Origin of the sequence: Flavobacterium frigoris (assembly GCF_900111075.1) — a bacterium.
In the GTDB taxonomy this organism is placed as follows: Bacteria; Bacteroidota; Bacteroidia; order Flavobacteriales; family Flavobacteriaceae; genus Flavobacterium; species Flavobacterium frigoris.
In genome coordinates, this window is record NZ_FOFZ01000016.1 from 1 (window position 1) to 57,671 (window position 57,671).

Genomic DNA, 57,671 nt, shown 5'->3' on the forward strand with positions numbered 1-57,671 from the left:
GGGGCTCACCTCTTCCCATCCCGAACAGAGTAGTTAAGCCCGCCTGCGCAGATGGTACTGCAGTTATGTGGGAGAGTATGTCGTCGCCTTTCTTTGAAAACCCTGTTCTAACGAACGGGGTTTTTTATTGATACTCATTAATAGTAAAGATTTAGGGTACCTTAGCTCAGATGGTAGAGCAATGGACTGAAAATCCATGTGTCCCTGGTTCGATCCCTGGAGGTACCACATTATGCTCGGATGGTGAAATTGGTAGACACGCTGGACTTAAAATCCAGTGAACAGCAATGTTTGTGCGGGTTCAAGTCCCGCTCTGAGTACTAAAAACTTCGATTGGCTAGCGCTAATTGAAGTTTTTTTTATACGAAATTTTAGTTCGTATTTTTAAATATGTAAGAATCTTAATTATGAAGGATTGTAACTAAAACCTATTGAGTAGTAAAAATTCAGCATAAATATTAGTTATTCCAAAACGGGAAAATTTAATATTTCTCAGTCCTATATATTGAGGTCTAAAATCTTCTGTTTCAGAAAAAAAAAATCGGTGGAGTATTTAGCCGTCCGTTGTCATCGTAATTTATTATTGTATGACAATGGTTAGTAAAAGTTTTAGTGATTGTATTGAATTGTTTAATTCTAGATTGATGGTATTTGATGTATTTTGCAAAACTTAAGCATTAAAGTTCGTCTTTTCAAAGATATATGGTAGCTTTCGTGATAGATATTTGGTTCTTTATTATCGATAGATACTTCAAATAGTGGTTAAGGTCATTTCTTTTGTTTACCTTTTTGAAAAATTATTTTTACTATCTAGTATTAGATATGAGAATTCGACATTATGTATGTCAAGTTTATTGAAAATATTCGGGTATTGACAGTTTTGATATCAAGTTTCAAGGAGCTAATTAAATAAGTTTTGTGGTTTTTTTATAAATAAATGTGCGGATATCAGTATATTTAATATAAAAAAAGGAGTAAAAACTTTACTGTTTTTACTCCTGGGTATTTTTTTTAAAAGACTTTATTTCAGAATCCTTAATACATTTTAAAAGTTGTTTATACGAGTTTAGTATTAATAAAAATAGATGGTCTACTTGTTTTGTTCTTGATTTTTAACCGCAGCTACATATTTAGTTAGTTTCTTTCCGTAAAGAGATTGTGCTACTTTAGGCGTCATTGATTTTTGAATAGTATCAAGATACTTAAGATTGATATCATAGATATCAGATAAAGTAACGTACGGAGCTACTTCATAATCCTTGTTGTTAATGGCAAAGTTGGTTGCATACAAATACCTTCTTTTTGTGTTAGCATCTTGTTTAGCACTTAGGCTATCTATTGCTTTTGTGTTTTTAGTTTTGATCGCATTGAATTTTTGTTCAAGTAAGCTTAAGTTGTCATCTCTAAAACGAGAACTGATTTTTCTATACTCCTCATATAACTCTTGATTTTTAGAACCAGTTATTTTTGCTCCTGAAAGGAAGGAGTCCAAGTTCGTATCTATGTTTATATTTCCAGGCTCGGCAAAAAATAGTAAGTTATTGTCTAATGAATTGCTTACTCCTCTGTCTATAAATAGGTAAAGCATTTCAGGTGATTTTAAATCGATATCGCTTTCAAAAGCAGAGCTACCGTCTATTTTAATTGTATCTATAGCAACAAGAGCGCTGTCAACTATTCTTTGAATATATAAGGTACCTGTTTTTAGACCTTTAATATTTCCGGTGACGTGTAAGTTGGTTTTTGATTCATTTTTAGCACAGGATGCCAAAAGTAGTAACAAAACGAAAGCAAGAATTGATTTTTTCATTGATTAAATATTTTGCTGCAAAATAAAGAAAATTGTTGGAAAGTTTAGTGGCTTACTTAGGGTAATTTCATAAAAAACTCCCAATCTATTTCTAAATTGGGAGTTTTTGCCTGATTTTTATTTTTATCCTTTCAACCAAGCTTCTCTTAAAGCTTTTTTTGTTATATCGGTGGCGTTAAGAGCTTCTTTTTCTTCATATGGAAGTTGTATCTTTCCTTTTAAAACCTGTTCAACTCCATTGCGTTTTATTTTAACAGTAATAGCTTCGTTTTCTTTCCAGTTTTGACTTTCGCCAATCATATCGTAGATGTTGTCCAAGGAATAGGGTTTGTCGTTGATAGCCATTATAATATCGCCTCCTTTAAGATCTAACGCCGTATAGAAAGGATTTAGTTCGATATTCGGAATAACAACAATTTCTTTGGTCTCTGGATTTACAGTGATGTACGGTACTTGTCCTTTTAGGAATACATTGCCAGGAGATTTTACGGTAGATTTTGTAACGCCAACTTTTGCAAAGTAAGTTTCGTATGGAATAGGAGTGGTTCCGGCTACATAAGTTGCAAGGAAAGCACCTACTTCAGGGTAGGTTAAAGAGGTAATTTTAGCAAAAAGTTCGTCGTCGTTAAATGGTTTTGAAGGACCATATTCAGTTGAAAGTTTTTGCATCAAATCAAGAATTCCTCTTTCACCGTTGCTTTTTTCTCTAATAATAATATCCAAACACATTCCTATCAATGATCCTTTTTGGTATACGTTGATGTATTGTTCTTTGTATGGTTCTTTAAGGACATTGGTACTCATTGTGGTAAAAGACATGGTGTCGTTCATCTTCGCTGCACGTTCCATTTGGTCTGAAATACGATTGTAAAAATCTTCTTCAGTGATTAAACCTTGGTTGATTTGGAAAAGGTTTGCAAAATATTCGGTAACTCCTTCGTACATCCATAAATGAGATGACATTTTTGGATCATTATAATCAAAATATTGAATTTCTTTTGAATGAATGCTAAGCGGAGTTACAATATGAAAAAATTCATGGGATACTACATCCATCATCGATTTCACCAATTCTTCTTTTGGCATTAATTCTGGTAAAACAACTGTAGTGGCTGTAGGATGCTCTAAAGCTCCAAAACCTTTTGCGTCATTTTCTTGCATGGACGATAAATACAATAATACACTGTATTTTTTAGTCGCATTTATTTTACCTAAGAAGGTCTTTTGTGCCGTCATCATCGTTTTCATCTCTGGTGTAATGCTTTCGGCAGTTACTTTTCCAGAAGGAGAATAAACGCTAATAAGGATTTCCATTCCGTCAACAGTAAATGTCGTGTAGTCTGGTTTTGAATACATAATTGGGTTTTCTACCAATTCAGCATAACGAGATGTAATAAAAGTATCTGCAGTTGTGCTGGCATCTAAGTCAGTCATTGAAGTAGAACCCCAAAGTATGGCAGGGTGAGTAATAGTAACTTTGTAGGGAATTGACATGAAGTTTGTGAAGTAACCTACAAAGCAATGCGTATTTAACATTATGTTTTTCCCAGCATCGATATTTGATCCTGCTGGAGAAAAAACATCCTCATCGCCAAATTTTGTCCCTTTCTCCGTGTCAAAAGAATCATTTACTAAATAGGTAATTTTGTCCAGAGTTTTTGCTTTTGAAATGGACCAAGAATTAACGTCAATTTTTTTTACAACTAGTAAATTTCCTTTTGTATCATACGCTTTTAAATCTTCGATATATCTACCGTAGTTGTCTTCTGAGTAGGTTCCTGGAACTGTTTTAGGAATGTGATACGTAATTTCATCTGTTTTTATTGAAGGTGCGTTTACAGTTACCATTACCTGGTCATTTGTTATTACATCCAGATTAATTGCGACTTGAACCTGCTCTTTTGTTGCTGCAGTCGGGACCGAATTGGCAGTTTTACAACTCCAAAGGACCGATGTGAATGCAAATGCAAAAATTATTTTTTTCATGATCGATATGATTTTTGATGTTAGTCTATCAAAAGGCAAGAATGTTACATATTTTGAGTAGAGAAATTTTCGCAAAAAAAAACACCCTTATTTAGGGTGTTCTCTAATTGGTTAGTCCAATTTGTTTTTGATATAATATTTACCATCCAAGTCTTCATCAAAATCATCGATTTTAATGGGTTTTGGTTTTGGCTTATTTGCAGTAGCTTTCTTTTTCCACATCTCAAATTTCTCTGCCGGCATCTTCTTTTTCATTATTTCCAAAACTTCTTTTTCGACCAAACCAAATTCCTTTTTAATAATTTCAAAAGGATTTTTTTCCTCTAAGGCCAATGTAACAAGTTTTTCTGTTTGTTCCCAGGTTAATTCTTTGCGGTTACTCTTTTTCATCACGTGAAAATTAATTCAATTTGTTTTTAATGATTAATATAATTGATTCTAAATTAGATAGAACAATATTAATAAAAATATAATTACTTATAACGATAAAAGCGATTTTTTTTTATGGTGTGTAATTCTTTTCTGGGGAACGCTGTTTTTGGAAAGGAATTTTTAATAAATTCTTCAATTTATTGTGTTCCTCATTCTTCATATGGGTGTCAATTCCATATACAATTTCTTCTTTGGGAAGTGTTCTGAATGTCCCGAAAAGACGGTCCCAAACGGAGAATATATTTCCGTAATTACTGTCAGTATAGGGTAATTTATAATGATGGTGTACTTTGTGCATGTCTGGGGACACAATTAAGTAGCTCATGATAGTGTCCCATTTTTTTGGTAAGGCAATATTAGCATGGTTAAATTGAGTTGCAATTACTGATAGCGTTTGGTATAAAAATACCATCCACATCGGACTTCCCACGATTAAAACGCCTAGAGTGGTAAAAACAAAACGGATAATACTTTCGCCGGGATGATGTCTGTTAGCGGTCGTCGTATCTATCCAGGTATCGGTATGGTGTATTAAATGGAAACGCCATAAAAATTTGGTTTTATGTTCAACTAAATGTACCAGATAAGCTCCTATTAAATCTAATAACAACAAACCGATCAGTGTATACGACCATAATGGAATTTCAGGGAGCCATTGAAGAATTCCAAAATCATTTTTAATCGTCCAATCAGCTGTTTTTAGTAAAACGAAAGCCAATAGAAAATTAATAACAATGGTCGTTAAAGTGAGGAATATATTGATACCGGCATGGTGCCATTTCTTGTACTTAAAGTTGAAAAGCGGGAAAGCATTTTCGATTAACCAAAAAATTGTAATTCCACTTACCAATATTAAACTCCTGTGCGAGGAGGGTATGGTCGAAAAATAATTAATTACTTCATTCATAATGCTACTGTTTATTCCAAAAATAGTCATTTTTTAGATATAACAAGTTAGCAAAAAATTAATTGTTAATCACATTGATTCAAAGCATTAGGTGTATTGATATCCCCAATAAATCAAAACAAGTTGTAATGGCATGCGTAATAATAAAATCCACTTTGGAAGACCCATTCTCACCTTTTCATCTTGGTACATATAGATATGAGTTGGGAAAACGGCAATTAACAATACGATAATTCCCCAAGCTGCGTAGCTGGAAAGAGTAGGGATAATTAGTGCTATTCCTAAAATTATTTCGGCACATCCGCTTAGGATATTTAATAACTTAGGATTAGGAAAATAAGGGGGGATGATTTTTTGATACATTCTAGGGCTTCTAAAATGATTGATTCCTGCTATCGTGTAAATAAAAGCCATTAGATAAAGGTGCCATGGAAAAGTCATAATAATAGAAGATTAAAGTGATTTGTACGACGAATTTAAGGATATTAATTGTTTGTTTAGCTCGATAATTAAAATAGAATCACTTTTTTCGGCCAGTAAGGTTAATATTCATGATTATTATTGCAATAATAATAAGGATAATTCCAAACCACTGAATTGGTTTTACATCTTCGTTTAATAAGACAAAAGCCATCATTACGGATACTGGTAGTTCAAGTGCCGAAACAATACTTCCTAAACCAATACCAGTAAGTGGAAATCCTGCGTTCATCAGCATTGGTGGAATAATAGTTCCAAAAAGGGCTAAAATAATTCCCCATTTTAGAAAAATCTCAAAGTTAAATGGAGTGATTTGCGTAGCGATCGAAAATGAAAATACAATTATTGCACCACCAAGAAGCATATACAAACTGCGCTGTGCCGAAGAAATATTAGTTGCGACACTATTAGCAGTGAACATAGTCGTGGTAAAAGACGCTGCTGCCAACATACCCCACATGATGCCATGCCAATCTAGCTTAACTTCATTTTGAATTAGATTTGTTGCTAATACAGTTCCAATCAGTACAATAATTACGGACACTATTTTTTGAGTAGAAGGAAGCTTCTTTTCTAAAATCATTTCGAGTAAAACACCCATCCAAACGGTTTGCATCAACAATACAATACCTATAGAAACAGGAATATATTTTACAGCCAAATAATAGAAAACGCTTGTCATTCCAAGAGAAGTTCCAGCAAGCATTAGATGAAAAATGTTTTGGCGAGATGCTTTTATTGCAGTGTTTTTGTTTTTTATTTTTTGGAACAAATTAATAAGTAATATTCCTAGAATACCCAATACAAACTGGGAAGTGGTAACTTCTGCAGTGGTGTATCCTTCATTATAGGCCATTTTTACAAAAGTGGCTAGCATACCATAACTGGTTGCACCAAAACCCACTAAAAAAACTCCTTTTAAAACATTATTATTTGACATTATTTATTTTTTTGAGGGGCAAAGGTACGCTTTCAACTGTAACGCAACTTTAGAGGAGTCATTATTTTTTAAAATAAGTCGTTTACTACAGGATTTTTAATTCCAATGGAGCTGGGGTTGAAGTTTAATTTGTCTTGTAATATGGTAGCATACACACTTCTAAAATCAATCTGATGTTTTAAATCGCCTTGTTGTAAGGTGGAAATATTGGGGTTGTTTGCAATTATTTTTCCTTTATCGCTTCCGCCAATGATGAACATAGGAGCGGCAGTTCCATGATCTGTGCCGTTTCGATTGTCTTTTACTCTTCGTTCAAATTCTGAAAAAACAACAATAGTTACATTCTGATGCAGTTTAGCATTCTTCATATCAGTGTAAAAACCAAACAAAGGATCGTTTAACTCCGACAATTTGTTTTTATGAATGGCCAATTGATTATCATGCATGTCAAAACCGCCAAGGGAGGTATAATACACTTTCGAGTTCAGGTTTCCTTTAATTAAGCGGCATATCCAAGCTAGATTTTTCCCTAAGCCCGTTTTGGGATACGAGTTTTCTTGGTTGGCTTGCGCCAAAGCTTTCTGGATTTGCACAGAACCTTCTACGGCTGAATTGGCTATTTTTCGAACAAAATCTAATTCGGGTTTTTCAGATAGTTGATTACTTTCTTCCTTACCGTTTCTTATTTTTGAATTTCTCGGGATCTTTGACAGTTATGGCATTTCATCTTTTAGAGATAAGTTATCGATGTTGTCAATGTTGATTCCTGCAGCACGAGTGTTGTGTATTTTAAATCAAAAAAGGTTTAATACTTAATTGATCTAACTTTTTATTTAATAAAGTTGTAACAACTAATGGATAACGTTGACTTATGGAATATCTGATACAAAAAAAATGAAAAAAATATATTTGGTTGCTTTGATAGCTATAGGAAGTTTTTCTACACTTTCTGCTCAAACAACACCTGAAAAAGCTCCAGAGAAAACGACGGAGTTAAATGAGGTAGCAATTATAAAAACCAAGAAAGCGATAGAGCAAAAAGCGGATCGTACAATCTTTGATTTTGCGGGACAAGCTAGCTTGAATACAGGTTCCGTTTTAGAAGGAATTAAAAAACTACCTGGTCTAATAGCTTCAGATATTGCTGGAATGATGTACCAAGGAAAACAACTAGACGTTTTTATGGATGGAAGACCGCTTAATATTTCTACGACAGAATTGAATGCCTTTTTAGAAGGAATGCCTGCAAATGCTATTGAAAAAATCGAAATTATCACTCAACCAGGTGCTGAGTTTCCCGCGACTTCTGGCGGAGCGATTTTGAATATCATTACAAATAAAAACGCTAAGAATTACTTGAGTGCTACTTATACTAACAGTACAAGTTTTACGAGTTATAATGATGTACGCTGGAGAATGAACAATAGTTTGTTGTTGAGTGCTAAAAACAAGTATTTTGGATGGCAATTGAATGTAGGTCAGAATTATAGAGAAAGTGCGATTTGGACTTCTCTTGAGAAAGAAGAAAACGGTATGACTTCATTACTGTCAAGAACCGATGCAGACCGTATAGGGCGAAATAATTTTATTAAATCGGCATTGACATTTGATATTGGCAAAGACCGTTTGTTATTGAATTATGATTTAACTCAAAATAATAATGATAGTTATACTTTAGGCAACGGGCCCGGTTTTACAACTAATGATGCCTCAGTAAGTAAGGGCTTGCGCCAAGATGCGGTAGTCACTTACCAGAAAAAATTTGAAAACACGGCCAAAAAACTCGAGTTTAAATTCAACTACAATAACAATACAAATGATTTTGAATTAAGTCCGATTGGAAATCCGACTTCGACTTTAGATAATTCCTCAAACCAAAATTTGTACAACTTCAAGTTTGATTATTCGCAGCCTATTAAATTCTCTGATGAAGGGAAATTAAGTTTTGGTAGTTTGTATGAAGAATTACTTTTTGATGCTTCTAGTAAAGGCGTTACCAATTTAGATTACAAACGAAGAACTGCGGCATCTTATTTAGAAGTGCAATCTAAGTTTGATAAAGTTAATTTTATTCTTGGTGGTCGAGCCGAAGATTATAATATTACGGGTAAAACAAATACAACTGAATTAACAGCGTTTAAGCAGTTTCGCTTTTTTCCAAATGCAAGTGCTCAGTATAATTTTAATAATTCGATCTATTTTAATGTAAATTATAATAAAAAGATAACGTTGCCAAGTACATCAGCATTGAACCCAAACAACACCAATTATCAAAATCCAAACATTGATTATTCAGGTAATCCAAACCTGCAACCTACAATTTTTGATAATTATGAGGTGAAGTTAAGTGCTTATGATTATGCATTTATTAGTTATAATATTAGTTCGGCTAAGAATCAAGTCATCAATAGAGTGACGCTTAATAATGATTTGGTAGTAAATAGCAACGAGAATATTCCGGAGATAAAGATTCATAATTTTAGTGTTGGTATGCCCATTCCGTATATGTTGTTTACTAAAGGACTTGCCGAAACCATGAAAATGAATGTTAACCCAGATACGATGAACTTTTTATATGTGTATGCGGGCTATCAATACCATCAAATTCCAAATGTAGATACTAATGGATTCTGGATGTTTAATTTCATGTCGCAAATTGTATTACCAAAACAGATAAAATTTGTTGCTAATTATAATTACATTATTCCAAGAGGGAATTATTTTTATTTCATTGCGGTTAAGCCTTTCAGAAATGCCTTGGATTTAAGTTTTTCTAAGAAATTTATGAAAGATCAATTAACACTTTCAATTTATGCGGACGATGTATTGAATTCGAATGAAAGTGCTTTTAATTCTTACCAAACACCATTACTGATTAGTAATAAAATGGATACGAGAAAATTTGGCTTTAGCCTGAATTATAAGATTCCAACGAAAAACAAGTTGGCTAAAGAAAATCCAAACTTATTGAATAAAGATAAAAAAGAAGATAACGGGATTTTAAACCAATAGTTGTCTTGATTGAGACAAAAAAGAGCTGTGAAATATATTCACAGCTCTTTTTTATTTATGTGGTTTTATTGGAATTAAATTGAAGTAAGATAAACAAAAGCCATATATATTTCTCGCTTACAATAGTGTTTCTATTTAATTGGATAGGTATTGTCATTTTGATAGGTATTAAAAACGGCGTTTATAAAAACAGTTTTCGAAGGTTCGTCAACTATAAAAAAGGCGATGCACGGAAACTTATCAAAAGGTAAAAATCTATAATTATTATCATGAAATTGGTAAAATGGGTTCTTCTGTAAAGCTTTATAAGCTCTTCTATAATCGACTAAAAAATCAAGAGCTACTTTTTTATTTACTTCTTTAACATAATATTCTACCGCATCCTCTACGTTTTTTAAAGCAATAGGCGATACAATAACCTTATAGCTCATATTTAGTTTTTAAGTCGGCGTATGCTTTTTCTACATCAGTATATGATTTAGGTTTTAATACCAGTTGACTGTCTAAAGTTTCTTGTTGTTCATCGGTTAGTATATATGGTTTAGCTGAAGAACTCATTAAAGCCTTTATTTTTTCTACTATTGAATAATCTTGAATTTGTGTAATCCAATTGATAATATTCAACTTTTCATTTTGTAATTGCTGTGAATTCATTTTGTTTATTTTTAAATCTTAGACTTATACAAAGTTACCAAAAAAAAACAGTCATTTTTAAACTGCTTTGTTTTAAGTAGGTTAACAAATACAATTTAAGATTTTTCACCAGATCTCAGCTACTATTTGTGAGTAAATGGTAACTTTTCAAATCGATGCTGTAAATTAAGTGGTATTAAAAACAAATCGTGTGCTGTGTTTAGAATATAGTTTTTTTTCTAAAATTAAGAGATTAAATCACTTAAATGTACTTGTAAGGCTTTTACAGAAATACTGATTTCCCAGAAAGAAAGTGCTAATGAAACCAGTAAGCTTAGTAAGCTAAACCCAAAAAAATATAGCCCAGCTATTTGAAAATCAAAAAACAATAACAGCATTGCAAAAACCGACAAGAACAAACTAAGCACGCCAAAAAGTTGCATATAGCGGATTAGTGTTAATCGCAAGTTGAGGTTTTTAATTTCGATTAAAATACTTTTGTTTTCTTGTTCATCATAAGTTTTCTTCAAGCTTCTAACAATTGTAGCAATGGTCAAAAAACGATTGGTATACGCTAAAAGTATAAGTGAAGTAGCTGAGAATAATAAAGCTGGAGTTTCTATGTCTAGTGTCATTTGTAGTAATTGATTGGTAGGTTTGAATTACCAAATTTCGATAAACTTTTCCGGATAACTACTTTTTTGTATAAAAAACTCACTGAATAGAAATGGAGGATATGATAGGAAAACGCTGTAGGTATCAGTAGCAGGGTTGTTATTTGTCTAATTATTCTTTTTTTCTCGTTAGACAACGTCCTCTAGGTTCATCTCCTTCATGGAGCACAATTTCAGAATGCAAGAACTGTGCAGCTTCTGCTGAATGTTTTACTTTGATTGCACTGCGTTCTAACATTTCTGATTCAAAATCGTTTAATACACTTTCCCTTATTCCAGCTTCTCGCCAATTTGATGAAGGTCGGCATTCTTTTGTGATTCTTCGAGCCAGCGACAAAGCATCCAACAGCGCTTGATTTGCACCTTGGCCTTTAAATGGACTCATGGGGTGCGCCGCATCACCAATTAGCGTCATTTGTCCGTTCTTTTCCAACAATTCTTTATTGAGTAATTCTCGGTCATATACGGGATAACCAGAAACTTGCGATTCTAGAGTCGCCGCTAAAATCTGCGGAATTGGATCGTGCCATTGTGTTCTGCGACAGGCTTCTTCTTTAAGTGGTTTAGGGCCTTGTGCACTCAAAGCTTTAGCGTCTTCTTCCGGCATAGGGAAGCTCAATTGCCACATCACCGATTCTGAATCATATGGCATGATGTAGATTCGCTCATTGCCATTGGCAGTTTGGAATACGGTCGCCGAGTCTAACAAATCGCTTTCAATACCACCGAGCGCGCTCAAAGGACAAATACCCAATATCACAATACAATCTAGGTAACGCAAAGGGGTAACGTCATCACCAATTAGCAACTTGCGCACTGTACTACGAATACCATCGGCTCCAACGACAAGATCTGCCTTGGCGCGCTGAATCTCTCCGTTTACTTCAAAGCTTAGATCAACAGTTCCGTCCTCCGTTTTTTTAATATCTACTAACTGGTGTCCCCACTGCACAGCTTCATGTCCGCCGAGTTGTTCCAGCAGTGCTAAGCGCAAAGACTGTCGTGCGATATGTACATTGGTACGCTTGGGAGATTTCTTTGAATCGTTCTGTATCCATTTTCTCATTCCCCATTCTCCAATTGTGTTTCCATCTGTAGTATGAACCAGATGTCTAGTGGAAACCACTCCTTCTTCTAATGAGAATATACCCAATCCCTCGATCGCTTTACTCGCTTGTTGTAAAGTAAGTCCGTAGCCCTGAGATCGAGCCTCAAAACCGTTATCGCGTTCATAAAGAGTAAACGGAATTCCGCGGTGTAAACAGGCCACAGCCAGAGCCACTCCGCCTATACCGCCACCAATAATACCTACATGTGGATAGTTTTCTGTATCTGCTATAGGAGGACTTGCAGCAGGAACCAAACCAGATCCGGAACAGCGTAAGCAAGAATCGAGGTGTGCCTTAGGACGAATAGGAGCTGTTCCTTCGCCATTTGATTTTTCAAATTGTTCGACTGCTTTCTGGTACTGGAGTCGGACTTTTTTATTGATTCGGCGGCTTTTTTTGCCCTGCCCCTTACATTCCTGACAAATAGTCCAGCTAGTAGTTGTGTTTTCTAGCTTTTTCACTTCTTTTTATTTAAATAATAGTTATGAAGTTCTGGAGTCATTAGATTAGTTTTTAGGAATGGAATTTAACAAAGATAGTACGGATTTTTTAAACATATAAGTCATGTAAGTTTTTGTTTTGGGCAGGTTTGATACGTTTGGTTATTTATAGAAGCGCATCTAAGTTTTGTTTCGCAAAGATTCTCAGAGGAAACGCAGAGGATCGCCGCGTTTTTTTTAACATATAAGTCATATAAGTTTTTGTCTTGCTGACATTATATACGTTTGGTTAGTATGTATGGGTATTTAAGTTTTGTTTCGAAGGGATTAGGAAAAGTTATTATAATATAATTTTATAGCTTTTCTCGATTCGAATGCTAGTGGGAGGATGCAGTTCTTGATAAATAAACATAAACCTCTGTTTGCTATTACTTTTACATGGTATTTAAGTAGGTTGTATTTTTAATCCAAGCATCTTTAATGGAATAAATGAAGTGCTATAGGAATTTATTTAATTATAATTTTTTCTGTTATAGGTTTGCCGGAATTATAATCTTTACCAAAAAACAGTACGTATTCTGCTTTTGCTTTGAGGCCCAAAAGTCCCTCTTTAAGTTGGACAAACATCTTGTCTAAATACAATTTGTGCTTATTTACGGTGACATATACTCTAGCTCCTTCACTTTCATTATAAGTAAGATAGAAATATATTTTTTCTGAAGCAGCAAGGTGTAATTTTAATAAATTAGGTTGGGATTCTTCTAGAATCATCCCATAAGCTAATCTTTTTTGTATACTAGATAAAGGTTTCTGTATTCCTTTTTCAGTGTAAACTATTTGATACTCGTTAATTGGTTGAGACGAATCAATAGTCCCGCCTTTTATATTAGCATCATACACGTATGTATTGTGGTTATTACTATGTTGAATATAAAATAAACGTGTCGTTGTTTTTGTAGGTTCTGGATAATTACTTTGTGAAAAGCAGCTATAAGAGCAAAAAAATAGATAAAAAAAAGAAAAGATAACTTTCATGGTGATTAACAGTTTTTTTGTGGTCCTTCTTTTTAAGGAATTGTTGGATTTAAAATGGGCACGACGTTTTTTGGCTTTTCGAGAGTTTACAGATTTTAAAAACCGCGTATGTTCTGCAAAACGAAAATACGAAAAATTAAGGTAGTCAATAAAAAAGTGGACTTGAAATCCTTCAATAATCTCAGTTGCAAAGACTACAACTAGTTATCTTATTTAAGTAGGTACTCGTGGTCGACAAGCACCATAATACTTAGACAAACGAGCACAAGATGGACACTGTCCTGAAACTTCGGTATATAAATCGGTCATATCGTTGTGGTAAGCTATTGTTTATATCCAAGCAGAAGAACTTAATTAAAGATTTTAAAATCAAAGGCTAATTTTTTAGAGTGAATTAAGATGCGCCAATTGATGAAAAACAAACAAAATAGCATCACAAATCCCAAAACAAAACTAGCAATAGACTGCCATGAAAAAATATTATCAATGATACTTTGTTGGTTTTCGGACGCAAATTTCCCTAAATGTAAAGCAATAGAATCACTAGTAAATTTCCCTACTAAGAAAGGAGCAATGATATAAAGTGGTTTTATTTTTGAAATCCCTCCACCTAAGAAAAGGGGTGTGGTAGGAAGAGGTAACAAAGAATAAGCAAGCACCACTAAAATACCTTTCCATTTATTTTGGTTCATTTTATCTCCAAGAAACTTAATATCTTCATTTTTAGAAGCCTTTAAATATTTGTTTGCCATTAACGGAGTATATAAAAGAAGAATAGACCGACCCAAAACCGAACCTACAACTCCAATGACAATCACTGCCCAAACATTTAAATCAAAAAGAATTTGAAGAAATACCATTATTGTAAATGCTGGAGCAAACGGAAAAGGGACTATGTCAAATAATAGAGCGCCCAAAAAAACTAATAGATATTGCCACCACATGTGTTCGGAATTTTATTTTTATTGACCAGTTAATGAAGCAAGTAGTGCTCCTTTTTTGTGCCTGACCAATGAACGTCTAAATTACAATTAAAATTGTTGTGATATTGAAATAGTTTTTGGAGGTTATAAGTTACAGCGATAGAGGTTTGTTTCGACTGTATTGTAAAAGGTAATTGGAATATGCGTTGACAATATGATCGGTAGGAGCGGGACGCTCGCGCTAACAATGTTTGAAATTAGGATAATAACAAACGTAGTGTTGTGAGGATAGAATTAGAATACGGGCACGAGCGGGACGCTCGCGCTATGGGAACACTTTCCAGAAGCTTCACGAGTAAATAGGCCCTATTTGCTTCTAGCCCTATAGCTGGGGCTAAAGTAAATTTTTTCTATCTCAATTCTTTGATTTTTCCTGCTATTTCATGGTATTCGTAGCTAACTTCACGATAGAAATTATTAATTACGTTAATTATATCTAATGGTAATTTACTAAGAGTTTCTTTAATGATCCACTCTGGTATTTCGTGATAATAAGCTTCAGCAATAGAACCAGTTATATTGGCTAATGTACTGCTATCCCCTCCAATTGATATTGCATTTCTGATAGCATCCTCAAAATCCACGCTTTCAAGGAAACATATAATTGCTTCGGGAACGGTGTCTTGGCAGGTCTCATTATACTTGTAGTTCACTCTTAAAAAATCAACAGAGTTGTTGAGGTTATATTTGAATTTCGTTTCAACAAACTCACGCAATTTCGTTTTGTCTTTTTCAGTTCGAGCCATTACAATAAGTGCTGCAATTGCTTGCGCTCCTGTCACTCCTTCAGGGTGGTTATGTGAAACGGACGTAACGAACTCAACTCGCTTCATTGCTTGCTCAATAACTTTTGAAAAATCTCCAATAGGAGAAATCCTCATTGCAGCTCCATTTCCATAACTATTGTACGGTATGAAGTCAGTATAGTAAACGTTGTTAAAAGACTCCATCCACTTTTTAAAACTATTACCATAACTTTTATTAGGATATTTTTCAAACCAAGCATGAAAGTATCCCACCAACCTCGCTTGTGAAGGTATGCTATCTGATAGAATAAAATCAGCGATAGCAACTGTCATAACTGTACCATCAGTAAATGTGCTTTCTTTTTTGAAAAACTCAAAATTCTTGTTTTTTAAGTTGTCGTATTTGTAAATAGAGCCTACGATATCTCCTATTATCGCACCTATCATATTTTTTTATTTCATTACTAATTATAATTATATAGGATTTTTTAGCACACCCGATATAAAATTAAAAATTTTATAGATATTTTTTTACTAGCGCGAGCGTCCCGCTCGTGCCCAAAATATAGATTATGCCATCTTTTTGTTTATTACTTTATCAAAATTTAAATTTTATTTCATCAAAATATTTCATTAAATCTCTTTGCATATCTTGGTTGGTACGAGCGGGACGCTCGCGTTAGCATGGGCATTTTAAGGCTTTGTTCTATTGTTTACTTGGTTTTGTAATTCTTCGTATTTAATTGAGCTTGTAAGTTTTTTTAGAGCATTTAATGATAGTGTTTTTTGATCTTTTACATAATTATTTAATTCTTCAGTAGAGCAAACATAGAATTCCCATTGATTTAAGTTTAACGGATTTACTGTAGATTTATCAAGATGATTTAAAAGACAAAATATATATATGTCTGCACTTCGAATCGCAATTTCTACCCGTTTTCCAATTTCGGTACCATAAGGTTTTGCTTGCCTTACTCCAAAAGAAATTTTTGAATGTTCAGTTTGATCCCAAGTTTGAAGGTATGCAGAAGATTTTACTTCAACTTTTACACCTTCAGGAGTTGTTAAGTCATAAGGATCCCATTCTGTTCTTATTTGATTAATATCTGCATTTAAGGCTTTTGATACAATAAATTCTGCTAAAATTCCGCGTGTAGCATTACTTAAAATATCAGAAGAACTCCATCGCCAAAAATCTAATAAGTTAAATGATAAATGATTTTCATTTGAGATGAAATGTTCGTTTCCTGTTTTACAAGTTAAATGTAATTTTTCTTTAAGGTTCATTTAAGTTTTTTTTGCATTGCTTACTACTAGTATATATACGAATAAAACTTTCGTCAGTACACCTATTTGTTGATAGATTCACGAAAGTTCATTTGCATTTATTAATCCCAAATATATTAAAATTTTCTTATAAACATTTAATTCTTTCATGAGAACTTATAAAAACAAGTTGCTCTAACTTAGCCCCGATAGCAGCAAAAATCCTTTACTTTGGCGATAGCCAAAAGCAAAGATTGAAGTGTATAGCGGGACAAAACTTCTTGTTAAAAACCATTCATTTTGCTCCAAAAAAAAATACCCGCAAATTTTCACTTGCGGGTCTTAACATTACTTTCTTTCTCCCCTCTTTCGGAGGGGCCGGGGGAGGAATTACTTGATCATTTCGAAACTTCTTTTCACAAAAGCAGTTAATGCTTCTCCTTTTAATAAGTTTTGAGATAGTTTAGCTAAGTCAAGCGCTTGTTTTACTAAGTGTTCTTGGCCAGCTTTGTCTGTATTGTTTAGAATTGTAGTTGCTAATGGCGAATTTGTGTTTACTACTAGGTTGTACATCTCCGGCATGTTTCCCATCCCGAACATTCCGCCACCACCGCCAGACTGACTCATTTCTTTCATTCTACGCATGAATTCTGGTTGCGTGATGATGAAAGGAGCTGCTTGACTGTCCATTGCTTCAAGTTGAACTTGGTAGTTTTGTTTTGGTACAATTGCTTCTAGAACTGTTTTTAAATTGGTTTGCTCTTCTTCAGATAATTTAGAAATAGTATTTTCCTCTTTCTTGACTAAATTATCGATATGATCTGAATCGACACGTACAAAAGTGATGTCTTTATTATCTCCTTCAATTTTTTGAATCAAGTGTGAGATAATTGGAGAATCTAGTAATAAAACTTCGTATCCTTTTTCTTGTGCAATTTCGATATAAGAGTGTTGTGCTTCTTTATTTCCAGCATAAAGCACGACCAATTTTCCGTCTTTATCTGTTTGCTTGTCTTTTAGGTTTTCTTTTAATTCCTCAAGCGTGTAATATTTATTAGCAACGGTTGGGTATAAAACGAAAGCTCCTGCTTTTTCGTAGAATTTATCTTCAGATAACATTCCGTACTCTAGAACGATTTTAATATCATTCCATTTTGATTCAAAATCTTCACGGTTTTCTGTGAATAATGATTTCAATTTATCAGCTACTTTACGAGTAATGTAGTTCGAAATTTTCTTCACCGCACCATCAGCTTGTAATCCGGAACGAGAAACGTTTAACGGAATGTCTGGCGAATCAACTACTCCGCGAAGCATCATTAAGAATTCAGGTACAATTCCTTCTACGTTATCTGTAACGTAAACTTGGTTTTGGTACAACTGAATCTTATCTTTTTGGATTTGTAAATCACCACTTAATTTTGGGAAATACAAAATACCAGTTAGGTTAAAAGGATAATCTACATTTAAGTGAATGTGGAATAAAGGCTCTTCAAATTGAGATGGATACAACTCATGATAGAAGCTTTTATAATCTTCATCCGTTAAGTCAGTTGGTTGTTTTGTCCAAGCTGGATTTGGGTTGTTGATAATATTGTCTACTTCAACCGATTTGTATGTTTCTTCTTTATCTTCTGCGTCAACAGATTCGCCCTTTTTTTGTTCAATTTTCTCCGTTTTTGTTCCAAATTTAATTGGAATAGGCATGAATTTATTGTACTTATTTAAAAGTTGCGTGATTTTAGACTCTTCCAGGAATTCTAAAGAATCTTCGGCGATATGCAGAATAATTTCTGTTCCACGAGTCGTTTTGTCAGCAGGCTCTAAGGTAAACTCAGGACTTCCGTCGCAAGTCCAATGTGCCGCTGGCTCGTCTTTGTATGATTTAGTGATGATCTCCACTTTTGAAGCGACCATAAAAGCCGAGTAGAAACCAAGACCAAAATGGCCAATAATTCCTGAATCCTTCGCTGTGTCTTTGTATTTTTCTAAAAATTCTTCGGCACCAGAAAAAGCCAATTGGTTGATGTATTTTTCAACCTCTTCCGATGTCATACCAATTCCCTGGTCGATGAAGTGAAGTTTTTTTCCTTCTTTGTCAACTTTTACTTCTATAATTGGATTGCCGTATTCTACTTTGGCTTCGCCAATATTGGTTAGGTGTTTTAATTTTAACGTTGCATCTGTTCCATTCGAAATCAATTCACGTAAAAAAATCTCGTGATCACTATATAGGAACTTCTTTATTAAAGGGAAGATGTTTTCTACCGAAACATTAATTTTTCCTGTTGTCATATTTATATTTTATTAAAGAGTTTTACAATCTCCTGCAGTTCTTTCAAATAGAATACCAATTAACAGTAAAGTGACAAATTGGCGTAACTGTTAATTTTGAAACAAATTATTTAAATCTTGAAACTAAAACTCTTAAAATGCTTTGTATCTTTGTATAAGTTTAATAGTAAAACCAAATAAAATGAAAAAAATATTATTTTTAACAGCAATAGCCTTAGTGTTATTTTCTTGTAAATCGACTTCTGCTACTGATACTAAATTAGATAAGGGAGCGCAAGTAGCAATGAAAGGAAACTGGGTGATCACTTCTGTTACTTATCCGGGATCTGAATACATTAAAGTAAACGCGTTTCAAATTGCAGATTCACAATGTTTTGTGGGAAGTACATGGAAATTCGTTTCTAATAACAACAAAGGAAATATGGCTTTGACAAAGTCTGGTTGTGCACCATTTAGTTCACCAATTACTTGGTTTGTTAATAAGAATGCAGAATTTGTTTTGAAAGTGTTAGATGCTGATATCAAAGCAAAAAAAGTAAGAGAAGGATATGTATTGCATGTTGCTAATCAAACTGAAGCATCATTTCAATTGATTGATAAAATTACTGTTGGAGGAAAATTGACTGATGTAGTTTACCAGTTTCAAAGAGCAAACTAAATTAAATATAAAAAAAGAATAATTATGAAAAAGATTTCTATAGTAACATTGGCTTTATTAATGTCAATCGGAACGTTTTTTACAAGTTGTGAATCGTTAAAGAATACAAATAAAACGCAGAGAGGTGCGGGAATTGGAGCAGTAAGTGGTGCAATAATTGGCGGTATCTTAGGAAACAACTTAGGAAAAGGCGGCAAGGGAGCAATGGGAGCTGTTCTTGGAGGTGTTGTTGGTGGAGTGGCCGGTGGAGTTATCGGTAATAAAATGGACAAACAAGCCAGACAAATTGATGAGGCTATTCCTGGAGCTGAAGTGAAAAGAGTAGGTGAGGGTATTCAATTAGTACTAAATGAAAATGCGGTACGTTTTGATACTAATAAATCGACACTTACTGTAGCTGCAAAAGCGAATTTAGATAAGTTGGTTCCTGTTTTTACGGAATATCCTGATACTGATATTACTATTTTTGGATATACAGATAGTACAGGACCTGCTGATTATAACTTAAAACTTTCGAAAGAGAGAGCAACTTCAGTTAGAAATTATTTGGTTAGTAGAGGTGTATCTTCTGTAAGATTTAATGTTACCGGTTTAGGTATTGCTGATCCGATTGCAACGAATGATACTGCAGAAGGAAGAACTCAAAACCGTCGTGTTGAGTTTGCTATTACAGCAAATGATAAAATGCGTGAAGATGCGAAAATCGAAGCAGGAAACTAAGAACTTCCTATTTTTAAATATTGTGAAAGCCTTTTCGTTTTTAAAATGAAAGGGCTTTCTTTTTTTTCATAAATTTCACTTTCAGTAAATTCTTTTAGTTAAAGAAATCTATCTTTGCAATCTCAAAATTTCATATTATAAAAATGCTTCAAGTTCAAAACATCACTTTTGGTTATAACGAAAAACCAGTTTTAAGAAACATCAATTTCACTATTGAAAAGGGACAGAATATTGCTATTATTGGAGAAAGCGGTTGCGGAAAAAGTACACTACTAAAACTAATTTATGGTTTGTATGATTTAGACGAAGGAGCGATTGTTTGGGGTGATAAAAAAGTTTTAGGGCCTAAATATAATTTGGTTCCAGGAATGCCTTTTGTAAAATATCTTGCTCAAGATTTTGACTTGATGCCTTATATTACCGTGGCTGAAAATGTGGGTAAGTTTTTATCTAACGGATTTAACTGCATGAAAAAATTGCGTGTTGAGCAATTGCTAGAAATGGTCGAAATGACTGAATTTGCTAATGTTCAAGCTAAGTATTTAAGTGGAGGACAGCAGCAACGTGTGGCACTAGCTAGAGTTTTGGCGCTAGAACCTGAAATACTGTTATTAGACGAGCCATTTAGTCATATTGATAATTTTAGAAAAAATGCTCTTAGACGTAATTTATTTGCATATTTAAAAACTAAGGAAATCACTTGTATTATAGCTACTCATGATAGTACAGATGCATTGTCTTATGCAGATGAAACTATTGTTTTACAAAGCGGAATGATGATCGATAAAGCAAATTCATTCAGCTTGTACAACAATCCTATAAATAAATATGTAGCATCTCTTTTTGGAGAAGTAAATGAACTTAAATTGTCGCAATTAGTTCCTGTAGACGGGGAAGATGAAATGGTATTGCTCTATCCACATCAATTAAAAGTGGTCGACAATGGAATGTTAACAGCAATAGTGAAACAATCCTTTTTTAAAGGAAGCCATTATTTAATTAAGGCAGTTTTTGACAGAAAGGTAATTTTCTTTGAGCATGAAACTCCACTAGAGATCAATCAGGAAGTCAGTTTAATGATTTCATAAAAACAAAGCCCCGAAATTTTAAATTTCGGGGCTTTGTTTTTAATTAGTTTTTTAAATATTTATCTAAGAATTGCTCTTGTTCCCAAAGTAGGTGTAAAATATTCTCTTTAGCGGCATAACCATGAGCTTCTTTAGGTAAGATTACCATTCTTACAGGTGCTCCTAAACCTTTTAATGCCTGGAAGTAACGTTCCGTTTGTAAAGTGAATGTTCCTGGATTATTATCAGCTTCTCCATGTATAAGTAATATCGGAGTCTTCATTTTATCTGCGTTCATAAATGGAGACATGGTATTGTAAATTTCAGGTACTTCCCAGTAATTGCGTTGCTCTGATTGGAACCCAAAAGGAGTTAACGTTCTGTTATAAGCACCACTTCGTGCAATACCGCAAGCAAATAAATTAGAGTGCGTCAATAGATTCGCAGTCATAAAAGCGCCATATGAATGACCGCCAACAGCCACTTTCTTTCTATTGATATAACCTAAAGCATCAACCGCGTTTATCGCAGCCTCAGCATTATCTACTAATTGTGAAATGAAATTATCGTTTGGTTCCGTAGTCCCTTCACCAATAATAGGAAAAGAAGCGTCGTCTAATACTACATATCCTTTGGTTACCCAATATACAAATGATCCGTAATAAGGAAAGGTAAATTCATTTGGGTTTTGGTTGTTTTGTCCTGCAGAGTTTTTGTCTTTAAATTCTGTTGGGTAAGCCCAAATTAATAAAGGCAACTTCTCTTTTTTTACTTTATCGTATCCTGCTGGTAAGTATAACGTTCCTGAAAGCGCTACACCATCTTTTCTTTTATATTGAATCACCTCTTTACTTACATTTTTAATGCTTTCAAAAGGATTTTTGAAACTTGTAATTTGAGTAAGCTGGTCTTTTTTCTTGATGTTTCTAAAGTAATAATTAGGATATTCATTCTTAGATTGAATTTGTACCAAAACCTCTCCTTTTTTAAAATCTTCTATAGACAGTAATTCTTCTTTTTTGTCTTTATATGTTGAGGTATACAGTCTGTTTGTGTTTAGACTTTTTAGGTTAAATTCAGCTATGAAAGGGAACTGCCCGTCTTTAGTAAAACCATCTCCTAACAAATAAAGATTGTTGTTTTCAATCGCAAGAACTTTTTTAGCATATGCGTTTTTAATAGTTTCAAAATTCCCTGGATCAGAGTAGATGTCTTGCGAGTTTCTATCTGTAATTATTTTTGGCTCTTGAGTAGCATCTGATGGATCGAATAAATACGTTTTAGTATTTCGAGTATCGTACCATTGATCAAAAGCAATTGCTGTAGTTTCATTACCCCAAATAATTCCTCCAAAACGTTGTTTGGTTTTAAGTATTTGCGAAGGGTTTTTGTCGAAAGGGGCTTTCCATTGGAATACTTCATCTCTAAAGTCGACTTTGTTTTCTGGATTTCCTTCATCGAGCGCTTCCACATAATATAAGGTCGCCGCTTCGTCATTTCTCCAATTCATATTTCTTTTACCGGTACGAGTTGCCATAAAACCTTTTGGCATAATTTCATTTAAGGCCACTTCGTTAACCATCTTAACTTCTTTTCCCTCTTTATCATAAACCACAGTTTTAGAAGGGAAACGGTTAAGCGGAACGATGTACGAAAAAGGTTTATGAATTGTGCTTATCATCAGGTAGTTTCCATCTGGAGAAAAGTTTTCGCCGGCATACATATCAGCCGATTTAAATAAAATTTTGCTTCCGTTAAGATTTACTTTGTACAACTCAGCAGTTATTATATTTTCAAAATTTGCTTCGTCAGTTTTATTTTTCAATAAATCTTGATACGTTCTATTTTGAGAAATTGTTCCACTTGCATTTGAAACAATTGGACCTGTTGGTAGGTTTTTCTTTTCATCTAATAAAACGGGTCTATTTTGGGGTAATATTTTTACCAAAATATTTTCGTTGTCGCTATACCAGCTAAAAGGATTTCCAAGGTTAGCATTTACATTGTTATCAGTAAGTTGAGTCGCTTTCGCGGAAGCAACATCAACAACCCATAGGGCTACCCCTAAATTTGTAGTATGTGAAAAAGCGATTTTCTTTTCATTAGGCGACCAAGAGATGTTAGTGATGCGAGGATTTTCGGGTAATCCGCTCACTTGAATTTCATTTTTATCTTTAATCTTGCGAAGCTTGATATTGTTGATATAGGTAACCGTACTGGAAATGTTTGTGGTAGGGTTTATTCGTAGACCGCCCAAACGCATTTCATCTTGATTTAAATCGTCTAACGTTTTATAGGTATTTCTATATGTTAGGAGCATGTATTCCTTTTTGGTATCCATGCTTACTGATGGTGCGCGCTCGTAGTCTGCTAAATCAAGAATTGACTTAGATGGTTTTTGATACGTAAGATTTTCTTGTGCAAAAGTAGGTAAGCTTAATGCAAGAAATAAAATCAGGCTAAATTTTAATTTCATAAATAAGGTTCGTTTTTTGATTAATTAGAAGTATAAGTGTAGTTTCTTTTTCACTTGTTACATTTATTGCCAGTTTATTGTAAAAATACTTTATTTTTTATTCTTTTAATATCTTTTTTAAAACGTATGTAACGTTCTACTTAAATTTATAAATTGTTAATTGCTAAAAAAAAGAGTAATTTGGTCGCTAATATTTTACAGTACAATAAAATTTACATTCTTATTATAATAAAACAACAATTATATGTATCATTCAAAAATTGCAGGATTAGGATTTTATGTTCCTTCCAATGTGGTCACTAATGACGATTTGTCAAAAATTATTGATACCAATGACGAGTGGATTCAAGAAAGAACAGGTATTCAAGAAAGAAGACACATTATAAGAGGAGAAGATACAACGACTTCAATGGGAGTAAAAGCTGCCGAAATTGCTATAGAACGTTCTGGCGTTGCCAAAGAAGATATTGATTTTATTGTTTTTGCTACCTTAAGTCCTGATTATTATTTTCCTGGGCCAGGAGTTTTAGTACAACGTGATTTAGGTTTGAGAACCGTAGGGGCATTAGATGTTAGAAATCAATGTTCGGGATTTATCTATGCTTTGTCTGTTGCGGATCAATATATTAAAACCGGAATGTATAAGAACGTTTTAGTTATTGGATCAGAAGTACATTCGACTGGATTAGATATGACATCACGTGGTCGTGGAGTTTCTGTAATTTTTGGAGATGGAGCAGGAGCAGCCGTTTTGAGTAGAGAAGAAGATTTAACGAAAGGAATTCTTTCTACGCATTTGCATTCTGAAGGTCAACATGCGGAGGAATTAGTCCTTACAGCACCGGGAATGGGAGCGAGATGGGTGACTGATATTCTTGCTGATAATGATCCTGATGATGAAAGTTATTTTCCGCATATGAATGGACAATTTGTATTTAAAAATGCAGTGGTTCGTTTTGCTGAGGTAATTAATGAAGGGCTTGAAGCGAATAATCTATCGGTTTCTAATATTGATATGTTGATACCACATCAAGCAAATTTGAGAATTTCTCAATTTATACAAAAGAAATTTGGTCTGAATGATGATCAAGTTTATAATAATATTCAACAATATGGAAATACAACAGCCGCTTCTATTCCAATTGCTTTGACTGAAGCTTGGGAAAAAGGAAAAATTAAATCTGGAGATACAGTAGTTTTGGCTGCTTTTGGAAGTGGATTTACTTGGGGAAGTGCAATTATTAGATGGTAATTTCTTACTTAAAAAAAACATCCTTATCATATACAATAAAACCCGAAGTCATAACGACTTCGGGTTTTTATTTGGGTAACCTAGTTTTTAAATTTTATACTATAAAAGTCCGCCTCCTTGGCTTTCATTTTTGTCTCTTTGCTTTCTTTCAGCAGCTTTGTTTTTGCCACTCCCAAAACGATAATTGAATCCTAGATATACGGTTTGACTTTCCCAATTGAACTGTCCTTTTGACTTGTAGGGTCTGTCATTATCAAATGCAAAACGCATGGTGTTAAAAATATCACTTAAGCGCGCACTAATCGTTCCGTTACCTTTTAAGATATTATAACTGGTTCCAACGTCCATTTTCCACATGTTAGCAACGTCAAACTGAAGACTACGATCTCTACCTTTGTACATAGCAAATAATTGAATACGTAAATCTTTTGTCGCTTTAAAAGTATTATTTATTCGAGCATTAAATGTTGTAGCATTAATTTCTTCAAATTCGTAGTTTCCAGGAGTTGTTTCAATTGTTCCTTTTATTTTTTTCTGATAAGCGTCTAAGCTAATATTGGCACTCCACCATTTTTTAAAATCTAAATTACCTGACACTTCTAATCCGTACGCATTATTATTGTCAAAATTAGCATACGATAGTACTTGCTTGTTAGGGTTCACTAAATTTGTAAATAGAACTCTCGTTATTTCGTCTTCAATTTTTCTATAAAAAATACCCGAAGTAATAGAACCAATTTTTGTCTTTCTAGTATAGTTCAGTTCATAAGAATTTGTGAATTGCGGAATAAGGTTTGGATTTCCTTCTGAATCTATCGTAGCGGTGCTCCATTCTCTAATAGGGTTTACTTGATCAATACTCGGTCTGTCTACTCTTCTTGAAAAACTTAGATTGAAAGAGTTGTTGTCACTTGGATTATAACTCAAAAAAGTAGAAGGATAAATACTTAAAATGTCATCTTTAAATTGTCCATCAGCTAAAGTGACTTGTTTAAAGATGGCTTCAACATTGTATTTCTCCAAGCGGGCTCCAGCTTGAAAACTCCATTTTTTCCATTGTTTGCCAAGAGTAGCGTATCCTGAATAGATATTTCGATCATATGTAAAATTAGAACTATACGCATTATCTCGAAACAAATTGTTATCAGTAGTTTCATTTCTTAGTTCTAATCCAAGTTCTAATTTTATGGTTTCAGTCAATGGATTTACATAATCAAGATTGATAATTGTACTTTTGCTAAGTACACGCACATCGTTAGTGAAAGAGTTGATAACGGTATTATTGTCTCTATTTAAGTTGGTATAGATTGCGTTTTCACGACTGTCATCTTCACCATAATTGGCCTCTAGTTCTAGATTGTGTCCTTCTTTTTTGAATTTTATTTTATAGTCAAAATTGTAAGTTTGACCTTGATTGTCTTGTTTGTTTTCATAAGGTTGTAATAGATCTATAGTAGTGGAGTTTGAAGTATAATCTACATCATTTCCGCCATAGCCTTTCGCTTTATAAAAAATTTGATTGGTGTAAAAAGAAACAGTATTGTTGTCGTTGATGTAGTAATCAAGACCAACTTTAGCTAGATGTGAGGTGGTAAGATTATTGAATTGAAAAAGCTGTGTATTTTCTTTGTTTTTTTCTTCACTTTTAATGATACCATGATTGTTGTTTTTACCGTGATTTAAACCGTAATTTCCGTAGAAATTAAATTTTCCATTTCTGTAATTTAAGTCGAAAGCTGAATTTACTTTTGGTGTTTTTCCAAAAGTGACCCCGTTATTGATACTTCCATTAAGACCGATTTTACTGTTTTTGTTCAAGACAATATTGATAATACCGCTCATTCCTTCTGGATTGTACTTTGCAGAAGGGTTTGTAATTAATTCAATTTGTTTGATTGAAGCCGAAGGGATTTGTTGTAATAATTGGGACGCATCAATATTAGATGGTTTTCCGTCAATTAGAACACGGACGTTGGAATTTCCTCTTAAACTGATCGCATTTGTTTGTGGATCAACACTTACTGAGGGAATATTATTCATTATTTCAGCGGCAGTAGCTCCAACTGAAATTAAATCCTTCCCAACGTTTATTATTTTTCTATCGATTTTTTGTTCGATCGTCGATTTCTCACTGACGATATCGACACCTTTAAGCTCTATGGCGTCTTCTTTGAGTGCAAATGTACCTAGATCAGCATTCTTTTTGTCTGTAGATAGTGTCACTGCAGTTGAAATGGTCTTGTATCCCATAAATTGTATTTCGACAGTATAGTTTTTTAAATCTAGGTTTTTGATATAAAAAATTCCTTTGTCAGAGGTGATTCCGCCGGTAATAAATTTGTCGCCTTCTTTTACAATGATATTTACATAGGGAAGGGTTTCGTTACTGTTTTTGTCAATAACTTTCCCCGAAATACTTCCGGGATTTTCGAGAAGTGATGTTTTGACTGAAGTTTGAGCTTGCATCGAAACTAGGGTTCCGAATAGGCATGCTAAGATTAATTTGATTTTCATGATTGATGATTTTGATTAAAAATTTGATTGATGATGTAAAGGTATTCTTTTTATTTAAATAATAGGTTATACATAGTACTGTTTTATAAATTAATTTAAAATAGCATGATAGATAATAGACGATCAAGCAATTAATTTGTTACGCTTTTTTATAAAAAAAAAGACTTTCCTGCTGGAAAGTCTTGAGGTAAAATAATTTATGATTTATCTTTTTAATGAAAAATGCGACTTATATTCTTTAAGAACACCATTTTCAGTGTAGGATATATAAAACCAATAATCATCAGCGGGTAATGGGCGTCCATTAAGGTTTCCATCCCATCCAGCGCCGTTTGGTTTGAGTTGTTTTAGTAACGCTCCGTATCGATCAAAAATAAATAAGTTGGGCTTTTCTTGATCTGGCATGTCAGTTATATTCCAAGTGTCATTATATCCATCGCCATTTGGGGTGAAAAATTTAGGCGCATATATTACTTTAAAGACAAGTGGGGTAGTTGATCCACAACCATTACTATCACTAATTGTTATTTCATGTATTCCAGGTGTTAAATTTGTAAATATATTACTTGCTTGTGGGGAACTTCTATCTATTGAATATAGAAAGTTTTTCTCATCACCTAAAGTTGGAATTGCAGTTATCGTAATTGTTTGGTTGTCGGTGAACCAACCCTCTATTGTATATGAAATAGACTTTGGAGGTAAAGACTCAAATACGCTAAATAATACTAGATCTGAAGGACAGCTGAATATAGACAGATCTGTTACTGTTACTGAATAGTTTCCGGGTTGATTTGTTGAGAGACTTGATGAAGTACTTACCAATGTTCCATCTTCTTTTTTCCACTCAAACGCATATCGTGGAGCATCATATCCAGTTGTTATAAATGAATTAGTAATCAGACCTGTTTTGAAGTCATGACAAATTGGAGGGACATTTAGTATTGGCTGTGGTTTAGCCGTTATAGTAATCACCATCGGTTTCTCATCAGGACAAAGTATGGTAGCGAGAGTGCCTACTGCTGCATAAGCATAAATCGTTGTGGAGCTAGTAATGATATCTCCTGGAAATTTCTCTAGATTCGCGTTGCCGCCAGCTCCTGGCTGACTATAATAGTTGCTAATCGGAGCGATAAAAGGAGGTAATACATAAGATTCGCATCTAATGATGGGGGTTATGGGAGTAATTTTTGGACTATTATAAATTATAATATTAAAATCATCTTCATCGCTGCAATACACTCTATTATTATCTTCAGCAAAAAGATACAATCTAGTTGTTGTAGTTATTGGTGCATAAGGTATTGATAATTTCATTCCGGCACCGTGAGGGCCACCGGTTGCTGTGTAATAATCACCAAGTCCTATTATCGCCGGTAAAGCATACGAATCGCAAGCATATTGATCTTCAATCTCATTTACCATTGTAACTAAAACGAAGATGCTATATTCAGAAATACAAGTATTAGGCGCTATTGCTTCTGCATAAACATATATTGTTTTTGATGATGTCAACTCATAACCTGGGGGAAGTACAGGATTCGCTGGAGTTGGTCCTCCTGGGAACTCATAATATTCACCAATATTTAAATCATCGAGTATATATGCTCGTCCACATTGTACAACTTCGACTGGTTTTGCATCAATTTTTGGAGATGAATTGATAGTTATAAGAAAATTTTCTTCTACATAACAAGGTCCCGTTACTGCTTTATCATAAAAATACATTCTTTGAGTTGAAGTGATTTGAAATCCAACAGGTCTTACTTCGCCAGTTCCCAATGGTCCTGTGTAATAATCTCCGGAATGATCAACGGCAGGTAAATAATACATATCGCATTGTGGATCAGTATCTTTAATAATTGGTAACGGAGTAATGTTTACAGTAATCGTAAACTCTAAATTGTCTGTACAACTTTCTCCGGGAACATAAAACCAAAGTGTTGTAGTAGCCTTAATTGCAGTATTTGCAGGTAGCTGAGTGCCACCACCCAGAGGCGCTGTTCTATATTCGCCTGCAAGTAATGAAGGCAAAATATAAGTGGAGCAAGAATTTACATCTCCTGGATGATTGATATCATCTAGACCAATGTAAACAGTAAATGTCTTTTCTGAAGAACAATTTGTTGGCGAAGTAGCGGTCTCTTTAAAAACATAAATTGGAGTTGTAGCGATTATAACCGTTCCTGCAGGAATAATAGGCAATCCCTTATTCGTTCCTGAATAATAAATTCCTCCATTTGGGTCAACAGGAAGCGTGTAGGAACTACAGCCAAATTGGTTTTTATAATTGGGTAATGTGACAAAAGGAATAATTGTGATGGTAAAGATTGCTTCTTGCGAGCAATTTGGTATTATCGTCGTGTTTTCATACCAAACATAAATTGTATTTGGCCCTGCAGAATTGATTAAAGATCCTGTTTCTAATTCGGTGTTGCCTGTGGTGTGTTGCCCACCTGATTTTGTGAAGTATTTACCATATGGCAATACTGGTAATTTATATACTGAACAATAAGACGATGAAGTTGGCGAAACTGTACTAACGCTAGCGATTGTAACCTTAAAACTGTGCTGACTTGTACAAGTTTCGGACTCATTAAAAACATATAGGGTAGCACTAGCAGCGATACTATTTCCTGCAAAAAGTTGTGTCCCTGTGCCATTAGTCCCTGTCCAATATTGTGCCCCATTTTTTGTTAAAACGGGTAGTATGTAATTATCGCATACCAGTACGTCCGGAAGGAGATCTACCTGTGGAATAGGTGTCACTATTAATTGAAAACTAGCTGTTACAAAACACTCTGGATTAGAAATATTTTGGACGCGCACCCACAAGGTGACTTCTGAAGTAAATAGTTCGTTTTTTGGATTTAGTATAATGACATCAGTGTTTGTATTCGCCCCATTGTTGGAGGAATGAAAAGAAAGAATGTTATAACTTATGTCTTGAGAACCCAAGATTAAATTTTTGTGGTTTGTTAAATCGAAAATAGCATGTGGAGATGGATCAGTGTTGTTTCTCGCACAAAGCGTTATGTCAGGTACTATACTTGAAATTATTGGACTAGGAACGACTAGTAGACTGAACGAACGTATTTCAAAGCAGTATGAAGTGGAGCTTTCTATTCGCGCGTAAATTATTTTACCGCTTTCAGAGCTCATAATAGTATGAAGGTTTGCGATCTGACCTATTTTGTTTGCTGCATCATCATTAGAAAGATGATAGCTAATATTTGTTCCCGAAGGGAGGTCATCCAATATTCCAGTTGGAGTTGTCTTTTGATTTTTTCCTGCCAATATAATTTTGGTGTTTTTGGTTAAATCAAAATCATAACTCGCAGCACCAGAATCGCAGACATAAATATCAGGAATAGTTGGTAGTACTCCGATGGAAGGGGTTATTTGAACAGTAATATCGTCTGTTACGGCTGTACAACCTGGCTCCGTATAGGAAACACTGTATTTATGAATGCCAGAATCAATTAATGGTAAAATCAAATTTAAATTTAAGGTTGCTCCCGTTTGGGCAGGAGAAAAATCTATTCCTTCTTTTTTCCAAAGAAAAGTGGTTCCGGCGCTTAATCCATTTGCGGATAAAATGGGTAAGCTACTCTCTGGGCAAATGGCTTTATTGTTTGCAATAGTGTAATCAAGGCCTAGTACGTCTTGTCCAATATTAAAGCTGTTTGCATTTAAAAAAATGGCAGAATCATAACCTGTATTATTGCCTCCATCAGCAATTACTAGTTTTATTCGATACGTATGTGTAATATCTAATCCAGTAGCAGAGGCTAGCATTTCAATCGTTTGGCCGTTAAAATTTATTGCGGGACCAAATCCTTCTCCATTGAATTTTCCAAAAAAAGCAACGTTTGCAGAGGAGCAATTAGTATTGTAAGCGCTGTTTCGTATTGTTTCAACCGAAACAGGAATGTTAGTATTTGGAATTAATGCAATATTGTGATTTGTTCCTCCCGCAGTTATATCTTTTAATAAAAAAGCAAAAGCATCAGAGAATTTACATTGCGAAACTCCATATTCTTCGGAAGCAAATATAAAAGAAAAATCAAAGTCAGGTGTTTTAGGTTGGAAATCAAATTCGATGTAGGTGGCATTAATCGAATTGATTTTAATTCCTGATTGTGATGAAAGATTGTTCTCTAAATCAATATCACCAGTCCAAGAGTTATTTCCGTCACTCAATATGGTATTATTCGGTGAAGGTACTTTCGTCACATCGCCAGTTGTTAATACCACACCGCTTTTAAAAGGAAAGTTTGGATTTGTATTTTCAAAGTATCCAATGCTGTTTGTTGATCCAAAGGAAGATCCTGTTTTTGAGGAGACATTTGTCCCTGAAACACAAGGAGAGTTAATCAGTACTTTATTTACTAATTCTGGAATCGTATAGCTAGATGTATTTACCGTTATCGATTGTGAAAAGTTTTTTATCGTAAAAAACAATATCAATAGTACTACTGTTTTCTTCATTTCAAAGCATTTTCGATAAATAAGTATTTGGTAAACATAGTTACAAATCGGATTAAATGCCAAATTTAATCGTTTAAAAGCATTTATTTTGTTTTAATTGTTATTAGTATAAGACTTTACGTATTTTTATTACAGTGTCTATTTTAGTGCTAGGCACGTTATTTTCTTAAAAAGTCTAATTCTTTAATCAATTAAAAAATTATAATTAAACACTATATTTGCAAGCTTAAAATAAACACGCAAAATGACATTATCAGAAATCCTTACCCCTTCAATTGAAAAAGCTGTCCAAGCCTTATTTGATATCGCTATTGACAAAGTAGAGTTTCAAACTACACGGAAGGAATTTGAGGGAGATATCACGATGGTAATTTTTCCATTATTAAAAGTAATCAAAAGCAACCCTGTAGAATTGGGGAATAAAATTGGAAACTATTTAGTAGAAAATGTTGCTGAAGTGAGCCGTTTTAATGTGGTTTCTGGATTTTTGAATATTGTGATCTCCGATGAATATTATTTAAATTTCTTTAACGGAATAAAGGATGATGCGAAATTTGGTTTCGTAACTCCAAACCCTGAAGATACAGCAGTAATGGTCGAATACTCTTCGCCAAATACAAATAAACCGTTGCACTTAGGTCACGTACGTAATAATTTATTGGGTTATTCTGTTGCTGAAATTATTAAAGCATCGGGTAAAAAAGTATACAAAACGCAAATCATAAACGATAGAGGAATTCATATTTGCAAATCGATGCTGGCATGGCAGAAATTTGGAAACGGAGAAACTCCTGAATCTACTGGTCAAAAAGGAGATAAATTAGTAGGGAACTATTATGTTGCTTTTGATAAAGCATATAAAGTGGAAATCGCTCAATTAATGCGTGAAGGAAAAACAGAAGAAGAGGCCAAAAAACAAGCGCCAATCATTCTGGAAGCCCAAGAAATGCTATTGAAATGGGAAGCTGGTGATGAAGAAGTGATTTCACTTTGGAAAAAAATGAACCAATGGGTTTATGACGGTTTTGCAACTACCTATAAAAACTTAGGAGTTGATTTTGATTGTTATTATTATGAAAGCAATACCTATTTATTAGGGAAAAATGTAGTTCAGATTGGTTTAGAAAAAGGGGTTTTCGAAAAAGATCCTGACGGCTCTGTGTGGATTGACCTAACGGATGAAGGTTTAGACCGTAAAATCGTATTGCGTTCAGATGGTACTGCCGTTTATATGACGCAGGATATTGGAACTGCGATTCAACGTGTGAAAGATTATCCAGATGTGGGCGGAATGGTTTACACAGTAGGTAACGAGCAAGATTATCATTTTAAAGTGTTGTTTCTAATATTAAAAAAATTAGGCTTTGATTGGTCTAAAAACCTATACCATTTATCATATGGAATGGTCGATTTACCTTCCGGAAAAATGAAAAGCCGTGAAGGAACTGTAGTCGATGCTGATGATTTGATGCAAGAAATGACAGATACTGCCCAAAAAATCGCTGAAGATTTAGGGAAATTAGACAGTTATTCTGCCGAAGAAAAAACAAAATTATACAATACTATTGGTCTTGGAGCTTTAAAATATTATATTCTTAAAGTAGATCCAAAAAAACGAATCCTTTTTAACCCAGAAGAATCTGTTGATTTTGCTGGAAATACAGGGCCGTTTATACAATATACGTATGCGAGAATCCAATCGATTATTCGTAAAGCTAATTTTGATTTTTCGAATGAATCAGGAATGGTGGAACTTCATGCAAAAGAAAAAGAGTTATTGAAACAATTGGAGTTGTTTCCTGAGGTAATTCAAAATGCTGCACATAATCATAGTCCTGCTTTATTAGCTAATTTTGTCTATGATTTAGTACGTGAATACAACTCTTTTTATCAGGCTGTACCCATTCTAGGTTCAGAAGTAGCAATAGAAAAAATATTCAGAGTGCAGTTGTCCAAAAAGGTGGCAGATACCATCGCGGCTTCTTTTAGTCTGCTGGGAATTAATGTTCCGGAACGCATGTAATTAAACCAAAACATTCAAAGAAAAGCGGCTCCAATTTGGGCCGCTTTTTTAGTTGAAATAATATCATAAGCGACCTGCCAATTATCTAATAATCTAATTGCCTAATAATCTAACTTAGTTTATCTTTGCATTTCAATAAAATAAAAAACTATGTTCGATAATTTAAGCGATAAACTAGACAAAGCCTTTCATATATTAAAAGGACACGGAAAAATCACCGAAGTAAACGTAGCTGAAACTTTAAAAGAAGTTCGTCGCGCCTTACTAGATGCCGATGTAAATTTTAAAATCGCGAAAGATTTTACGAATACAGTAAAAGAAAAAGCTTTAGGGCAGGACGTATTAACCACACTTCAACCAGGACAACTGTTAGTGAAGTTGGTCAAAGACGAATTGACAGCATTGATGGGTGGTGATGTTGCTGGAATAAACCTTTCTGGAAATCCTACCGTTATTTTGATGTCTGGTTTACAAGGTTCAGGTAAAACTACCTTTTCTGGAAAACTAGCAAATTACCTTTTGACAAAAAAGAATAAAAAACCGCTTTTGGTTGCTTGTGATATCTATCGTCCTGCAGCAATTCAGCAATTATACGTTGTTGGGGATTCTATAGGTGTTGAGGTATATTCAGAACCTGAAAATAAGAATCCAGTTGAAATTGCACAAAATGCAATTAAACATGCTAAAGCAAAAGGGTTTGATGTTGTTATTGTGGATACAGCCGGACGTCTAGCAGTTGATACTGAAATGATGAATGAAATTTCACGTGTTCATAAAGCAATTCAGCCACAAGAAACCTTGTTTGTAGTTGATGCCATGACAGGTCAAGATGCGGTAAATACGGCAAAAGCTTTCAATGATATATTAAATTTTGATGGTGTTATATTAACCAAATTAGATGGTGATACACGTGGTGGAGCGGCTCTTTCGATAAAAACTGTAGTTAATAAACCAATTAAGTTTGTAGGTACGGGAGAGAAAATGGAAGCGATTGATGTATTCTATCCTATTCGTATGGCAGAACGTATCCTGGGAATGGGAGATGTTGTGTCGTTAGTAGAAAGAGCACAAGAGCAGTTTGATGAAGAAGAAGCTAGAAAAATTCAAAAGAAAATTGCTAAAAACGAATTTGGTTTTGATGATTTCCTTTCTCAAATTCAACAAGTGAAGAAAATGGGTAATATGAAAGACTTGGTTGGAATGATACCAGGTGCTTCAAAAGCCATGAAAGATGTCGAGATAGAAGATGATGCTTTCAAGCATATTGAGGCTATCATTCATTCGATGACTCCAGCAGAGAGAAGCAAACCTTCTCTAATTGATGTGAAAAGAAAAGCAAGAATATCAAAAGGTTCAGGGACAAAAATTGAACAAGTCAATCAATTGATGAAACAGTTTGAGCAAATGAGTAAAATGATGAAAATGATGCAAGGGCCAGGAGGGAAAAACCTCATGAAGATGATGGGCGGAATGAAAGGAATGCCTGGAGGCGGAGCGATGCGCTAAAATATTTGGTTAAGGTTTAAAGTTTCATGTTTATTGAAATTTTAAACCTTACTCTTTTATAGGGATATCAGTTCTTGTAAAAAAAATAGAAACTAAAACTTGAAACTTAAAATAAAATGCAACTACTAGACGGAAAAAAAACAGCGGAAGACATTAAAAGTGAAATCGCAGTCGAAGTACAAAAGATGAAAAATAATGGGGAAAAAGTCCCTCATTTAGCCGCAGTTATTGTGGGCAACGATGGAGCAAGTTTAACTTATGTAGGAAGTAAGGTAAGAGCATGTGAAAGAGTTGGTTTTGAATCTACTTTGGTAAAGATGCCAAGTACTACTTCTGAAACTGAATTGCTTAAAAAAATTAAGGAGCTAAACGAAGACGATAATATTGATGGGTTTATAGTTCAATTACCGCTTCCGGAGCAAATTGATGAGCAAAAAGTATTGATGGCTGTTAGTCCAAGTAAAGATGTTGACGGATTTCATCCTGAGAATTTTGGAAAAATGGCTTTGGATATGAGCACTTTTATTCCTGCCACACCTTTCGGAATTTTAGAATTACTGGAGCGTTATGGAGTAGAGACTAAAGGAAAACATACCGTTGTAATTGGTCGTAGTCATATTGTGGGAAGACCTATGAGTATATTGATGGGAAGAAAAGGATTTCCTGGAAACTCAACGGTTACTTTGACACACAGCTACACTAAAAACATCGAAGAAATCACTATTCAAGCGGATATCATTATCACAGCGTTAGGCGTGCCTAATTATCTAAAGGCTGATATGGTTAAAGATGGAGTTGTTGTCATTGACGTGGGAATTACTCGTGTTCCAGATGAAACAAAGGATAAGGGTTATGTAATTACCGGTGACGTAGATTTTGAAAATGTAAGCAAAAAAGCAAGTTTTATTACCCCTGTTCCTGGTGGAGTGGGGCCTATGACGATAGCGATGTTGTTAAAAAACACGCTGTTAGCTAGAGAAATGAAAATACTGAAATTAGATAAATAAATAAATATAAAGCCTATTCGTCTGAATAGGCTTTTTTTAGCATTATGGAAAATCCACAAGAAATTGAATTCAAATCTATAGAAGAGTTCTTGGGCTATTTGCCGGAATCAGAATTGGAAATCGTTCTCTTCCTTCGTAAGATTGTGCTGGAGTGTATGCCGGATTGTAAAGAGAGATTAGTCTCTAACGTGCCTTTTTATTACCGACATTCTAAGATTTGTTATATTTGGCCATCTTCCATTCCCTGGGAGAAGGTTAGCAGTGGTGTTGGAATAGGTTTCTGTAAAGGCGCTTCATTTTTAGATGAAACTTTTGAAACCGCTAGTTTCAGTTCGAAGTCACTATTTTCTTCGATTAAAGAGATTGATGTCGTTTCTTTAAAGCAGCAAATTGCTGAAGCTATTTCAATTGATGAACAGATCGTCAAAGCCAGAAGAAGAAGGATACAATAAGCTTTATTAATGCTCGGTAGAAATTATGTGATTTTTATTAAAGTATCCGTAGGTTCAAAATCATATTAATGGTCTGTTTTTTTTTCGAATGATTAAAGCCGGTTGACAATAATTATATTCTTAATAACAAATTAGGATTGCCATTTGTAATCCTTGTTCATTTTAAAGACATTAGAGTCATTACTATAAGCTTATTTTTGCACCAAAAAGGAGTCCGTATAAAGAGCGGACTTTTTGATGGGGTTACTAATTATCACTGGTAGATATAAAGGAACTACTATAAAATAGCTGTTGTTTAATATGTTTTTGTCTATATTTGGCGTAAATGTCGGTATAGTCTTAATTATTTCGTGAATTTTCAGCGACTTATGTATAATTCAGATTGTTTAATGTCATTTGTTTTAATTGAAATTTCAACATTAATTTAATTATACAATTATGAGCACAAACAATGCAAGTACACAGGCTTTAATTTCAACTCCTCCTGGGGAACTGGTTAAGGAATTAACATTTTCAGAAAGTGGTAAAATATCGTTTACAAACAAACGGCCTAATAAACCATTACAACCTCTTGTTGAGGTATATTTAGACGCTTCTAAAAACATTCAAGTGAGTACTGTCTTTTTTATTGATGCTGCTATAACAGGATTAGATGCAAATAGTTTTACTATTTATCAAGATTATTGTGTTAGTGATTTTGGTTCGCCAAGACTGCAGTTTTTTATAAGCTATGATGCACAAGAAACTGACGCTACTGATTTTCAAGCGTATCAAATTTCCTTTCAAGCATTACCGTCGATATTTTCAAATGAAGATATAACTACTATACAAACCTTTCTTTGGGATATAGATCCAATTACTTCTAGAGGTACTGAGACGACTGTGCAGGGTTAGTATATGCCGGTCCTACTAAACAAAACATTATTGTCATATAGTATATATACTATCAAAAAACACGAGTATGATATTAAATATTAAATTAATTTTTATTTTCGTACTCTTGTTTTTTTCTTTTTTTCTTTGTTCGCAAGAACATTCTACCAAAATAATCTTTAAAATAGAATTGGAAAATATTGCAAGAAGGTATAAAAAAGAAATTAATTTCCAGAAGGCTAATTATTTTTTTTTAAGAGAGGAATGGGATTCTACTCTTGTATATTCCATGAAACAACTAGTAGTTTCTCCTAATACTGAATTGAATAATTATAGTCATTATTTTAGAGCAAATAGTTTCAGAAAGAAAAAACTATTTGTAGAGGCAAAAAAAGAATATGATTTAATAGCTACCACATTTCCGTTCTATTATAATGTTAAATTTGGTTTAGGTACAATTTCATTAGAGCAAAGAGATTTTGCTAAAGCAGTTATTTATTTTCAAGAAATAGAGAATTCGCCTAGTAACAGCACTTATGACTATGACAACAGCACCTTAATTCATAATATAGGGATATGCTATATAGAGTTAGAGGAGTATGATAAAGCAGAAGAATACTTATTAGAAGCAATTGAGTTACAGAAGTCAGAAAAAGAGAAGCCTTTACTTATCGGTTCGTATATGGATATTGCCAATCTCTATTATGTTCAATTCAAAGACAATCAGGCAATTCCTTATTTTGAAAAAGCCTATCAATTATCTAAAAAAATAAAAGAATTCGAACCTAAAAAAAAGGCTTCTTTTAACATGGCAGTGGTAGAAGAAAACAGGAAAAATTTCCCCAAGGCGTTAGCATATCGTAAAGAATACGAACAATGGAAAGACTCTCTAAACGATCAAAATAAAGTATGGGCTATTGCTGAGATAGAAAAGAAATTTGCGGTCAAGCAAAAACAAAAAGAGGTAAATGTACTCCAGACAGAAAATGAACTAAAAGAAGTACAGAGAAACAGCCTATTGTATTCTTCGATTTTGTTGTTGCTGTTGCTGGGTGTTAGTTTTTATTTTTACAAGCAAAAAACGAAGCAAAACAAAATTATATTAGCCCAAAAAGAGGAGTTAGACGCCCTCAATGCTACCAAAGATAAATTGTTCTCTATTATCAGTCATGATTTACGTTCCTCAGTAAATGCCTTGAAAACCAGTAATACTAAATTACAGGAAAGCCTTGCGACCAAAGATTTTTCGGCTTTAGACCAGCTACTTGATAATAATAGTTCTATTGCTAATGGTACTTATAATTTATTAGACAACTTGTTAAATTGGGCATTATTGCAAACCAAACAAGCTTATTTTTATAAAGAATCCTTACATTTACAATCTATTATTGCGCATATAGCCTATAATTACAAGCCGTTATTGTTAAATAAAAATATCAGCTTCGAGAATAAGGTGACTGCCGCTATTTTTGTAATGGCAGATCAAGATTCGCTAAAAATAATTATTAGAAATATTCTAGACAATGCGTTTAAATTTTCTAATGAGAATGGTGTAATTACGGTTTATATTCGACCTACTGAGGATGATTGTTGTTATTTAGTTATTGAAGATACTGGAGCTGGAATGAGCGAAGCAAAGCAACAAGAACTCCTTAAAGAGACGGTTTTACTTTCTAAAAAAGGAAGTGATGACAGCATAGGAACTGGATTAGGAATGCAGTTGTGTAAAAGTATGATTCATAAAAACGGCGGTAGATTAGCAATAGAGAGTCAAGAAGGCATTGGGACCAAAATTATAATCATCTTGCCAAAAACAGATAATAATGGATAATATAAATGTACTTATTATTGAGGACACACCAGCAGAAAGTGATGCGTTGATACAAGTCTTAAAGGCTAATAATTATACTGTGGTTGGTGTAGCGCGTACTTATACTGAAGCCTTAAGGTTGTTTTACAATAGTGAGATTAAGATTGATATTGTGGTTATTGATATTTTTTTAGACGGGAAAGCTGACGGTATTACTTTTGCAGAGACGATTAATATTGTGCCAAATAAGTCAAAACCATTTGTTTTTTTATCAAGTTCTAAGGATAGACAAATTTTTGAAAGAGCTAAACTCACACAGCCTTTTAGTTTTTTGTTAAAACCATTTAATGAACTTGAGATTTTATATGCACTTGAAATGGCGGTCGAGAAATTTTATGGACAAACCAATGTTTTTCTAAGTGAAGTTCAAGATACAGTAATAGGTGAGGATTACCTGTTTGTTAAAAAAAACAAATCCTTAAAAAAAGTACTGATTGATGATATCGTTTATATTGAAGTTGAAGATAGGTATTGTAATATAGTTGCCGAAAACGAAAAATTTGTAATTTTAATGTCGTTGACTAAACTCGTTCAGCTTTTAGATCCAGAAAAATTTTGCCAAACCCATAGAAACTTCATTGTTAATACAAATAAAATAGAAGAGATTATTGTTAATGATAATCTACTTATTTTAAAAGGAAACCATAAAGTTACATTAAGTGATAAATACAAGGACTTTGTAAAAAAGTTCCGCATATTGAAATAGCCTTATTTCATTATTTTTTTTAAATCAGGACTTCCTTAATTAATAAGGGAGTTTTTTTTGTTTTAGGATATTTATTTCCCTGTATTAGATCTATTACTCCATTTTTCAATTGGGGTAAAATCTCTTTTTTGAATTCTTATGACAAAGAATTGGTGTCTTATGTCATTATACTTTTCTTACTTTTTACAATGGGTTAGTTTTATCCCAGTAATTTAGGTGAAGTTCGCATTTATAATATGAATGTAGAAAATAGTACTTCAATTATCGTTGGTTTAGTCCCGACAATTTGTACGTCGGTAAAACCCAATTAGCTGTTATTATAATTTTTCACTGGAACGAAATATATTTTTCGCAACAAAAAATACAAGCTTTAAAATTCAAATACATTTAAGAATAAACCAAGTCAATAAAACCTATTAAACATGAAAAAAAACAAAACAATCGTATCGTCATTCGCAATTTGTTGCACTATTATCTTTTTTTGCCTTTCGTGCAAACAAGACAAATATAGTAAATCTACACATATTATTCCGCAAGCTTTTCCTAGTGAAGCAATTACAGGAATTAAATTCCCAACAGATTCCACCTTAATTTATAAATGGTTAAGTGAGCAAGATACAATTAGTATTTCTAAGCATGCATGGGGAATTTGGGCGGGACTTACTGCAGCAACAAATGAAACCATTGGAGGCGATAAACTGTTAGTTTTTGAAACATGGACTGGTACAAACGAGTTGCAAATCATGATGCAAAATGGTGGTTCAAAAATTCCTAAAACGAGTAGAACATTGCTTACGCGTCCTAGCCAGTTTCATCATGCCGTTATTGATGATCAAGCTGTAGATTCAACTGATCGTCAATGGGTAACTGTGAACTACAGTCCTGATGCCGCAGCATTTGCATTAAATAAAGACATTTTTAATATAAAGAATTTAACGCCTTATTTGAAATCTAATAAAGGATCTGGTGCGATACCTGAATTCCCTAGTTCTTCAATTACTATTAAACCAACTTATTTGTATGTGAAGAATAATGGCAAGGAGTTAATTGCTATTCCAGTGTGGCCAGGGATGCCTGCGGTTGCCGATTCTATTCCTACTTTTAAAAAATATTGGAAATATGTTTTTGTTGACCCTACAAATAAAAGAGGGGTGAAAATTCCAATTCCTGTAGATTTTAGTGCAGAAAAAGATGTATCAAAAATTAGTAATGCTACTGTTAATATTAAGGATTTTATTCATTTTAAGGTCGATGCTGTAATGGCTGAATATCTTAATAAGGAGCAGGGGCAAGGTACGGCCCAAAAAGGGGATCTGGCTTTATTAATGGGTATGCACGTATCAACTAAAGAAATTGCTAATTGGACTTGGCAAACGTATTTTTGGGCTCCAGATCCTGCTAATCCTCCATCTCCAAGCTCTAAGTTTAACTATGATCAGCTTGTTAAAAGTAATATAAAGCTGAGTAAAGCCGCTGCTCATTATGCCGTTTTACCTGCTTATAATATGGTGTGGCCAAACCAGCCAATAAATAACGGTACAAATGAAAATACTAAAGCTGTTTTTGGATTTAATCCCTACTTAGAAGCGTCTTTTGGACCCAGTACTTTTCCTGCTGAAAGTGTTCTTAAACAAAAGATGCCTAATGCAAAAGGATTTCGATATGGTATGCAAACCAATTGCATGAGTTGCCATGCAATGGCTACTGTAAATGGAGGTGGATATACTTCCAAAAACAAATCGTTTAATGGTCTTCCTTACATTACAGATCAATACATCAGTATGAATGATACTCTTTTTAACCGTTGGGTAAAACTTGATTTTGCATGGTCTATACAAGCGATGGCTTATCCAGATTCTTTGCGCAAGGCAAACAGTGAAAAATAGTAATTAGATATTTACTACGTTAAGTTATTAAAGCAATTTGTTATCTGAATTTTCAGAATCAGGTTTGTTTACAGCCAAGTGATTTTATTTTAATTACAGGCTAGTATTTAAAAATGTAGTAGTTATGGCTTAAGAATACAAAATAAAAAAGCAGTTGGTAATTATTTACCAACTGCTTTTTTTGTCTAAAATAGAGTTCGAAAATCTAGAAAAGCTTTAAAACAGTAATTTCATAACATATTTTCACCGTTCTATGACATATTTTTTATCAGAAAGGATATTCTAATGTAATTTCATACTATTAAAATCAATTTCAAATGAAAAAATTAGTCTTGAGTTTGAACGTCATCTATGATTCATTAGATAATATCAGTGTTTTTCGATTGGTAGCTGTTTTTTGTCTTGTAAGTTTAATTTTAACCTTTTTTATTTTATCTTTTCAATTTATTTGGTTAACTAGTATATAATTTTATGCAGCTTAGCGTTTTTGGAAAGCGATACGTTATTTGTTCGTAATTCCCCGATTCTTATTTTTATAAAACAGGGTATTCTTCGCAGGATAACAAGTCCTTCCTCTTTTTTTAAGTTATTAATACTATTTCAGCTTTTTTTCTAATTTAAGCGATTGACATTGTTTATGTCAATTAGAAATATAGTACGCTCCCTAATTATAAATAGGGTTCTATTCTTGCACAAACTACACCACTTAATTTGTCTCGCTGATAGCGACTCCAGATACGTCAGCAACTTTGCTGAGAAGCTTTCAGCATGCTAAATAGTACAAGTGATTGTTAACTAAAGCACATTAGACTACAAAATAAATTTAATTAGTATTATTTATAGTAGTAGCGTCGATGAAGCTAGTAGCAGAAAGATGTAATACGCTTTTAATAGTCCTTTTGGTAATTATTGCTAATTGTATTTAAGTTGAACTCTTGTTTTACTTTCAACTTAAATTTTTCTTAAAAAACATACAAATAGTTAGGGAGTATGAGATAAAGAATACTTTTGCAGCACTAAAAAATAGTACTTTATAATGGACGATTATTATTCGGAAATGTTGAACTAATTGTAGCGCTTGTGTTATTTCAAGAGGCTATGCTAAACCTATAGAATTTTGAAATGAGAGCTTTTTATAAAAACAATAACGGATTAATTGCAGTGCAAGAATGGTTTCCAAACTGCTGGATAAATATCGAATGTCCAACGGAAGCCGAAAAGAAATACTTACTCGAAGAGCTTCAAATCCCAGAAGCCTTTTACAATGACATTGAAGATATTGACGAAAGACCTCGTATCGAGGTAGAAAACGGATGGACATTAATCATCATGCGTATTCCTGTGAAGAGCAATGATGTGAAACTTCCATTTCATACAATTCCTGTTGGGATTGTGTTTAGAGAGGAGGTTTGTGTTACTGTTAGCTTTCATCAGACTGAGATGCTTACCGACTTTGTAACATATACACAGAGAAAGAGTATTGATATCAAAGATAATTTCGATTTGGTTTTAAGACTACTGTTATCTTCAAGTATTTGGTATTTAAAATATTTGAAACAAGTCAATCAAAAAATAAAACTAGCCGAAGACAATTTGGAGAAATCCATAAAAAATGAAGAATTACAGGCTTTGTTGCAAATAGAAAAATGTTTGGTTTTCTTCATGACCTCTTTAAAGGGAAATGATATTTTACTGCATCGAATTAAAAACATCAAATCACAACGTGTTAATTATGATCTTGACTTGCTAGAAGATGTAGAAATTGAATTGCGCCAAGCTCAGGAAACAACTAATATTTATAGTGATATCTTGACTGGAACGATGGATGCGTATGCTTCAGTTATTTCTAACAACATGAATAATATCATGAAACAGATGACCTCAATCTCCATTATCTTGATGATTCCTACGGTAATTGCCAGCTTCTACGGGATGAATGTTCCTAATGGTCTGCAAAGCAACCCAATGGGTTTATGGATACTTGTATTAGTCTCTATTATTCTCTCTATTTTTGGGGTATTCTTGTTTAAGAGAAAAAGATGGTTTTAAAAATAAAAAAACGGTGTAAATAATTTTACACCGTTTTTGTTTTAATAGTCACCTCTTCCTTTAAATCTAGGATCATCTCTTTTGATGAATTCCGTTCTTCTTTTAGGAGTTTCTGCTTTTGGTAAACTCGCTTCTTCTGTTTTACTAGAAGGTTCGATAAGTTCGTTTAGTTCTTTTATTTCGGCATCAGTTAAATCACGGTATCGCCCCATGGGGATATCAAGTGAAATATTGATGATTCGGATTCGTTTTAAGCCAATAACTTCATATCCTAAATACTCGCACATTCTACGGATTTGTCGATTTAAACCTTGTGTAAGAATAATTTTAAAGATATCATGACTGATTTGCTCTACTTTACAATTTCTGGTCACGGTATCCAGAATTGGAATTCCATTTCCCATTCTTTCAATAAAACGATCTGTAATGGGTTTGTTTACCGTTACCGTATATTCTTTTTCGTGATTGTTTCTAGCACGTAATATTTTATTGACAATATCACCATCGTTGGTCATGAATATTAATCCTTCACTGGCTTTGTCTAATCGACCAATTGGGAAAATACGTTTCGGGTAATTAATATAATCGATGATATTATTACGAACATCTAAGTTAGTTGTGCATTCAATTCCCACAGGTTTGTAGAAAGCCAAGTAGACTGGCTTCTCGTGTTTTTCACGGATCAGTTTACCGTCAATACGCACTTCATCATCCGGCGAAACTTTTGTCCCTAATTCCGGAACAACTCCGTTTAGGGTTACACGTCCTTCATCGATTAGTTTATCAGCTTCTCGACGGGAGCAATACCCAGTTTCTCCTATGAATTTATTAAGGCGTTTTAGATTATCTTCCATCTTGCAAAAGTAATCAATTTGATAATTAGATACTATTTAAAATTGATTTGAAAAGTATTGTTACACAAAGATGCTCAAAGTTAAAACGCAGAGATGCTCAAAGTTTTTTTAAAAAAATTATAAAATTCTTCGTGAAGCTTTGTGTATCCTTTGTGAATCTTTGCGAAATAGTTTATTTTAAATTATTCAAATAAAAACCGAGAAATTTTAGTGTATAATTCGTCACTGTGCATGCTGTGACCTAGGCCACTAGTTTCAATGAAAACAGAATCTTTCCAGGTACTTGCTATTTTTTTTCCTTCTTCAAATAAAACTACGGTGTCATCTTTGTCATGAGCAATAAACCCTTTTGTTTGTATATCGGCGGCAAATATTTTGCCAGAAAAATTTTCTAATTTTAGTTTAAAATGCTTGAGGTAATGTGCTTCTAAACCTCCTGAAATTATCGAATTTAAACTAAGCATTTCAATATAATTATTGAGTATGATTTTGAAATCACTTGGCGAACCTAATATGACTGTCTTTTCAATACTGTTATTGAGGTAGTTAGATTGATAGTACAAACAGGTTTTAGCACCTAACGAATGTCCGATGAGGTATTGCGGGTTGAATTTTTGAACTAGAACATCAATGAATTCGGCATACTGTGGAATATTGAATTCCTTGCCGCCCGAAAGACCGTGAGCAGGGGCGTCAATGGCAATAATGGTACTTCCTGACTTTCTTAAATAAGGTAATATATTTTCCCATCGTGAGGCATTACTTTCCCAGCCATGAGCTAAAAGAATAATAGTATCATTTCCTTTCCAAGTGTAGGTTTGAAAATGAGTTTTGTTGTGATAGTAGGTTTCTTTTTCTGCTTCTTGTAGTATTGCAGGAAGATTGTCTTTAGAGAGCTTGCCGTCTCGGGGTTCACTAAATAAAGTATACGCAAGTTGGGTGGCTTTTTCAGGCAATAGAAAACTTAGAACATTAATGTACAATCCGACAGATTTGGTAAAGAGGAAGTAGATTGTTTTTTTCACATGTAGATATTTATTGATTTTTATCGGTCATGTGTAATTCGCATACGATTATTGGTGTTTGCGAAGAAATTACGGTCATGCTCATTTCATAAAAAAAAAGTCCCGATATGAATCGGGACTTAAATAAATTTAAAATTTAGAAAATAATTTTTCCATTTTTTCTTTTTCTTCATCAGCTAGAACGCTGTCAACTAATATTCTTCCTGAATGTTCGTCGATTATGATTTTCTTTCTAGAAGCAATCTCAACCTGCGTTTGAGGTGGAATTGTAAAGAAAGACCCTGCAGATGCACCTCTTTCTATAGAAACAACAGCTAAGCCATTACGAACGCTTGTTCTGATTCTAGTATAAGCAGCAAGTAATCTAGCTTCAATTTGCTCTTGGTATTCAGCAGATTTTTCTGTTAAAAATTCCTCTTCCTTAGCAGTTTCAGACATAATTGCGTCTAATTCTGATTTTTTATGTTTCAAGTGATTTGATTTTATTTCTAATCTTTCTTTAGATTGAGAAATAACATCTTTCTTGTGCTCGATAGAAGCTTTCATTTCTTTCATTTGCTTTTCAGCTAATTGAATTTCAAGCTCTTGAAACTCAACTTCTTTTGTCAAAGAGTTGAATTCTCTATTGTTACGAACCGTTTCTTGTTGTTTCGTGTATTTTTTGATAGCCTCTTTGTGCTCGTCAATTGCATTCTTTTTTCCTTTGATAAGGTCTTCGATAACTTCGAGTTCGCTTTTCAATTTTTCAGAACGTGTGCTTAAACCTGCAACTTCATCTTCTAAATCTTCCACTTCTAGAGGAAGTTCCCCTCTTACGTTTCTGATTTCGTCAATCCTAGAGTCAATAAGTTGTAAATCGTAAATTGCTCTTAACTTGTCCTCAACACTTAATTCTTTCGTATTCGCCATATTCTATAAGTACTTAACTGGATTTGTATTTTCTTCTGATAAAATGATTGCAAAATTAAGGATTTTTTTCCGAAGATAATCAACAATATAATTTTTTGTATAGCGTTCGCTTTCAAAATGTCCAATATCAGCCAAAAGAAGCTGATTTTCGGCCTCATAAAACTGATGATACTTCAAATCAGCGGTTAAAAAAGCATCGGCTCCAGCCATAATTGCATTTTTTATAGCATAACTTCCTGATCCACCTAAGACGGCCACCTTTTTTATCTGTTTTCCTGTAAATGTGGAATACCGAATTCCTTCTGCCTGCATTTTTTCTTTCACAGCGGTTAAAAATTCTTTTTCATCCATTGGTGTATCAAACTCACCGATCATTCCCAAACCTATATTTTGATGGTTATTTTGTAATTCATAAATTTCATACGCCACTTCCTCGTAGGCATGATTACTAAATAGCGCTTTAAGTATTTTTGACTCTAAATATTTTTCGAATGTCACTTCGATCTTAATTTCAGCGGTTTCCACAAATTCAAATCGCTCTCCTAATTGTGGATTGCTATTTTCGTTACCCATATAAGTTCCAATGCCTTTGGAATTGAAACTACAATCTTCATAATTACCAATGTTTCCTGCTCCAGCGTCAAATAGCGCGTTGCGCACTTTTTCAACATTTTCAGGAATAGTGTAGGTAACTAATTTCCGAATGAAGTTTTGTTTGGGAAGCAAGACTTTGGTGTTTTTAAGTCCTAGTGCATCACAAAATATTTTATTAACTCCGTTTTGATGATTGTCTAAGGCCGTGTGAACAGCATAAATGCAAATGTCATTTTTTATGGCTTTTATTATAGCCCGTTCCACATAGTTTTTGCCAGTTATTTTCTTTAAACCTGAGAATAAAATAGGGTGGAAGCATACGACTAGATTGCATTTTTTTGTAATCGCTTCATCAATCACATTTTCCAGGGCATCATGACACACTAATACGCCTGAAGCTTCTGCATTTTGGTCACCAACGAGTAAGCCTACATTATCAAAATCTTCTGCATAAGCAAGCGGTGCCATTTCTTCGAGTACTAAAAGTATTTCTTTTATTTTCATGATATTGCATTATTTAGTGGCTTGATTTTTCGAAAAAAAATCTCAAGCTAACAAATACACTTTTGATTTCAATTCAAAGATAATTTATTATACTTTCGTATAATGATTTTACTGCGAAAAATACTCTTTCCGTTTGCTGTTTTATATGGTTTCATAACGGGTATTCGGAATTTTCTGTTTGATCATGGAATTTTAAAATCCTATTCTTTTGAAGTTCCAATTATAGCCGTTGGAAATCTCAGCGCTGGTGGTACCGGAAAAACACCTCAAATTGAATACTTAATTAGATTCCTAGGTGACAAATATAATGTCGCGACATTAAGTCGGGGATATAAGCGAAAGTCTAAAGGGTTTATTTTAGCAGATGCTACTTCTAATGCTGAAGTGCTGGGCGACGAACCGTTTCAATTCTATACAAAATTTAAGCATATTCAAGTGGCTGTTGATGCTGATCGTAAGAACGGGATTGAACAACTGCTTTCGCAAAAACAAAAGCCAGAGCTTATATTACTAGATGATGCCTACCAACACCGGAAAGTAAAAGCGGGTTTATATATTTTACTTACCTCCTATGGCGAATTGTATAGTGATGATTTTATACTTCCTACGGGAAATTTAAGAGAAAGTCGAAACGGGGCAAATAGAGCTACTATTATTATCGTTACAAAATGTCCTTCAAACCTTTCAGTAGCAGAACAAAATAGCATTAAAATCAGATTAAAAATCGCCAACAATCAAGAGCTGTACTTTACTAGTATTGAGTACGATGAATTTGTTTATTCTGATGAAGATCAAATAAAAGTAACGGATTTAGTAGGTCGAGATAAATTACTTTTGGCGGGTATTGCAAAACCAGCCTCTTTTTTTGCATATTTGCAGGCTGCAAATGATGTAACGATGGATTTTCCAGACCATCATCATTTTAGTGAAAAAGATATTTTAGACATTAAAAATAAATCAATAAACAAGATCATTATCACTACTGAAAAAGATTATGTTCGGTTGTTGGGAAGAATCCCCGCCGATCAACTTTTTTATTTACCGATAAAAAGTCAGTTTCTCAAAGGAGATGAACAGTTTAGAAAAAAAATCATGAATTATGTGGGAACAAGTACAAGAGACAGTAAGTTACATCAATAAAATAAATAATTTCAATCCTGAATACGGAATCATATTAGGTTCTGGATTAGGAAGTTTCACCGAGGATATCAAAATAGATTTTACGCTACCGTATAATGAAATACCTAATTTTCCTGTATCTACAGTTCAGGGCCATAAAGGGGCTTTAGTTTTTGGGACTATAGGTGATAAAAAGGTAGTGGCGATGCAAGGTCGTTTTCATTTCTATGAAGGTTATTCTATGAAAGAAGTTACTTTTCCAGTGCGTGTATTGAAGTATTTAGGAGTTAAAAAACTAATTGTTTCCAATGCATCAGGTGGAGTGAATCCTAATTATAAAATCGGAGAAATTGTCATTATTAAGGATCATATTAACTTTACACCAGAGCATCCGTTACGTGGTGCAAATGATGAGCGTTTTGGTCCGCGATTTGTTAATATGAGTGAGCCCTATTCGAGAAAAATGATTGTAAAAGCAAAAGAACTTGCTTTGCAATTAAATATAGAAGTGAAAGAAGGTATTTATTTAGGTTTGCAAGGACCGAGTTTTGAAACCTTAGCTGAATATAGAATGGTAAAAATTTTAGGAGCTGATTGCGTAGGAATGTCTACTGTGCCTGAAGTTATTGTTGCACGTCACATGGATTTAGAAACGTTTGGAATTTCAGTAATTACTGACATAGGAGACGAAGATAATATTGATGCAATCTCGCATGACGATGTATTGGAAGCAGCCCAGAGTGCAGAGCCTAGCGTGAGACGCCTTATTCGAGAGCTGATTTTGAAGTACTAGTATTCTTGAAATTTTGTGCAATAATGGAATAAAAATCTTCAGGAGCAAACGGTTTTGTAATTACATCATCCATTCCAAAGGATAGTAACATGTCTCGGTTTTCATTTAATGAAATAGCGGTTAATGCTATGATTGGAGTATGGCTGTCAAATTCTCTAATGCTTTGTGTAGCTATCGTCCCATTGATTCCGGGTAAATGAACATCCATTAGAACTAAGTCGTAGGTTTTATTTTTGACAGCTTCAATTGCATCTTCACCGTTGTCTAGTACTTCACAGGATATTCCTTTATTCTCGAGCATTTTAGTAGTGATCATTTGGTTGATTTTATTATCCTCAACCACAAGTATTCTTTTATCTTTTAAAATAGATTCGTTAAAAATATGGATTTTTTCCTCAATTGCCAGGTGATGGTCGTTTACTTTAAATTGTAATTCAAATGAAAATTTTGAGCCTTTCCCTATCGTACTTTCTAATTTTATTTGCCCCCCTAGAATGTTAATTAATTTTTTTACAATTGTGAGCCCTAAACCGGTTCCTCCATATTTTCGATTTATTTCGATGGATCCTTGCGAAAAACTTTCAAAAACGGTTTCTAGTTTATCGGCATGAATACCTATTCCTGTGTCGATTATTTCAAATGACAAAATTGCATTCTCATTTTGTAATGATAGTAACTTGGTGATTGTAGTCACATTTCCATTTTTAGTGAATTTTAAGGCGTTGTTCATTAAATTCATAAAAATTTGCGACAATTTTGTGGGGTCACCCATCAAATTATCGGGTATGTTTGAGTCAATTACCAATGTGAAATTATTGTTATTTTTTGTGGCTACTTCTATCAAAGAATTTTGAATGCCTTCTAATAAATGTTTGAGGTTGAAATTGATATTCTCCACTTCAACCTTGTTTGATTCTATTTTATTTATTTCTAGTATTTCATTGATGAAAGTGGTCAAATAATTTCCTGAAAATTTTAGAGAAGATAAATAATGTAGTTGTGATGTTTTAGGGTTTTCCTCTAGTAATAAATGGGTAATTCCATTAATGGCATTCAAAGGTGTTCTTAATTCATGACTCACGGTTGATAAAAAGTCAGCTCTTGCCTGCGATGCTTTTTCTGCTTTCTCTTTTGCTATGATTAACTCGTTATTTTTTTCTTGTAATAATAAATTTGATTTATTTCTAATGATGTTGTTTTTATATAGCGATAAACTCAATAGGGATAAAATTGAAATTAATGCAATGGCCAGGATATTAATAAGCTTAGAAAATTTACTATTTTTTTCTTTTTCAATATCTTGTAAATTAGATTTTTGTATTTTTTTTAATCGCTGGGCTTCCTTGAAATTTTCATATTCATCAATTCCAAGTTTTTCATTATTTGAAATCGCGAGGCTTTGTTTTAAATTTAAATGTTGCTGTAAAAAGGAGTACGCTGTGCTTTTATCTAAAATGCGATCATAAACGGAACTCAGCGCTAGCAAAATATTTGATTTCTGCGTTAGGTTCTTGTTTTTGGAATTTATGGCTAAGGCTTTGTTGTAATAGTTTAATGCTAAGTTATTTCTAGCGTTAATTTCTTCAATAAGTCCAATTTGGTATAATGCCTCTGCTTTTATATCCAAGGTAGTTGGACTGTCCGGTTTAGCAATTACCGAATTAAAACAGAATGAAGCTGCATTATAATTGCCGTTAGCTTTGTAAATAATACCTTTTTGAAGATTGATTAAATTATCATCAGTATCTATATTTAATTCTTTATAAATGGTCAATGCTTTAGTAAGAGCAGCTTCGGCAGCTTTGTAGTTCTTTGTGGCAACAAGGGAAAGGCTAAGGTAATAATAGCTATTGGCAGATTGAGCTGTATTATGTGGCAAGCTCTCGAATAAAGTGATGCTTTCGGTAAAATTTTCTGACGCATCGCTGTATTTATTGAGGTCATAATAAATTTTACCTAAATTATAAGTTTGGATAGCTTGGGCTTCAATTTTACCATTCTTGTCGCAATAAGTGATTGCTTTCTGGGTGAAACAAAGTGCGTTTTTGTATTTGTTTTCTCTGATGTTAGAATTTGCCTGATTGGTATAATAGGAAATACTGTCTGTACTCTCTTTTTTTTGAGAATAAAGAAATGAACTAATAAAAAACATATAAACCAAAAGGTATCTCATCTGTTATTTATTTTCTAAGCAGTTTTTATTTTACTGTCAATAGTATTAAATCTATTATTCTTGACGAATATCCTATTTCATTGTCATACCATCCCACTACTTTTACCATTTTATCAATCACAGATGTAAGTTGTGCATCAAATACACATGAATTGCTGTTTCCAATAATGTCTACTGAAACTATTGGATCTTCCGTATAATCTAAAATGCCTTTTAAATTATGTTGGGCAGCAAATTTAAATGCTTCATTGATTTCATCTATTGTAACGGCGCGCTTTACATTGAATGTAATATCCGTTAACGATCCATCAGGAACGGGTACCCGAATACCGCAACCCCCTATTTTGCCGTCTAATATAGGAAAAATTTTTGTTAATGCCTTAGCTGCTCCAGTTGTTGTAGGTACAATAGATTGGCTTGCCCCTCGTGCTCTGCGTAAATCTTTATGGGGTTGATCGTGCAGGCTTTGGTCTGTGGTATACGAGTGGATGGTAGTGATATAGGCTTGTTCGATGCCACATAGCTCGTCAATTACCTTCATCATGGGTGCAGCATTATTCGTCGTGCAGCTAGCATTAGAAATAATAGTTTCTGTACCGTCCAGGATATCATCGTTTACACCTATAACAACAGTTTTTATGCTGTCGACTTCAGAAGGAGCGGATAGGATTACTTTCTTGGCTCCTGCGATTATATGCGCATTTAGTTCTTCAAAAGTTTTATATTTTCCAGTAGCCTCGATCACATAATCGATATCTAAGCTTTTCCAATCTAAATTTGAAATTTGTTTCTCATGAAAAAATAAAAAATAGTCTTCTTCTACAAGAATTCCTTTTTCATCTGCGCTTACTTTGTAAGGTAAAACGCCATGAATGCTGTCGTATTTTAATAAATGAGCCATGGTTTTAGTATCGGCAAGGTCATTTATGGCAACAACTTCAATAGCAGGGTGGTTTAAAAGCAATCGAAATAGATTTCGACCAATTCTTCCAAAACCATTTATGGCAATTTTTGTTTTTTTATTCATTTTAAACTTTCATCTGTCCCTTCATAGGGTAGGCTTATAGAATATGCTTTTGTGCTTTGTAAGAGGAACGTACTAATGGGCCACTTTCTACATGACGGAATCCTAATTCTAATCCGTATTTTTCATAGATGGCAAATTGATCCGGTGTGATAAATTCTTTAACTGGTAAGTGTTTTTTGCTGGGCTGCAAGTATTGGCCTATTGTCACCACGTCTACATTAGCGTCACGAAGGTCTCTCATTGTCTGAAAGACTTCTTCTTCCTGTTCGCCAAGACCAAGCATAATCCCAGACTTTGTTCTCTTTATTCCTTTTTCTTTCAAGTATCTTAAAACTTCTAAGCTTCGGTCATATTTCGCTTGAATACGCACTTCACGAGTCAGTCTGCGTACTGTTTCCACATTATGGGAAACTACTTCAGGATTAGCGTCGATAATGCGGTCTATATTTCTTTCGATACCTTGAAAATCAGGGATCAAAGTCTCTAGAGTAGTCGTTGGGTTCATTCTACGAATGGCTTTTACAGTTTCTATCCAAATAATAGAACCTCCATCTTTCAAATCATCTCTGTCAACACTGGTAATTACAGCATGCTTGATATTCATGATTTTTATCGAACGTGCTACTTTTTCAGGCTCATCCCAATCTACCGTTTCTGGTCTACCGGTTTTTACACCACAGAAACCACATGAACGGGTACAGGTATTTCCTAAAATCATAAAAGTTGCAGTCCCTTCACCCCAGCATTCGCCCATGTTTGGACAGCTTCCTGATGCACAAATTGTATTCAAACTATATTTATCTACTAAGCCTCGAAGCTCAGTGTATTTTTGTCCTATCGGGAGTTTTACCTTCAACCATTTCGGTTTTTGAACAGGTAAAGTATTTTCTAAAACAGTTTCCATAAATTAATTATAAGACTGCAAATATAAGGAATGTTGATTTAAAATAGGGTGTTTCGAGTGTGAAGCTTGAGGATGGTTTTTATATTGCTTGTTTGTACCATTTTTGGAGCTATTCCCAGCTATTTATTGCAATCTTGCCTTTTAAAAAGGGTTTTTCTAAATCAAAATAAAGGAGCTTCTTTCAGGCGCTCTTTTTTTTGAAGAAAAACACCTTTTCAAAAGGCAAGGATTTTCATTGCTATCTGGGCTAGAATTAGAGAGACTTATTTGTGTTTTGTTCTAATTATGACATAAAAAAAAGCAGAACCTTTCGATTCTGCTTTTTTGTCTACTCTTACTTCGTCTGAACGATAATAGGAAGATTGTACGCGGTTCGTACTGCTTTTGATCCTATCAGACCGGGAGCCCATTTTGTTCTCAAAGATTTCAGCACTCGAATTGCTTCTGCTCCCAATCCATAACCAGGATCATTTTTTACTTGAATATCAGTCATGCTTCCGTCTTTTTCGACCACAAAAGAAACGTAAATTCTAATATTTCTCTCCCCGTTTATTTCAGGGGTTTCAAAACTTCTCCCTACGTAGGTGTAGAATTTAGCAATTCCCCCAGGAAACTCAGGAAGTTTGTCTAATACCGCACTGGTCACAACCGTATTCCCGTAATCAGCAATTGCAGGAATAGTATTCGCTGTTCCTGGCGATGCAACAGGATTAGTGCCAGTAATTGCAATTCCATCCTGACTATTACTTATGGGAGTTGTGTTTTCAATGTTTTTCGCAATAGCTACGGTCGCTAGGGAAGACTGTACAATTATCGGATTTTTAAACTGTTGTTTTTCAACGAGCACCGCAGGTTTTTGTTGGATTACCTTCGGGAGAGCGGGTTGTTCAATTTTTTTTACTTGATTGGGAAAAATTTTTGTTACCTGAATTATTTGATCAATAGTATCAGGAATAAGCTCAGGCAGCGCTTTTTCAGGACTTAATAGACCTACAATGGTTGGAATACTTACCAAGGAAGCACATAATAAGATACCCATAAAAAGTGCTGTAAAGGAAGTTTTGGCACTTTCCTGACGCAATTGATATGCCCCGTATTCTTTGTTTTTGTTTTCGAAAACTAGATTAATCCAGCTGGTTTCGTAAAGACTTAGTTTTGACATAATTAATTGGATTTAATGGTTAGGTATCAGTTAAATCATAAGCATGTGCTATTTTAAGTAGTAACGCAAATAACAAGAATTTTAGTATGTGGATTAGAGGTTATTTTTATGAAATAATAAGAAGAATAAAAAAGAATAGGGTAGGAGAGCTGTTTTGGCCAATTGAATGCTAATTATCGTTTATCACGAATAATTTCGGCCAATAATTTTTTTGCGCGAAGTAGCTTAATTTTCACGTTGCTTAACGGTTCGTCAATTTTATTGGCAATTTCCTGATAGCTCATTTCTTGGAAATAGCGCAATTGGATTACTTCTTGGTAATGAGGTTTCAGCTCTTTTATATATTGTAAGAGTTGAGAAAGATTTTGTTCTGTTATCAGTTCGTCTTCCTTAGAAGGTGTAGTGTCAGCAATATTATAGGCCTTTCTATCTTCTTGGTCTGTGATTTCAACAAAAAGACTGGATTTTTTTTTGCGTAGTAGATCGATATGAACGTTTTTGGCAATACTAATTAGCCAGGTGTTAAATTGAAATTCAGGATTATAAGTTGCAATTTTATCAAAAGCTTTTGAAAACGTTTCTATAGTGATATCCTCAGCATTGGTCTCGTTTTCGGTACGCTTTAACATGAAGCCATACACTTCATTCCAGTAATAATTCAATAGAAAGGTGAAGGCCGCTTGATCGCCTTGTTTTGCTTTTTCGATTTGATTATTTATTTCCAATGTACTGGTTTTGAGAAAGTATTCATTATAAAGATATTGATTTGTGTGAATATAAGAACTAATTCAACAATAGGAAACCAATATTTCAAATCATTTTCCTTTAATTTACCTGCTGAAAAACCAATTACAATCCAAGCAGACAAATATCTAACAACAATTAAACTCAATACTAAGATCCATTGATATTGAAAAGATAACAAGATAATAGGGAGTAAAATAAATAATAACTGGGAACAATAGAAAAGTCCTAATTGTAATTTATCTAATGTATTATAATGGTTTGCCGTAGCAACATGTCTTCTTTTTTGAGTAATCCAATCGCTATATTTGGTTTTCGGTTTAGAATACGTGAAACTTTCTGGAGTGTAAGCAATAGCAGTATTTCTAGCTGTTGCCGCTTCATTTATAAACAAATCATCATCACCAGATCTCACCTGAATGTGATTAATAAATCCATTTACATTAAAAAACTCTTCTTTTTTATAGGCAAGATTTCTTCCTACTCCCATGTAGGGTTTGCCAATTTTTGCCCAAGAGAAATACTGTATTGCAGTAAGTAAAGTCTCAAAACGAATTAATTTGTTGAGAAAAGAGTTGGCGATTTTTTCGTATCCTCCATATCCTAATACAATCGTTTTTTGCACAGTAAACGGGGAAATCATCGCACTAATCCAATCTTTTGAAGTGGGATAGCAATCTGCATCTGTAAACAATAAATACTCGTTTTTGGCGGCTTTTATTCCTAAGGTTAACGCATATTTTTTATTTCCCCAAAAGGCTTCGTTATTTTGAACTTTTACCAATCTAATATTTGGGTATTGTTTTTCAAAGTCTTCAAAAATATCCAAAGTACCATCACTTGAAGCGTCATCGATCAAGACAATTTCAAAATCGGGATAGTTTTGTTCAACAAGTAGCGGAATAAAATTCGCCACATTTTCCTCTTCGTTTTTGGCGCAAACAATAACAGATACTGAAAGGTGTTTGGGTGTTGTTGTTTGTGCTTTTGCAAAAGAAAATCTACCGAAAACGCCTAAATAATATAAAAGTTGAATAGCAACGACAACAATAAAAAAGTAAAGAATTATTATAAGCATCTGAGTTTTATGAGTTATTAAATCGAGCGCAAAGGTATGAATAGAATTGTGAATTGTAAATGATTAATTATTGAATTTTTAAAAAATTATCGAGGACATTTTTTCATCTCATTTGCGAGCGCAACTGATTGATTGTCTTTGGTTTTTTCTAATTCTGAGATGATATTTTCATGGTTTTTGTCATCTCGATTTTGAGACAACTTTTTTGTCGCTTGAATTTCCATAATTTCAATTTCAAAAGCGACAATTCCACGTGTTTGCATCATGGTTTTTTCGGATAATTCTTCCACTCGAACTGGATTTTAAGATGCTATTTCATATTTATCCACTAATTTTTTTAGTGATGCTATAACGGCTTCCCCTTCGATGATTTTAATTTTTCCATAGACATGTACTGCAATATAATTCCAAGTAGGTACATTTTCGTGATCGTACCATGAAGAAGAAATATAGGAATGTGGCCCAGAGAAAATGGCCAATATTTCATCGT

The 57,671-nt window shown here is 33.8% G+C and carries 45 protein-coding genes, 2 tRNA genes, 1 rRNA gene and 1 pseudogene (1 of these 49 running past the window's edge); 19 read left to right on the forward strand and 30 right to left on the reverse strand.

Features of this window, described 5'->3' with window-relative positions; genetic code table 11:
• From rrf to BMW63_RS15475, 3 genes are all read left to right on the forward strand, one after another.
• Positions 1-92 (forward strand): 5S ribosomal RNA (gene rrf / locus BMW63_RS15465); the annotation flags it as partial.
• A gap of 63 nt (positions 93-155) precedes the next feature.
• Positions 156-228, forward strand: a tRNA-Phe gene (locus BMW63_RS15470).
• A gap of 6 nt (positions 229-234) precedes the next feature.
• Positions 235-320 (forward strand) — tRNA-Leu (locus BMW63_RS15475).
• Between the two features lie 770 nt (positions 321-1,090).
• Here the strand turns inward: BMW63_RS15475 and BMW63_RS15480 are convergent.
• The 7 genes from BMW63_RS15480 to BMW63_RS15510 all read right to left on the reverse strand — a co-directional run bounded on the left by BMW63_RS15480 (position 1,091) and on the right by BMW63_RS15510 (position 7,148).
• Complete coding sequence (locus BMW63_RS15480) at positions 1,091-1,810, reverse strand: DUF4369 domain-containing protein (protein WP_074724368.1); 720 nt, start codon at positions 1,808-1,810, stop codon at positions 1,091-1,093.
• Positions 1,811-1,933: 123 nt separating this feature from the next.
• On the reverse strand, positions 1,934-3,796 hold the full coding sequence (locus tag BMW63_RS15485; protein ID WP_074724369.1) for a M61 family metallopeptidase: 1,863 nt from the start codon (positions 3,794-3,796) through the stop codon (positions 1,934-1,936).
• Positions 3,797-3,907: 111 nt separating this feature from the next.
• Positions 3,908-4,186, reverse strand: coding sequence for a DUF2805 domain-containing protein (locus BMW63_RS15490; RefSeq protein WP_074724370.1), 279 nt, complete (start codon positions 4,184-4,186; stop codon positions 3,908-3,910).
• 112 nt (positions 4,187-4,298) lie between these two features.
• Positions 4,299-5,135 carry a sterol desaturase family protein gene (locus tag BMW63_RS15495; protein WP_074724426.1) on the reverse strand — a complete coding sequence of 279 codons (837 nt, stop codon included), beginning with the start codon at positions 5,133-5,135 and terminating at the stop codon, positions 4,299-4,301.
• A gap of 87 nt (positions 5,136-5,222) precedes the next feature.
• On the reverse strand, positions 5,223-5,576 hold the full coding sequence (locus BMW63_RS15500; protein WP_074724371.1) for a DoxX family protein: 354 nt from the start codon (positions 5,574-5,576) through the stop codon (positions 5,223-5,225).
• 79 nt (positions 5,577-5,655) lie between these two features.
• Positions 5,656-6,555: an EamA family transporter gene (locus BMW63_RS15505; RefSeq protein WP_074724372.1), complete on the reverse strand. Its 900-nt coding sequence runs from the start codon at positions 6,553-6,555 to the stop codon at positions 5,656-5,658.
• A gap of 68 nt (positions 6,556-6,623) precedes the next feature.
• Positions 6,624-7,148, reverse strand: coding sequence for a DUF1501 domain-containing protein (locus BMW63_RS15510; RefSeq protein ID WP_074724373.1), 525 nt, complete (start codon positions 7,146-7,148; stop codon positions 6,624-6,626).
• Positions 7,149-7,449: 301 nt separating this feature from the next.
• Here BMW63_RS15510 and BMW63_RS15515 point away from each other — a divergent pair, with 301 nt between their 5' ends.
• Positions 7,450-9,567 carry a TonB-dependent receptor domain-containing protein gene (locus BMW63_RS15515; protein ID WP_074724427.1) on the forward strand — a complete coding sequence of 706 codons (2,118 nt, stop codon included), beginning with the start codon at positions 7,450-7,452 and terminating at the stop codon, positions 9,565-9,567.
• Between the two features lie 131 nt (positions 9,568-9,698).
• Here BMW63_RS15515 and BMW63_RS15520 read toward each other — a convergent pair whose 3' ends face one another.
• The 9 genes from BMW63_RS15520 to htpG all read right to left on the reverse strand — a co-directional run bounded on the left by BMW63_RS15520 (position 9,699) and on the right by htpG (position 18,748).
• Positions 9,699-9,998, reverse strand: coding sequence for a type II toxin-antitoxin system RelE/ParE family toxin (locus tag BMW63_RS15520; RefSeq protein WP_074724374.1), 300 nt, complete (start codon positions 9,996-9,998; stop codon positions 9,699-9,701).
• A complete protein-coding gene (locus tag BMW63_RS15525; protein WP_083380523.1) occupies positions 9,988-10,221 on the reverse strand; it encodes a hypothetical protein in 234 nt (77 codons plus the stop codon). Before BMW63_RS15525 ends, BMW63_RS15520 begins: the two co-directional genes overlap by 11 nt.
• Before the next feature lie 224 nt (positions 10,222-10,445).
• Complete coding sequence (locus tag BMW63_RS15530; protein ID WP_074724375.1) at positions 10,446-10,835, reverse strand: DUF2721 domain-containing protein; 390 nt, start codon at positions 10,833-10,835, stop codon at positions 10,446-10,448.
• Positions 10,836-10,986: 151 nt separating this feature from the next.
• Positions 10,987-12,444 carry an FAD-dependent oxidoreductase gene (locus BMW63_RS15535; RefSeq protein ID WP_074724376.1) on the reverse strand — a complete coding sequence of 486 codons (1,458 nt, stop codon included), beginning with the start codon at positions 12,442-12,444 and terminating at the stop codon, positions 10,987-10,989.
• A gap of 486 nt (positions 12,445-12,930) precedes the next feature.
• Positions 12,931-13,458, reverse strand: coding sequence for a DUF4833 domain-containing protein (locus BMW63_RS15540; RefSeq protein WP_074724377.1), 528 nt, complete (start codon positions 13,456-13,458; stop codon positions 12,931-12,933).
• A 350-nt stretch (positions 13,459-13,808) separates the two neighbouring features.
• A complete protein-coding gene (locus BMW63_RS15545) occupies positions 13,809-14,402 on the reverse strand; it encodes a hypothetical protein (protein ID WP_074724378.1) in 594 nt (197 codons plus the stop codon).
• A 389-nt stretch (positions 14,403-14,791) separates the two neighbouring features.
• A complete protein-coding gene (locus BMW63_RS15550; protein ID WP_074724379.1) occupies positions 14,792-15,634 on the reverse strand; it encodes an ADP-ribosylglycohydrolase family protein in 843 nt (280 codons plus the stop codon).
• A gap of 246 nt (positions 15,635-15,880) precedes the next feature.
• Complete coding sequence (locus BMW63_RS15555) at positions 15,881-16,474, reverse strand: hypothetical protein (protein ID WP_074724380.1); 594 nt, start codon at positions 16,472-16,474, stop codon at positions 15,881-15,883.
• 369 nt (positions 16,475-16,843) lie between these two features.
• On the reverse strand, positions 16,844-18,748 hold the full coding sequence (gene htpG, locus BMW63_RS15560; RefSeq protein ID WP_074724381.1) for a molecular chaperone HtpG: 1,905 nt from the start codon (positions 18,746-18,748) through the stop codon (positions 16,844-16,846).
• A 181-nt stretch (positions 18,749-18,929) separates the two neighbouring features.
• On the opposite strand from htpG, the gene BMW63_RS15565 reads away from it, so the two are divergent.
• The 3 genes from BMW63_RS15565 to BMW63_RS15575 all read left to right on the forward strand — a co-directional run bounded on the left by BMW63_RS15565 (position 18,930) and on the right by BMW63_RS15575 (position 21,214).
• The gene (locus tag BMW63_RS15565) at positions 18,930-19,406 is read left to right on the forward strand and encodes a lipocalin family protein (RefSeq protein WP_074724382.1); all 477 of its coding nucleotides are present in this window, start codon (positions 18,930-18,932) and stop codon (positions 19,404-19,406) included.
• A gap of 24 nt (positions 19,407-19,430) precedes the next feature.
• On the forward strand, positions 19,431-20,126 hold the full coding sequence (locus BMW63_RS15570; protein ID WP_074724383.1) for a YiaD family glycine zipper/OmpA-like lipoprotein: 696 nt from the start codon (positions 19,431-19,433) through the stop codon (positions 20,124-20,126).
• A 143-nt stretch (positions 20,127-20,269) separates the two neighbouring features.
• Positions 20,270-21,214 (forward strand): ABC transporter ATP-binding protein, encoded by a 945-nt coding sequence (locus BMW63_RS15575; RefSeq protein ID WP_074724384.1) that lies wholly within the window; start codon positions 20,270-20,272, stop codon positions 21,212-21,214.
• A 43-nt stretch (positions 21,215-21,257) separates the two neighbouring features.
• On the opposite strand, the gene BMW63_RS15580 is transcribed toward BMW63_RS15575, so the two are convergent.
• Positions 21,258-23,669 carry an alpha/beta hydrolase family protein gene (locus tag BMW63_RS15580; RefSeq protein ID WP_074724385.1) on the reverse strand — a complete coding sequence of 804 codons (2,412 nt, stop codon included), beginning with the start codon at positions 23,667-23,669 and terminating at the stop codon, positions 21,258-21,260.
• 244 nt (positions 23,670-23,913) lie between these two features.
• On the opposite strand from BMW63_RS15580, the gene BMW63_RS15585 reads away from it, so the two are divergent.
• Positions 23,914-24,921: a 3-oxoacyl-ACP synthase III family protein gene (locus BMW63_RS15585; protein WP_074724386.1), complete on the forward strand. Its 1,008-nt coding sequence runs from the start codon at positions 23,914-23,916 to the stop codon at positions 24,919-24,921.
• 99 nt (positions 24,922-25,020) lie between these two features.
• On the opposite strand, the gene BMW63_RS15590 is transcribed toward BMW63_RS15585, so the two are convergent.
• Complete coding sequence (locus tag BMW63_RS15590) at positions 25,021-27,435, reverse strand: TonB-dependent receptor (protein WP_074724387.1); 2,415 nt, start codon at positions 27,433-27,435, stop codon at positions 25,021-25,023.
• 204 nt (positions 27,436-27,639) lie between these two features.
• A complete protein-coding gene (locus BMW63_RS15595; RefSeq protein ID WP_074724388.1) occupies positions 27,640-31,923 on the reverse strand; it encodes a T9SS type B sorting domain-containing protein in 4,284 nt (1,427 codons plus the stop codon).
• A 244-nt stretch (positions 31,924-32,167) separates the two neighbouring features.
• On the opposite strand from BMW63_RS15595, the gene argS reads away from it, so the two are divergent.
• The 9 genes from argS to BMW63_RS15640 all read left to right on the forward strand — a co-directional run bounded on the left by argS (position 32,168) and on the right by BMW63_RS15640 (position 44,295).
• The gene (gene argS / locus BMW63_RS15600) at positions 32,168-33,946 is read left to right on the forward strand and encodes an arginine--tRNA ligase (protein ID WP_074724389.1); all 1,779 of its coding nucleotides are present in this window, start codon (positions 32,168-32,170) and stop codon (positions 33,944-33,946) included.
• Between the two features lie 150 nt (positions 33,947-34,096).
• Positions 34,097-35,452: a signal recognition particle protein gene (gene ffh / locus BMW63_RS15605; RefSeq protein WP_074724390.1), complete on the forward strand. Its 1,356-nt coding sequence runs from the start codon at positions 34,097-34,099 to the stop codon at positions 35,450-35,452.
• Between the two features lie 116 nt (positions 35,453-35,568).
• Positions 35,569-36,459, forward strand: a complete 891-nt coding sequence (locus BMW63_RS15610; RefSeq protein ID WP_074724391.1) for a bifunctional 5,10-methylenetetrahydrofolate dehydrogenase/5,10-methenyltetrahydrofolate cyclohydrolase — start codon at positions 35,569-35,571, stop codon at positions 36,457-36,459.
• 44 nt (positions 36,460-36,503) lie between these two features.
• The gene (locus BMW63_RS15615) at positions 36,504-36,911 is read left to right on the forward strand and encodes a hypothetical protein (protein ID WP_074724392.1); all 408 of its coding nucleotides are present in this window, start codon (positions 36,504-36,506) and stop codon (positions 36,909-36,911) included.
• Positions 36,912-37,349: 438 nt separating this feature from the next.
• The gene (locus BMW63_RS15620; protein WP_074724393.1) at positions 37,350-37,805 is read left to right on the forward strand and encodes a hypothetical protein; all 456 of its coding nucleotides are present in this window, start codon (positions 37,350-37,352) and stop codon (positions 37,803-37,805) included.
• A gap of 169 nt (positions 37,806-37,974) precedes the next feature.
• Positions 37,975-39,615, forward strand: a complete 1,641-nt coding sequence (locus BMW63_RS15625; protein ID WP_245744992.1) for an ATP-binding protein — start codon at positions 37,975-37,977, stop codon at positions 39,613-39,615.
• Positions 39,608-40,360, forward strand: coding sequence for a LytR/AlgR family response regulator transcription factor (locus BMW63_RS15630; protein WP_074724394.1), 753 nt, complete (start codon positions 39,608-39,610; stop codon positions 40,358-40,360). Before BMW63_RS15625 ends, BMW63_RS15630 begins: the two co-directional genes overlap by 8 nt.
• Before the next feature lie 422 nt (positions 40,361-40,782).
• Positions 40,783-42,246: a hypothetical protein gene (locus tag BMW63_RS15635; RefSeq protein WP_074724395.1), complete on the forward strand. Its 1,464-nt coding sequence runs from the start codon at positions 40,783-40,785 to the stop codon at positions 42,244-42,246.
• Positions 42,247-43,368: 1,122 nt separating this feature from the next.
• A complete protein-coding gene (locus BMW63_RS15640) occupies positions 43,369-44,295 on the forward strand; it encodes a magnesium transporter CorA family protein (RefSeq protein ID WP_074724396.1) in 927 nt (308 codons plus the stop codon).
• Between the two features lie 41 nt (positions 44,296-44,336).
• On the opposite strand, the gene rluF is transcribed toward BMW63_RS15640, so the two are convergent.
• From rluF to BMW63_RS15660, 4 genes are all read right to left on the reverse strand, one after another.
• Positions 44,337-45,149: a 23S rRNA pseudouridine(2604) synthase RluF gene (gene rluF, locus BMW63_RS15645; protein ID WP_074724397.1), complete on the reverse strand. Its 813-nt coding sequence runs from the start codon at positions 45,147-45,149 to the stop codon at positions 44,337-44,339.
• 182 nt (positions 45,150-45,331) lie between these two features.
• Positions 45,332-46,174 carry an alpha/beta hydrolase gene (locus BMW63_RS15650; protein ID WP_074724398.1) on the reverse strand — a complete coding sequence of 281 codons (843 nt, stop codon included), beginning with the start codon at positions 46,172-46,174 and terminating at the stop codon, positions 45,332-45,334.
• A 129-nt stretch (positions 46,175-46,303) separates the two neighbouring features.
• A complete protein-coding gene (locus tag BMW63_RS15655; protein ID WP_074724399.1) occupies positions 46,304-47,083 on the reverse strand; it encodes a zinc ribbon domain-containing protein in 780 nt (259 codons plus the stop codon).
• Positions 47,084-47,086: 3 nt separating this feature from the next.
• On the reverse strand, positions 47,087-48,181 hold the full coding sequence (locus BMW63_RS15660) for a Nif3-like dinuclear metal center hexameric protein (protein WP_074724400.1): 1,095 nt from the start codon (positions 48,179-48,181) through the stop codon (positions 47,087-47,089).
• A 102-nt stretch (positions 48,182-48,283) separates the two neighbouring features.
• Here BMW63_RS15660 and lpxK point away from each other — a divergent pair, with 102 nt between their 5' ends.
• Together lpxK and BMW63_RS15670 are read left to right on the forward strand one after the other, a co-directional pair.
• Entirely contained in the window at positions 48,284-49,321 is a 1,038-nt protein-coding gene (lpxK, locus tag BMW63_RS15665; protein ID WP_074724401.1) for a tetraacyldisaccharide 4'-kinase, read from the forward strand.
• Complete coding sequence (locus tag BMW63_RS15670; RefSeq protein WP_074724402.1) at positions 49,281-50,093, forward strand: purine-nucleoside phosphorylase; 813 nt, start codon at positions 49,281-49,283, stop codon at positions 50,091-50,093. The genes lpxK and BMW63_RS15670 overlap by 41 nt, the downstream gene beginning before the upstream one ends.
• On the opposite strand, the gene BMW63_RS15675 is transcribed toward BMW63_RS15670, so the two are convergent.
• From BMW63_RS15675 to BMW63_RS15705, 7 genes and pseudogenes are all read right to left on the reverse strand, one after another.
• Positions 50,065-52,266, reverse strand: coding sequence for a tetratricopeptide repeat-containing hybrid sensor histidine kinase/response regulator (locus BMW63_RS15675; RefSeq protein ID WP_074724403.1), 2,202 nt, complete (start codon positions 52,264-52,266; stop codon positions 50,065-50,067). The genes BMW63_RS15670 and BMW63_RS15675 overlap by 29 nt on opposite strands.
• A 25-nt stretch (positions 52,267-52,291) precedes the next feature.
• Positions 52,292-53,293, reverse strand: coding sequence for a type I glyceraldehyde-3-phosphate dehydrogenase (gene gap, locus BMW63_RS15680; protein WP_074724404.1), 1,002 nt, complete (start codon positions 53,291-53,293; stop codon positions 52,292-52,294).
• Between the two features lie 34 nt (positions 53,294-53,327).
• On the reverse strand, positions 53,328-54,197 hold the full coding sequence (gene lipA / locus BMW63_RS15685; RefSeq protein WP_074724405.1) for a lipoyl synthase: 870 nt from the start codon (positions 54,195-54,197) through the stop codon (positions 53,328-53,330).
• A gap of 334 nt (positions 54,198-54,531) precedes the next feature.
• The gene (locus BMW63_RS15690; RefSeq protein WP_074724406.1) at positions 54,532-55,359 is read right to left on the reverse strand and encodes an energy transducer TonB; all 828 of its coding nucleotides are present in this window, start codon (positions 55,357-55,359) and stop codon (positions 54,532-54,534) included.
• A 173-nt stretch (positions 55,360-55,532) separates the two neighbouring features.
• On the reverse strand, positions 55,533-56,084 hold the full coding sequence (locus BMW63_RS15695; RefSeq protein WP_074724407.1) for an RNA polymerase sigma factor: 552 nt from the start codon (positions 56,082-56,084) through the stop codon (positions 55,533-55,535).
• A complete protein-coding gene (locus BMW63_RS15700; RefSeq protein WP_074724408.1) occupies positions 56,075-57,181 on the reverse strand; it encodes a glycosyltransferase in 1,107 nt (368 codons plus the stop codon). Before BMW63_RS15700 ends, BMW63_RS15695 begins: the two co-directional genes overlap by 10 nt.
• A gap of 86 nt (positions 57,182-57,267) precedes the next feature.
• Positions 57,268-57,671: pseudogene (locus tag BMW63_RS15705) on the reverse strand (FMN-binding negative transcriptional regulator); it runs 211 nt beyond the window's last position.

Excerpts from the sequence above, each read along its gene's own strand:
- BMW63_RS15480 (WP_074724368.1), bottom strand. The coding sequence starts at position 1,810 with ATGAAAAAATCAATTCTTGCTTTCGTTTTGTTACTACTTTTGGCATCC.
- BMW63_RS15485 (WP_074724369.1), bottom strand. The coding sequence starts at position 3,796 with ATGAAAAAAATAATTTTTGCATTTGCATTCACATCGGTCCTTTGGAGT.
- BMW63_RS15490 (WP_074724370.1), bottom strand. The coding sequence starts at position 4,186 with ATGAAAAAGAGTAACCGCAAAGAATTAACCTGGGAACAAACAGAAAAA.
- BMW63_RS15495 (WP_074724426.1), bottom strand. The coding sequence starts at position 5,135 with ATGAATGAAGTAATTAATTATTTTTCGACCATACCCTCCTCGCACAGG.
- BMW63_RS15500 (WP_074724371.1), bottom strand. The coding sequence starts at position 5,576 with ATGACTTTTCCATGGCACCTTTATCTAATGGCTTTTATTTACACGATA.
- BMW63_RS15505 (WP_074724372.1), bottom strand. The coding sequence starts at position 6,555 with ATGTCAAATAATAATGTTTTAAAAGGAGTTTTTTTAGTGGGTTTTGGT.
- BMW63_RS15515 (WP_074724427.1), top strand. The coding sequence starts at position 7,450 with ATGAAAAAAATATATTTGGTTGCTTTGATAGCTATAGGAAGTTTTTCT.
- BMW63_RS15520 (WP_074724374.1), bottom strand. The coding sequence starts at position 9,998 with ATGAGCTATAAGGTTATTGTATCGCCTATTGCTTTAAAAAACGTAGAG.
- BMW63_RS15525 (WP_083380523.1), bottom strand. The coding sequence starts at position 10,221 with ATGAATTCACAGCAATTACAAAATGAAAAGTTGAATATTATCAATTGG.
- BMW63_RS15530 (WP_074724375.1), bottom strand. The coding sequence starts at position 10,835 with ATGACACTAGACATAGAAACTCCAGCTTTATTATTCTCAGCTACTTCA.
- BMW63_RS15540 (WP_074724377.1), bottom strand. The coding sequence starts at position 13,458 with ATGAAAGTTATCTTTTCTTTTTTTTATCTATTTTTTTGCTCTTATAGC.
- BMW63_RS15545 (WP_074724378.1), bottom strand. The coding sequence starts at position 14,402 with ATGTGGTGGCAATATCTATTAGTTTTTTTGGGCGCTCTATTATTTGAC.
- BMW63_RS15550 (WP_074724379.1), bottom strand. The coding sequence starts at position 15,634 with ATGATAGGTGCGATAATAGGAGATATCGTAGGCTCTATTTACAAATAC.
- BMW63_RS15555 (WP_074724380.1), bottom strand. The coding sequence starts at position 16,474 with ATGAACCTTAAAGAAAAATTACATTTAACTTGTAAAACAGGAAACGAA.
- htpG (WP_074724381.1), bottom strand. The coding sequence starts at position 18,748 with ATGACAACAGGAAAAATTAATGTTTCGGTAGAAAACATCTTCCCTTTA.
- BMW63_RS15565 (WP_074724382.1), top strand. The coding sequence starts at position 18,930 with ATGAAAAAAATATTATTTTTAACAGCAATAGCCTTAGTGTTATTTTCT.
- BMW63_RS15570 (WP_074724383.1), top strand. The coding sequence starts at position 19,431 with ATGAAAAAGATTTCTATAGTAACATTGGCTTTATTAATGTCAATCGGA.
- BMW63_RS15575 (WP_074724384.1), top strand. The coding sequence starts at position 20,270 with ATGCTTCAAGTTCAAAACATCACTTTTGGTTATAACGAAAAACCAGTT.
- BMW63_RS15580 (WP_074724385.1), bottom strand. The coding sequence starts at position 23,669 with ATGAAATTAAAATTTAGCCTGATTTTATTTCTTGCATTAAGCTTACCT.
- BMW63_RS15585 (WP_074724386.1), top strand. The coding sequence starts at position 23,914 with ATGTATCATTCAAAAATTGCAGGATTAGGATTTTATGTTCCTTCCAAT.
- BMW63_RS15590 (WP_074724387.1), bottom strand. The coding sequence starts at position 27,435 with ATGAAAATCAAATTAATCTTAGCATGCCTATTCGGAACCCTAGTTTCG.
- BMW63_RS15595 (WP_074724388.1), bottom strand. The coding sequence starts at position 31,923 with ATGAAGAAAACAGTAGTACTATTGATATTGTTTTTTACGATAAAAAAC.
- argS (WP_074724389.1), top strand. The coding sequence starts at position 32,168 with ATGACATTATCAGAAATCCTTACCCCTTCAATTGAAAAAGCTGTCCAA.
- ffh (WP_074724390.1), top strand. The coding sequence starts at position 34,097 with ATGTTCGATAATTTAAGCGATAAACTAGACAAAGCCTTTCATATATTA.
- BMW63_RS15610 (WP_074724391.1), top strand. The coding sequence starts at position 35,569 with ATGCAACTACTAGACGGAAAAAAAACAGCGGAAGACATTAAAAGTGAA.
- BMW63_RS15615 (WP_074724392.1), top strand. The coding sequence starts at position 36,504 with ATGGAAAATCCACAAGAAATTGAATTCAAATCTATAGAAGAGTTCTTG.
- BMW63_RS15620 (WP_074724393.1), top strand. The coding sequence starts at position 37,350 with ATGAGCACAAACAATGCAAGTACACAGGCTTTAATTTCAACTCCTCCT.
- BMW63_RS15630 (WP_074724394.1), top strand. The coding sequence starts at position 39,608 with ATGGATAATATAAATGTACTTATTATTGAGGACACACCAGCAGAAAGT.
- BMW63_RS15635 (WP_074724395.1), top strand. The coding sequence starts at position 40,783 with ATGAAAAAAAACAAAACAATCGTATCGTCATTCGCAATTTGTTGCACT.
- BMW63_RS15640 (WP_074724396.1), top strand. The coding sequence starts at position 43,369 with ATGAGAGCTTTTTATAAAAACAATAACGGATTAATTGCAGTGCAAGAA.
- rluF (WP_074724397.1), bottom strand. The coding sequence starts at position 45,149 with ATGGAAGATAATCTAAAACGCCTTAATAAATTCATAGGAGAAACTGGG.
- BMW63_RS15655 (WP_074724399.1), bottom strand. The coding sequence starts at position 47,083 with ATGGCGAATACGAAAGAATTAAGTGTTGAGGACAAGTTAAGAGCAATT.
- BMW63_RS15660 (WP_074724400.1), bottom strand. The coding sequence starts at position 48,181 with ATGAAAATAAAAGAAATACTTTTAGTACTCGAAGAAATGGCACCGCTT.
- lpxK (WP_074724401.1), top strand. The coding sequence starts at position 48,284 with ATGATTTTACTGCGAAAAATACTCTTTCCGTTTGCTGTTTTATATGGT.
- BMW63_RS15670 (WP_074724402.1), top strand. The coding sequence starts at position 49,281 with ATGTGGGAACAAGTACAAGAGACAGTAAGTTACATCAATAAAATAAAT.
- BMW63_RS15675 (WP_074724403.1), bottom strand. The coding sequence starts at position 52,266 with ATGAGATACCTTTTGGTTTATATGTTTTTTATTAGTTCATTTCTTTAT.
- gap (WP_074724404.1), bottom strand. The coding sequence starts at position 53,293 with ATGAATAAAAAAACAAAAATTGCCATAAATGGTTTTGGAAGAATTGGT.
- lipA (WP_074724405.1), bottom strand. The coding sequence starts at position 54,197 with ATGGAAACTGTTTTAGAAAATACTTTACCTGTTCAAAAACCGAAATGG.
- BMW63_RS15690 (WP_074724406.1), bottom strand. The coding sequence starts at position 55,359 with ATGTCAAAACTAAGTCTTTACGAAACCAGCTGGATTAATCTAGTTTTC.
- BMW63_RS15700 (WP_074724408.1), bottom strand. The coding sequence starts at position 57,181 with ATGCTTATAATAATTCTTTACTTTTTTATTGTTGTCGTTGCTATTCAA.